This window comes from Streptomyces sp. NPDC056734, assembly GCF_042790455.1.
Lineage (GTDB): Bacteria > Actinomycetota > Actinomycetes > Streptomycetales > Streptomycetaceae > Streptomyces.
In genome coordinates this window covers 407,608-463,719 of the sequence record NZ_JBHTZD010000004.1, presented here as the reverse complement: position 1 = coordinate 463,719, position 56,112 = coordinate 407,608, and the positions used below count along the sequence as shown (strand labels likewise).

49 protein-coding genes and 3 pseudogenes (2 of these 52 cut by a window edge) are annotated in these 56,112 nt (G+C 71.5%); 20 read left to right on the top strand and 32 right to left on the bottom strand.

Annotated features, from left to right (window positions below; translation table 11 throughout):
- Positions 1–597: the 5' portion of a polysaccharide deacetylase family protein gene (locus ACFRFC_RS08435; protein WP_382687389.1), read on the bottom strand. 240 nt of this gene lie to the left of the window's left edge; only the first 597 of its 837 coding nucleotides appear in the window; the start codon lies at positions 595–597; its stop codon lies beyond the left edge, outside the window.
- Positions 598–826: 229 nt separating this feature from the next.
- Positions 827–4,120: a bifunctional lysylphosphatidylglycerol synthetase/lysine--tRNA ligase LysX gene (lysX, locus tag ACFRFC_RS08430; RefSeq protein ID WP_382687387.1), complete on the bottom strand. Its 3,294-nt coding sequence runs from the start codon at positions 4,118–4,120 to the stop codon at positions 827–829.
- A 167-nt stretch (positions 4,121–4,287) separates the two neighbouring features.
- Here lysX and ACFRFC_RS08425 point away from each other — a divergent pair, with 167 nt between their 5' ends.
- Positions 4,288–4,758: a universal stress protein gene (locus ACFRFC_RS08425; protein WP_382687384.1), complete on the top strand. Its 471-nt coding sequence runs from the start codon at positions 4,288–4,290 to the stop codon at positions 4,756–4,758.
- A gap of 155 nt (positions 4,759–4,913) precedes the next feature.
- Here ACFRFC_RS08425 and ACFRFC_RS08420 read toward each other — a convergent pair whose 3' ends face one another.
- Positions 4,914–6,068, bottom strand: coding sequence for a CapA family protein (locus ACFRFC_RS08420; protein ID WP_382687382.1), 1,155 nt, complete (start codon positions 6,066–6,068; stop codon positions 4,914–4,916).
- 182 nt (positions 6,069–6,250) lie between these two features.
- Between ACFRFC_RS08420 and ACFRFC_RS08415 the strand changes: the two genes are divergently transcribed.
- The 3 genes from ACFRFC_RS08415 to ACFRFC_RS08405 all read left to right on the top strand — a co-directional run bounded on the left by ACFRFC_RS08415 (position 6,251) and on the right by ACFRFC_RS08405 (position 8,448).
- Positions 6,251–6,808 (top strand): sigma-70 family RNA polymerase sigma factor, encoded by a 558-nt coding sequence (locus tag ACFRFC_RS08415; RefSeq protein ID WP_382687380.1) that lies wholly within the window; start codon positions 6,251–6,253, stop codon positions 6,806–6,808.
- Positions 6,809–6,984: 176 nt separating this feature from the next.
- Positions 6,985–7,500, top strand: coding sequence for a hypothetical protein (locus tag ACFRFC_RS08410; protein ID WP_382687377.1), 516 nt, complete (start codon positions 6,985–6,987; stop codon positions 7,498–7,500).
- Positions 7,501–7,797: 297 nt separating this feature from the next.
- Positions 7,798–8,448, top strand: a complete 651-nt coding sequence (locus ACFRFC_RS08405; RefSeq protein WP_382687375.1) for a zf-HC2 domain-containing protein — start codon at positions 7,798–7,800, stop codon at positions 8,446–8,448.
- 27 nt (positions 8,449–8,475) lie between these two features.
- On the opposite strand, the gene ACFRFC_RS08400 is transcribed toward ACFRFC_RS08405, so the two are convergent.
- Together ACFRFC_RS08400 and ACFRFC_RS08395 are read right to left on the bottom strand one after the other, a co-directional pair.
- On the bottom strand, positions 8,476–9,339 hold the full coding sequence (locus tag ACFRFC_RS08400) for an Fpg/Nei family DNA glycosylase (RefSeq protein ID WP_382687373.1): 864 nt from the start codon (positions 9,337–9,339) through the stop codon (positions 8,476–8,478).
- Positions 9,340–10,203: 864 nt separating this feature from the next.
- Positions 10,204–12,291, bottom strand: a complete 2,088-nt coding sequence (locus ACFRFC_RS08395; protein WP_382687371.1) for a SpoIIE family protein phosphatase — start codon at positions 12,289–12,291, stop codon at positions 10,204–10,206.
- 273 nt (positions 12,292–12,564) lie between these two features.
- Between ACFRFC_RS08395 and ACFRFC_RS08390 the strand changes: the two genes are divergently transcribed.
- Positions 12,565–13,980: a lipase maturation factor family protein gene (locus ACFRFC_RS08390; RefSeq protein WP_382687369.1), complete on the top strand. Its 1,416-nt coding sequence runs from the start codon at positions 12,565–12,567 to the stop codon at positions 13,978–13,980.
- Positions 13,981–14,016: 36 nt separating this feature from the next.
- Here the strand turns inward: ACFRFC_RS08390 and ACFRFC_RS08385 are convergent, their stop codons facing one another.
- From ACFRFC_RS08385 to ACFRFC_RS08350, 8 genes are all read right to left on the bottom strand, one after another.
- Positions 14,017–14,877, bottom strand: coding sequence for an amidohydrolase family protein (locus tag ACFRFC_RS08385; protein WP_382687366.1), 861 nt, complete (start codon positions 14,875–14,877; stop codon positions 14,017–14,019).
- On the bottom strand, positions 14,874–15,035 hold the full coding sequence (locus ACFRFC_RS08380) for a hypothetical protein (protein WP_382687363.1): 162 nt from the start codon (positions 15,033–15,035) through the stop codon (positions 14,874–14,876). The genes ACFRFC_RS08385 and ACFRFC_RS08380 overlap by 4 nt, the downstream gene beginning before the upstream one ends.
- Positions 15,032–16,162, bottom strand: a complete 1,131-nt coding sequence (locus ACFRFC_RS08375) for an aldo/keto reductase (RefSeq protein ID WP_382687361.1) — start codon at positions 16,160–16,162, stop codon at positions 15,032–15,034. Before ACFRFC_RS08375 ends, ACFRFC_RS08380 begins: the two co-directional genes overlap by 4 nt.
- Positions 16,159–16,917 carry an SDR family NAD(P)-dependent oxidoreductase gene (locus tag ACFRFC_RS08370; RefSeq protein ID WP_382687359.1) on the bottom strand — a complete coding sequence of 253 codons (759 nt, stop codon included), beginning with the start codon at positions 16,915–16,917 and terminating at the stop codon, positions 16,159–16,161. The genes ACFRFC_RS08375 and ACFRFC_RS08370 overlap by 4 nt, the downstream gene beginning before the upstream one ends.
- On the bottom strand, positions 16,914–18,266 hold the full coding sequence (locus tag ACFRFC_RS08365; RefSeq protein ID WP_382687357.1) for an L-fuconate dehydratase: 1,353 nt from the start codon (positions 18,264–18,266) through the stop codon (positions 16,914–16,916). The genes ACFRFC_RS08370 and ACFRFC_RS08365 overlap by 4 nt, the downstream gene beginning before the upstream one ends.
- Positions 18,267–18,327: 61 nt before the next feature.
- The gene (locus ACFRFC_RS08360) at positions 18,328–19,368 is read right to left on the bottom strand and encodes an ABC transporter permease (RefSeq protein ID WP_382687354.1); all 1,041 of its coding nucleotides are present in this window, start codon (positions 19,366–19,368) and stop codon (positions 18,328–18,330) included.
- Entirely contained in the window at positions 19,361–20,893 is a 1,533-nt protein-coding gene (locus ACFRFC_RS08355) for a sugar ABC transporter ATP-binding protein (protein ID WP_382687351.1), read from the bottom strand. Before ACFRFC_RS08355 ends, ACFRFC_RS08360 begins: the two co-directional genes overlap by 8 nt.
- Positions 20,890–21,954, bottom strand: coding sequence for a sugar ABC transporter substrate-binding protein (locus tag ACFRFC_RS08350; protein WP_382687349.1), 1,065 nt, complete (start codon positions 21,952–21,954; stop codon positions 20,890–20,892). The genes ACFRFC_RS08355 and ACFRFC_RS08350 overlap by 4 nt, the downstream gene beginning before the upstream one ends.
- Positions 21,955–22,137: 183 nt before the next feature.
- Here ACFRFC_RS08350 and ACFRFC_RS08345 point away from each other — a divergent pair, with 183 nt between their 5' ends.
- Both ACFRFC_RS08345 and ACFRFC_RS08340 read left to right on the top strand, forming a co-directional pair.
- Entirely contained in the window at positions 22,138–22,875 is a 738-nt protein-coding gene (locus ACFRFC_RS08345; RefSeq protein WP_382687347.1) for a FadR/GntR family transcriptional regulator, read from the top strand.
- Between the two features lie 176 nt (positions 22,876–23,051).
- The gene (locus ACFRFC_RS08340; protein ID WP_382687345.1) at positions 23,052–23,702 is read left to right on the top strand and encodes an HD domain-containing protein; all 651 of its coding nucleotides are present in this window, start codon (positions 23,052–23,054) and stop codon (positions 23,700–23,702) included.
- A gap of 421 nt (positions 23,703–24,123) precedes the next feature.
- On the opposite strand, the gene ACFRFC_RS08335 is transcribed toward ACFRFC_RS08340, so the two are convergent.
- The 3 genes from ACFRFC_RS08335 to ACFRFC_RS08325 form a co-directional block, all read right to left on the bottom strand.
- Positions 24,124–25,173 carry a GlxA family transcriptional regulator gene (locus ACFRFC_RS08335; protein WP_382687342.1) on the bottom strand — a complete coding sequence of 350 codons (1,050 nt, stop codon included), beginning with the start codon at positions 25,171–25,173 and terminating at the stop codon, positions 24,124–24,126.
- Between the two features lie 173 nt (positions 25,174–25,346).
- On the bottom strand, positions 25,347–27,716 hold the full coding sequence (locus ACFRFC_RS08330) for an alpha-L-fucosidase (protein ID WP_382687339.1): 2,370 nt from the start codon (positions 27,714–27,716) through the stop codon (positions 25,347–25,349).
- Between the two features lie 337 nt (positions 27,717–28,053).
- Positions 28,054–28,227 carry a hypothetical protein gene (locus ACFRFC_RS08325; protein WP_382687337.1) on the bottom strand — a complete coding sequence of 58 codons (174 nt, stop codon included), beginning with the start codon at positions 28,225–28,227 and terminating at the stop codon, positions 28,054–28,056.
- 457 nt (positions 28,228–28,684) lie between these two features.
- Between ACFRFC_RS08325 and ACFRFC_RS08320 the strand changes: the two genes are divergently transcribed.
- Both ACFRFC_RS08320 and ACFRFC_RS08315 read left to right on the top strand, forming a co-directional pair.
- Positions 28,685–29,245 (top strand): HD domain-containing protein, encoded by a 561-nt coding sequence (locus ACFRFC_RS08320; RefSeq protein ID WP_382687334.1) that lies wholly within the window; start codon positions 28,685–28,687, stop codon positions 29,243–29,245.
- Positions 29,246–29,529: 284 nt separating this feature from the next.
- Positions 29,530–29,805: a hypothetical protein gene (locus ACFRFC_RS08315; RefSeq protein ID WP_382687333.1), complete on the top strand. Its 276-nt coding sequence runs from the start codon at positions 29,530–29,532 to the stop codon at positions 29,803–29,805.
- A gap of 73 nt (positions 29,806–29,878) precedes the next feature.
- Here the strand turns inward: ACFRFC_RS08315 and ACFRFC_RS08310 are convergent, their stop codons facing one another.
- The 5 genes from ACFRFC_RS08310 to ACFRFC_RS08290 all read right to left on the bottom strand — a co-directional run bounded on the left by ACFRFC_RS08310 (position 29,879) and on the right by ACFRFC_RS08290 (position 36,299).
- Positions 29,879–31,372, bottom strand: a complete 1,494-nt coding sequence (locus tag ACFRFC_RS08310) for an SDR family NAD(P)-dependent oxidoreductase (RefSeq protein ID WP_382687330.1) — start codon at positions 31,370–31,372, stop codon at positions 29,879–29,881.
- 96 nt (positions 31,373–31,468) lie between these two features.
- Positions 31,469–32,821: a wax ester/triacylglycerol synthase family O-acyltransferase gene (locus tag ACFRFC_RS08305; protein WP_382687327.1), complete on the bottom strand. Its 1,353-nt coding sequence runs from the start codon at positions 32,819–32,821 to the stop codon at positions 31,469–31,471.
- A 290-nt stretch (positions 32,822–33,111) separates the two neighbouring features.
- On the bottom strand, positions 33,112–34,332 hold the full coding sequence (glgC, locus tag ACFRFC_RS08300; RefSeq protein WP_382687325.1) for a glucose-1-phosphate adenylyltransferase: 1,221 nt from the start codon (positions 34,330–34,332) through the stop codon (positions 33,112–33,114).
- An 84-nt stretch (positions 34,333–34,416) separates the two neighbouring features.
- Positions 34,417–35,568 carry a glycogen synthase gene (glgA, locus tag ACFRFC_RS08295; RefSeq protein ID WP_382687322.1) on the bottom strand — a complete coding sequence of 384 codons (1,152 nt, stop codon included), beginning with the start codon at positions 35,566–35,568 and terminating at the stop codon, positions 34,417–34,419.
- Positions 35,569–35,606: 38 nt separating this feature from the next.
- Positions 35,607–36,299, bottom strand: coding sequence for a (2Fe-2S)-binding protein (locus ACFRFC_RS08290; protein ID WP_382687490.1), 693 nt, complete (start codon positions 36,297–36,299; stop codon positions 35,607–35,609).
- Here ACFRFC_RS08290 and ACFRFC_RS08285 point away from each other — a divergent pair.
- Complete coding sequence (locus ACFRFC_RS08285; protein WP_382687503.1) at positions 36,243–36,365, top strand: hypothetical protein; 123 nt, start codon at positions 36,243–36,245, stop codon at positions 36,363–36,365. The genes ACFRFC_RS08290 and ACFRFC_RS08285 overlap by 57 nt on opposite strands.
- Positions 36,366–36,581: 216 nt before the next feature.
- Complete coding sequence (locus ACFRFC_RS08280) at positions 36,582–37,736, top strand: DMT family transporter (protein ID WP_382687319.1); 1,155 nt, start codon at positions 36,582–36,584, stop codon at positions 37,734–37,736.
- A 51-nt stretch (positions 37,737–37,787) separates the two neighbouring features.
- Here ACFRFC_RS08280 and ACFRFC_RS08275 read toward each other — a convergent pair whose 3' ends face one another.
- Positions 37,788–38,960 (bottom strand): transglycosylase family protein, encoded by a 1,173-nt coding sequence (locus ACFRFC_RS08275; protein ID WP_382687317.1) that lies wholly within the window; start codon positions 38,958–38,960, stop codon positions 37,788–37,790.
- 369 nt (positions 38,961–39,329) lie between these two features.
- On the opposite strand from ACFRFC_RS08275, the gene gndA reads away from it, so the two are divergent.
- Positions 39,330–40,769, top strand: coding sequence for an NADP-dependent phosphogluconate dehydrogenase (gene gndA / locus ACFRFC_RS08270; RefSeq protein WP_382687314.1), 1,440 nt, complete (start codon positions 39,330–39,332; stop codon positions 40,767–40,769).
- A gap of 628 nt (positions 40,770–41,397) precedes the next feature.
- Here the strand turns inward: gndA and ACFRFC_RS08265 are convergent.
- Genes ACFRFC_RS08265 through panD form a run of 3 tightly spaced genes read right to left on the bottom strand, consistent with a single transcriptional unit; the run spans position 41,398 to position 42,859 of the window.
- Positions 41,398–42,039 (bottom strand): aspartate/glutamate racemase family protein, encoded by a 642-nt coding sequence (locus ACFRFC_RS08265; protein ID WP_382687312.1) that lies wholly within the window; start codon positions 42,037–42,039, stop codon positions 41,398–41,400.
- Positions 42,040–42,051: 12 nt separating this feature from the next.
- A complete protein-coding gene (locus ACFRFC_RS08260; protein WP_382687309.1) occupies positions 42,052–42,396 on the bottom strand; it encodes a GNAT family N-acetyltransferase in 345 nt (114 codons plus the stop codon).
- A 40-nt stretch (positions 42,397–42,436) separates the two neighbouring features.
- Positions 42,437–42,859, bottom strand: a complete 423-nt coding sequence (panD, locus tag ACFRFC_RS08255; protein ID WP_382687306.1) for an aspartate 1-decarboxylase — start codon at positions 42,857–42,859, stop codon at positions 42,437–42,439.
- A 408-nt stretch (positions 42,860–43,267) separates the two neighbouring features.
- On the opposite strand from panD, the pseudogene ACFRFC_RS08250 reads away from it, so the two are divergent.
- A pseudogene (locus ACFRFC_RS08250) lies at positions 43,268–43,552 on the top strand (ISAzo13 family transposase); the annotation flags it as partial.
- Between the two features lie 42 nt (positions 43,553–43,594).
- Here the strand turns inward: ACFRFC_RS08250 and ilvY are convergent.
- Complete coding sequence (ilvY, locus tag ACFRFC_RS08245; RefSeq protein WP_382687304.1) at positions 43,595–44,467, bottom strand: HTH-type transcriptional activator IlvY; 873 nt, start codon at positions 44,465–44,467, stop codon at positions 43,595–43,597.
- A gap of 87 nt (positions 44,468–44,554) precedes the next feature.
- Between ilvY and ACFRFC_RS08240 the strand changes: the two genes are divergently transcribed.
- Together ACFRFC_RS08240 and ACFRFC_RS08235 are read left to right on the top strand one after the other, a co-directional pair.
- Positions 44,555–46,033, top strand: a complete 1,479-nt coding sequence (locus tag ACFRFC_RS08240) for a ketol-acid reductoisomerase (RefSeq protein ID WP_382687302.1) — start codon at positions 44,555–44,557, stop codon at positions 46,031–46,033.
- Between the two features lie 121 nt (positions 46,034–46,154).
- The gene (locus ACFRFC_RS08235; protein ID WP_382687299.1) at positions 46,155–46,565 is read left to right on the top strand and encodes a hypothetical protein; all 411 of its coding nucleotides are present in this window, start codon (positions 46,155–46,157) and stop codon (positions 46,563–46,565) included.
- Positions 46,566–46,662: 97 nt separating this feature from the next.
- Here the strand turns inward: ACFRFC_RS08235 and ACFRFC_RS08230 are convergent.
- From ACFRFC_RS08230 to ACFRFC_RS08220, 3 genes and pseudogenes are all read right to left on the bottom strand, one after another.
- Positions 46,663–46,945 (bottom strand): annotated as a pseudogene (locus tag ACFRFC_RS08230) (transposase); the annotation flags it as partial.
- Positions 46,946–47,270: 325 nt separating this feature from the next.
- The gene (locus ACFRFC_RS08225) at positions 47,271–48,260 is read right to left on the bottom strand and encodes a methyltransferase (protein WP_382687297.1); all 990 of its coding nucleotides are present in this window, start codon (positions 48,258–48,260) and stop codon (positions 47,271–47,273) included.
- On the bottom strand, positions 48,247–48,978 hold the full coding sequence (locus tag ACFRFC_RS08220) for a DUF6875 domain-containing protein (protein WP_382687295.1): 732 nt from the start codon (positions 48,976–48,978) through the stop codon (positions 48,247–48,249). Before ACFRFC_RS08220 ends, ACFRFC_RS08225 begins: the two co-directional genes overlap by 14 nt.
- Positions 48,979–49,745: 767 nt before the next feature.
- On the opposite strand from ACFRFC_RS08220, the gene ACFRFC_RS08215 reads away from it, so the two are divergent.
- Positions 49,746–50,708, top strand: a complete 963-nt coding sequence (locus ACFRFC_RS08215) for a hypothetical protein (protein WP_382687500.1) — start codon at positions 49,746–49,748, stop codon at positions 50,706–50,708.
- Positions 50,709–50,816: 108 nt separating this feature from the next.
- On the opposite strand, the pseudogene ACFRFC_RS08210 reads toward ACFRFC_RS08215, so the two are convergent.
- Positions 50,817–51,176 (bottom strand): annotated as a pseudogene (locus tag ACFRFC_RS08210) (AraC family transcriptional regulator); the annotation flags it as partial.
- On the opposite strand from ACFRFC_RS08210, the gene ACFRFC_RS08205 reads away from it, so the two are divergent.
- Complete coding sequence (locus tag ACFRFC_RS08205; RefSeq protein WP_382687498.1) at positions 51,062–51,313, top strand: hypothetical protein; 252 nt, start codon at positions 51,062–51,064, stop codon at positions 51,311–51,313. The pseudogene ACFRFC_RS08210 and the gene ACFRFC_RS08205 sit on opposite strands and share 115 nt — an antisense overlap.
- A gap of 5 nt (positions 51,314–51,318) precedes the next feature.
- A complete protein-coding gene (locus ACFRFC_RS08200; RefSeq protein WP_382687292.1) occupies positions 51,319–51,450 on the top strand; it encodes a hypothetical protein in 132 nt (43 codons plus the stop codon).
- Positions 51,451–51,712: 262 nt separating this feature from the next.
- Here ACFRFC_RS08200 and ACFRFC_RS08195 read toward each other — a convergent pair whose 3' ends face one another.
- The gene (locus ACFRFC_RS08195) at positions 51,713–52,303 is read right to left on the bottom strand and encodes a TIGR03086 family metal-binding protein (RefSeq protein ID WP_382687290.1); all 591 of its coding nucleotides are present in this window, start codon (positions 52,301–52,303) and stop codon (positions 51,713–51,715) included.
- Positions 52,304–53,658: 1,355 nt separating this feature from the next.
- Between ACFRFC_RS08195 and ACFRFC_RS08190 the strand changes: the two genes are divergently transcribed.
- Positions 53,659–54,540, top strand: coding sequence for a hypothetical protein (locus ACFRFC_RS08190; protein WP_382687287.1), 882 nt, complete (start codon positions 53,659–53,661; stop codon positions 54,538–54,540).
- Positions 54,541–54,550: 10 nt separating this feature from the next.
- On the opposite strand, the gene ACFRFC_RS08185 is transcribed toward ACFRFC_RS08190, so the two are convergent.
- A complete protein-coding gene (locus tag ACFRFC_RS08185) occupies positions 54,551–55,417 on the bottom strand; it encodes an alpha/beta fold hydrolase (RefSeq protein ID WP_383112595.1) in 867 nt (288 codons plus the stop codon).
- 210 nt (positions 55,418–55,627) lie between these two features.
- Here ACFRFC_RS08185 and ACFRFC_RS08180 point away from each other — a divergent pair, with 210 nt between their 5' ends.
- On the top strand, positions 55,628–56,112 hold the start of the coding sequence (locus ACFRFC_RS08180; RefSeq protein ID WP_382687281.1) for a hypothetical protein. The gene runs 682 nt beyond the window's last position; 485 of the gene's 1,167 nt are visible here — the first part of the coding sequence; the start codon lies at positions 55,628–55,630; the stop codon falls past the right edge of the window.

Genomic DNA, 56,112 nt, shown 5'->3' with positions numbered 1-56,112 from the left:
CTGGAAGGCGGCCCGGTTCCAGGCGCCGTAGGGCGCGCGGAACCAGCGCGGCCACTCGCCGACGGCCTCCTCGACGGCCTCGCAGGTCCCTTCCATCTCGCCGCGGATGGCCGACCGGCCGAGCGAGGTCAGCAGCGGGTGGGACCAGGTGTGATTGCCGATGACATGACCGGCGTCGGCCATCCGCTCCATCAGGCCGCGGTTCTCCACGACCATCTCCCCGCACACGAAGAACATCGCGGGGACGTCGTACGCGGCGAGGGTGTCGAGGATGTCCGGGGTGTAGCGGGGGTCGGGGCCGTCGTCGAAGGTCAGCACCATGGTGCGGCCGATGGTGTCCACGCTCAGCAGCGGCTCGGTGCGCACGGGGAGGCGGCGGGGGGCGGTGCGCGGCGCTCCGTGTCCGGTGAGCGGCTGGAGCCGGTAGGCGGAGGGTTTCTGCGGAACGCGTGCCGGTGCCGCCGGCGGGCCGGGCGTGACGGGGGCGGGATCGCCGCCGGAGCGCAGGGAGAACAGGCCCGCCGTGCCGGCCGCGCCGAGTGCGGCGAGGGTGCCCAGCAGTGCGCGGCGGCGGGTGAGGAACTGATCCTTCGTCATGACTCATGGGTCGCCCAGGGGGGGCCTGGCGCACCGTAGCGACACCGGCGCGGTGGGGGATTGCACCCGGGCGGACCAGTCGGCTCCGCTGATCGGGCGTTTGTTGGGTGAGTGCCGGGAGCGGTTGTGGGTGGGTGCGGCGCCATGGGGGCTGGTCGCGCAGTTCCCCGCGCCCCTAGAAGCAGGGCGTATCCGCGAAAGCCTGTCCCCCAGCGGACCCTGCGCGTCGTCAAGGTCCTTGGCGATGGGGATCCTGGCGTTTCACCAGGGGGAACGGGAGGGTTTCTCTGATGGTTCGGTCGGTGAGGAACATGATCAGGCGGTCCACTCCGATGCCCAGGCCGCCGGTGGGGGGCATGGCGTACTCCAGGGTGGTCAGGAAGTCCTCGTCGAGTTCCATGGCCTCCGGGTCGCCGCCCGCCGCCCGGAGGGACTGGGCGGTGAGGCGGCGGCGCTGTTCGACGGGGTCGGTGAGTTCGGAGTAGGCGGTGCCGAGTTCGGTGCCGAAGGCGACCAGGTCCCAGCGTTCGGCGAGGCGTGGGTCCGTGCGGTGCCGGCGGGTGAGCGGGGAGACGTCGATGGGGAAGTCCTGGTAGAAGGTCGGGAAGCGGGTCCGTTCCTCGACCAGTCGCTCGTACATCTCCAGGACGATGTCGCCCTGGCCGTCGTCGGCGGTGTACGGGACATGGGCGCGGTCGCAGAGCCGGTGCAGGGCGGGCAGTTCCATGTCCGGGGTGATCTCCTCGCCCAGGGCCTCGGAGAGGGCGCCGTGGACGGTCCTGACGGGCCAGGGCCCGGAGATGTCGTACTCCTGGCCGTCCTTGCGGGCGACGGGGCGGCCGAAGGCGGCGGTGGCGGCGGCCTGGATCAGTTCGCGGGTGAGGTCGAGCATCACGTCGTAGTCGGCGTACGCCTGGTAGGCCTCCAGCATGGTGAACTCGGGGTTGTGCTTGTGGGAGACGCCCTCGTTGCGGAAGGTGCGGCCCATTTCGAAGACCTTCTCCAGGCCGCCGACGCACAGCCGTTTCAGATACAGCTCGGGGGCGATGCGCAGGTAGAGGTCGAGGTCGTAGGCGTTGCTGTGGGTGGTGAAGGGGCGGGCGTCGGCGCCGCCGTGGATCTGCTGGAGCATCGGCGTCTCGACCTCCAGGAAGCCCCGGTCCAGCAGGCCCTGGCGCAGGGCCTGGACGGCGGTGGAGCGGATGCGCAGGACGGAACGGGCCTCGGGGCCTGCGATCAGGTCGACGGAGCGCATACGGACCCTGGTCTCGGGGTCGGTCAGGCCCCGGCGTTTGTCGGGCAGCGGGCGCAGGCATTTGCCGGTGAGCCGCCAGGAGGTGACGAAGACGGTCGCCTCGCCGCTGTCGCTGGTGCCCGCGCGGCCGGTGGCGGTGATGTGGTCGCCGATGTCGGTGTCCGCGCGGAAGGCGGCGAGGGCGGGCCCGGAGCCGTCGCGGGTGAGGGCGAGCTGGTGGTCGCCGGACCAGTCGCGCAGGGTGAGGAAGAGGATGCCGCCGAAGTCGCGGACCCGCATGATCCGGCCCGCGACGGTCACCTCCCCGGTGGCGGGGAGGTCGGCGAGGGCGTGGGTGCGGGGCGGGACGCCGACGGGGTAGGGGTCGGTGCCCTCGGCGCGCAGCCGGTCCAGCGTGCGGTGGCGCAGCCGGATCTGTTCGGGGAGGGCGGTCGACGGGTCGGCGGGGGCGGTCCCGTCGCCCGTGCCGGGGGCGAGCGGGGGCAGGGCGGCGATGGCCGCAGGTCGCCGGCCGTCCTTGGGGTGGCCCTTGCGCCAGAGCTTGCGCAGCGAGGGTACGGAGACGAAGCCCTCGGCGATGCCGGACGCCAGGCCGATCCGGGCGAGGGAGGCGGCCTCGCCCCAGCAGATGAAGCGCGGGTACCACTCGGGGTGGTACTTGGCGTTGGAGCGGTAGAGCGCCTCCAGCTGCCACCAGCGGGAGAAGAACAGCAGCAGGCCGCGCCAGAGCCGGAGCACCGGTCCGGCGCCGATCCGGGCGCCCTCCTCGAACACCGAGCGGAACACGGCGAAGTTGAGCGAGATCCGCCGGACGCCGAGGCGGGGGGCGGCGGCGCACAGCTCGTCGACCATGAACTCCATGACGCCGTTGGGCGCGGAGCGGTCGCGGCGCATCAGGTCCAGGGAGACCCCGTCGCGGCCCCAGGGCACGAAGGAGAGCAGCGCCAGCAGCTTGCCGTCCGCGCCGAGCGCCTCCACCAGCAGACAGTCTCCGTCGGCGGGGTCGCCGAGCCGGTCCAGGGCCATGGAGAAGCCGCGTTCGGTCTCGGTGTCCCGCCAGGCGTCGGCCTTGTCGACGAGGTCGCGCATCTCGTCGTCGGTGAGGTCGGCGTGGCGGCGGACGCGGCTGGCGGCGCCGGTGCGGCGGACCCGGTGCACGGCCTGCCGGGCGACCCGCATCTCCCGGCCGTCCAGGTCGAAGGCGGCCACGGACAGGATCGCCTCGTCGCCGAGCTGGAGGGCGCCGAGCCCGGCGCGGGCGAACGCCTTCGCGCCCTCCTCGGAGGCGCCCATGACGGCGGGCGCCCAGGCGTGCCGGCGGGCCCGGTCCAGCCAGACGGCGATGGCGTGCGGCCATGCCTCCCGGTCGCCGACCGGGTCACCGCTGGCCAGGCAGACGCCGGCCTCGACGCGGTAGGTGACGGCGGCCTTGCCGCTGGGCGAGAAGACGACGGCCTTGTCCCGGCGGGTGGCGAAGTAGCCGAGCGAGTCCTGGGCGCCGTACACCGTGAGCAGGGCGCGGATCCGGGCCTCCTCGTCGTCGTGCAGGGCGGCCTCCAGGCGCTGGGAGCGGAACAGCGCGGCGGCGGCGTTCAGCAGGGCGAGCGCGCCGAAGAGGCCGAGCAGGAAGGCGAGCTGACGGGGTGGGCGGCCGTCGTAGGCGCCGGCGGCGACCAGGCCGCCGCACACCCGGTCGGCGGCCCAGGCCAGGCGCTGGCTCCGGGGCAGGGTGCCCGGGAACAGCTCCACCAGGCCCCAGCCGACCAGGGTCGCCACCACGATCCCGGCGATCAGGACGGCGAGCGCGCGCCACACCGCGCCCCGGCGGGAGGCGGCGTAGAACTCGTCCCTCGCGATGATCAGCAGGAGCAGGGCGAGGGCGCACACGATCAGCGAGGCCAGCGACGCGGAGTACAGGCCGAGCGCCACGGCGAAGGCGTCGGTCAGGATCAGCAGGCCGAGATAGACGACGATCAGCCACCAGGCGACCTTCTTGCGGGCGGCGGTGGCGGCGGCCAGCAGGAAGAGGAAGACGGCGTAGGCGAGGTTGGCGCTGACCGGGACGATCACCGCGTCCAGGACGTCCACCAGCGGGCGCAGCGGGATGCGCAGCGGGGGGATCAGGGCGAGCAGGGCGGAGAGCAGCCCGAGGGCGCCGAAGAAGACGGCGAAGCCTTCGGGGACCCTGCCGAGCGCTCCGCCTCCGGGCCGCCCGCCGTCTCCGTCCGGTGCCGTCCGGGCCGGTCCGGCGTCCTGGGTCGCGCTCATGTCATCGACTCTAGGAAGCCCGCGCCCGCCTCGCGCGTCGGCGACGAGCGGCGACGACCGGCCACCAGCGGCGAGGACCGGCGGCGACCCGTGGAACCCGTGGAACCCCTGCAGAGGGGCGGCGCGCGGCCTGCGGCCGGGGCAGGGGGTTCGGATAGCCTCGGGGCGTGACGGAACAGGAATCCAGACGGTTCGAACAGTTCGAGCGTGGCACGGACGGACCGAAGGTCATCGTCGTCGGGGTGGACGGCTCCGATTCCTCGCTGCGGGCCGCCGCGTACGCCGGGGGGCTGGCCCGTCGGCAGGGCGCGCTGCTGGCGGTGGTGTACGTGCAGCCGATGCTGGTGGCGGGCGCGGCGCTGGGGGCGCCGGTCGCCGACACCACCGGGGAGATCGCCCAGGACCTGGTGGCGCAGATCCGGGAGGCCACCGAGCGGGCCAAGGGGATATTCGATGTGCGCTGGGAGTTCCACACGTTTCGCGGGGACGCGTACAGCGGGCTGGTGAAGGCCGCGGACGATCTGAAGGCGGACGCGGTGGTGGTCGGGGCGTCGGAGCGGGCCGGGCATCGGATCGTGGGGTCCGTGGCGATTCGGCTGGTGAAGGCGGGGCGGTGGCCGGTGACGGTGGTTCCGTAGGGCGGGGTTTCGGTCGCCGGGGGCGTCTGCCGGGTTGCGGTGCGGTGCTGGGTGCGGGTTGTGGGTGGCTGGTCGCGCAGTTCCCCGCGCCCCTTTCGGGGCGCTGCCCCGTGCGCCCCTTCCACGTTCCGCGTCCCCTCCGCCCGTCGTGGGGGTCACTCCCCCATGGTCAGTCCGTCCTCCGCGGCGCCCTGGCTGAGGACCACCTCGCGGATCTGGTCCCGTACGGAGGTCAGTTCGGCGCCCTGGTGGATCGCCTGGTTGAGGTTGACCACGCGGCCCGCGTCGATGTCGTACAGCTGGGGGACGAACTCCGCCTTGGTCACCTGCCAGCGGGCGCCCTCGCGGGTGGGCGGGGAGAAGGTGAAGCGGCCGAGGGTGGACTGGTTGCCGCGCGGGTCGAAGTCGCCGTCGAAGTTGAACATCTCGCCCGCGACCTGGTCGCCCATGCCGTAGATCACCCAGGTGCCATTGACTTTCTGGTACGCCTGCGGGACATGGGCGTGGGTGCCGAGGATCAGGTCGATGTCCGGACGCCCCTTGGTACGGGACGCGGTGAGCCGGTCGGCCAGGGTGAACTGCCGCTCGTCCGGGTCGTCCTGCCACTCGGTGCCCCAGTGCAGGGAGATGACCACGACATCGGCACCGGCCCGGCGGGCGGCGCGGGCGTCGGCGACGATCCGGGCCTCCTCCATCGGCGCGACCGCCCAGGGCTGTCCGGGCGGGAGCGCGATGCCGTTGGTGCCGTAGGTGTAGGCGAGGTGGGCGACCTTCGCGGTGCCCGCGTCGTAGCGGGTGGCGGTGCGGGCCTCGGCCGCGGTACGGGCGCTGCCGGCGTGCCGGACGCCCGCGTGGTCGAGGGCGTCGAGGGTGCGGGCGACGCCTTCGGCGCCGTCGTCGAGGCTGTGGTTGGAGGCGGTGGAGCAGCCGTCGTAACCGGTGCGGGCCAGGCCCGCGGCCACCTCGGGCGGGGATTTGAAGCTGGGGTAGCCGGTGTAGTCGCCGTCCTCGCCGTAGACCGTCTCCATGTGACACAGCGCCAGATCGGCGCGGGCGACGACCGGCCGGATCCCGGCGAACATCGGGGCGAAGTCGTATCCGCCGCCGACCGCGTCGTAGTGGGCGCGGGCGATGACCGATTCGTGCGGGAGGACATCGCCGGAGGCGACGAGGGTGAAGCCCCGGGGGGCGGCGGACGGGGCCGGCGCTCCGCTCCGTTCGCCCGGTTCCCGCTGCTGGGCCTGGCAGGCGGCTCCCGCGGCGAGTACGACCGTGAGGGCAAGGGCCATCTGCCGACTGCGTGCGATCATCTCTGGTCACCTCACTGTGGGCCTATTTTCATATGAATAGGTACGAAGGTGGGCACTCCCCCAAACAGCCTCGGCGCCTGCGTTAACCGTTCGTCGTACCGTTCGCCGACGCGTTCGACCGTCCGCCGCAGGACCGTGTGCGTCCTCTGGGCCGAACGGGCCCCCTGCGATGCCATACGCGCATGACGGCCGCAACCACCCCGATGACCGGGACCCACGGGACGACGACCGCCGAGCACGAACTCGCCGCCTTGCAGCGCGAGCACGGCCGGTCCCTCTTCGCGCTGCTCCTGCGGCTCAGCGACGGGGACCGGCAGCGGGCCGAGGACCTCGTCCAGGAGACCCTGGTGCGCGCCTGGCAGCACCCCGAGGCGCTGCGCACGGACGCCTTCGACTCCGTACGGCCCTGGCTGCTGACCGTGGGGCGGCGGCTCGCCATCGACGCGCGGCGGGCGCGGCAGGCCCGGCCGCCGGAGGTCGGTGACGCGGTCCTGGAGAACGCGCGGGTGGTCGCCGATCACGCCGAGCGCTCCGCCGCGGCGGTCGATGTGCGCGAGGCTGTGAAGACACTCACGCCCGAGCACCGTGAAGTCCTGGTGCTGGTGTATTTCCAGGGGGCGAGTGTGGCGGAGGCCGCGGCGGCGCTCGGCATTCCGCCCGGTACCGTGAAATCCCGCGCGTACTACGCGCTGCGCGCCCTGCGGAGGGTGCTTCCGGGATATGCGACTGACCTGGGCTGAAACCGACTTCCAGGTCAAGCTTTCGCAAAGCGCCTTGCTGAGTACCCCGGTTGAGTAATCGGCTGTCCTCATCCGTGTTCCGGATCGGGGGCCGGATGCCCGGTGGGGCCCTGGCCGCCCGGCCGGGCCCGGCTGGACGTGGCCGACGCGCGCGCACCGGAGGAAGGCAGGAAGGGATGCTGTACAGAGGGCATCAGAACACGGACGGTACCGACGGCGGAGAACTTACCGTCCCCATGGCCTGGTTGTACGCCGAGTACATCGCCGACGAACTGCTGCGGACCGGCGATCTCATGCCGCCGACCTCGTTCGAGTTCCGGGCCGGGCGGGACGCGCTCGCGCTCACCGTCTTCCTCTCGGACACCGACGGCGAGCTGTCCGGCATCAGGGTGGTCACCCAGCTGGAGACCTGGCTGTCACTGACCGCGTACGACCAGCCCTGGCAGGACTGGGTGCGCGAGCGGCTGGAGCAACTGGCCGAGGAGACGGCCGCGTCGGGGCGTCCCTCGCCCGATCTGGAGCTGGCCGAGGCGGCCTGGCGCTGGCTCCAGGAGACGGAGCTGCTCGCCCCCGACCTGAACGCCGTGCCCGGCGGGGGCGCACCGGCCGGCGAGGACGAGGGGCCGAAGGTGTGGACACCGGCGTGGCAGCTGGGGCTGCCGCTGGGGCATCTGGCGATCCATCTCTTCTAGGCCGCCTCCCTCCCCCCTCGGCGACCTGCCTCCCGGGGGGCTGTGACATGGGTGTTCGGGCGGGCTGGATTCGGCTGCGGATGTCGTGGAGCCGGCTTGTCCGCGGTCCGTGGATCCCACCGATCCTCCGATCCGCGGTCCGTGGATCCCTCCGATCCGCGGCCCGGACCGCTCCGAACCCCCCGGGTCACGATTCCGTTGGTGGCTTGAGTGTTTCGGCGGTGCGGTGCGTACCGGTGGGAGCAACGAGTGAGCAGCGAGTAACCCCACCCGTACCCAACGGCACGAGGATTCGGCATGAGGTCCCTGGAACGGCATCGCGACGTCGCCGCGTACGCGCTCGGCGTGCTGAACGAGGCGGATGCCTTCCGCTTCGAGGACCACCTCATGGAGTGCCCCAGGTGCGCGGCACATGTGACCGAGTTCGGGCCGGTCTCCCGTCAGCTGATGCTCTATCGCCAGGCCACTCCGCGTGCCGTCCACCCGCTGACCGGTCCCGGCCCCCGGCTGCTGGACCGGCTGCTCGCCGAGGTGGCGGTCCGGCGGCGGGCCGGACGCCGCCGGGTGCGGTACGCGGTGGCCGCCTCGGTGGTCCTCGCGGTGGCCGGACCCGCGCTCGCCGTTCTGGCGGGCGGCGCCGAACAGCCGGTGCGGGTCGAGGCGACGGACGCGCGTTCCGGGGTCTGGGCGCGGGTCACCGCCGAGGACACGGTGTGGGGCGGCGAGGTGGAACTGGAGGTCAAGGACGCGGCGGGCCCGCGCCCGTGCCGGCTGGTCGCCGTCGGCCGGGACGGCACGGAGGAGACGGTGACCAACTGGGCCACTCCCGGGCGCGACGCCCGGCCCCACACCATGCGGGGTGGCACGGCGCTGCATCCGGACGACGTCCTGCGCTACGAGGTGCGTTCGGCGCAGGGCGAGACGCTGGTGACACTGCCGGGCGCCTGACGCGGCGGGGCCACCGTGCGGGTGGGGCTACCTCAGCAGGCGGGACATCCGGCGGTCGGCGAGGGGCTTGCCGCCGGTCTGGCAGGTGGGGCAGTACTGGAGCGAGGAGTCGCTGAAGGAGACCTCGCGGATGGTGTCGCCGCACACCGGACAGGGCTGCCCGGTCCGGCCGTGCACCCGCAGCCCACTCTTCTTCTCCGCCTTGAGCCGCCCGGCGGCCACGCCTCGTGACCGCCGGACGGCCTCGGTGAGGGTTTCGCGCAGGGCGGCGTGGAGCCGGGTGGTCTCCTCGGGGGTGAGGGACGCGGCCAGCTTGAACGGGGACATCTTGGCGGCGTGCAGGATCTCGTCGCTGTACGCGTTGCCGACACCGGCGATCAGGCTCTGGTCGCGCAGGGCGCCCTTGAGCTGCCGCCGCTCGTCCTTCAGCAGCGCGGCCAGCCGCCCCTCGTCGAAGTCGTCGGCGAGCGGGTCGGGGCCGAGCCGGGCGATACCGGGGACCTCCTGCGGATCGTGTACGACGTACACCGCGAGGCGCTTCTGGGTCCCGGCCTCGGTCAGGTCGAAGCCCTCGCCGGTCTCCAGGGCGACCCGCAGGGCGAGCGGGCCCTTGCCGGGCCGGGGCGGGCCGTCGGGCAGCCGGTCCTTCCAGTGCAGCCAGCCCGCGCGGGCCAGATGGGTGATGAAGCGGGGGCCGCCGCCGGTCTCCAGGTCCAGGAACTTGCCGTGCCGGTGCACCGCGACGACCTCGCGCCCTTCGATCGAGGAGAGCGGAGGGTCGTACGTCTTCAGCACGCTGATCGCGACGGGCAGCACACGGACGATCTCATGGCCGACCAGATGCTCGGCCAGAAACCCCTTGAGCGCCTCGACCTCGGGAAGTTCCGGCATAGGTCCCAGGGTGCCACCGGGGGCACGGGGGCACAGCCCGGCGGTGGGTTGGGGGGCGTCGGGCGGGGCGGGGGGTCCTGGGCGCGGGCGGGGGTCCACCGGGTCGCGGCTCCGCGGCGGCGTCGCAGGGTGCCGATCGGTCCACGGGACCGGGTCCGCAGGGGAGTCGCGGGGCGCCGCCCGGTCCACGGGGCGCACGGAGGGCGTGAGCGGATTGACGGGGCACCGGCACAGTCGGGGGTGGCCTCCCAGGGCCCGACCGGACCCATGGGACAGCCCGGAAGCGGCATCGCGGGTGGGGCGGGCAGATCCACCGGGCCACACCCGTGCCACGGCGTCCCGGAGTGCCACCGGGCCCATGAGACAGAGCCCGGCAACAGCGGCACGGGGGTGCGACCCGGCTCAGGGCGCATGGCGCCGGGCAGCGGGAGCGCAGGGCTCCGCCCGGTCCACAGGGCACGGCCCGGCAGCAGCGTCGCGGGCGCGAGGGGAACGCCGGGTCACCGGTCCGCGGCGGCATCCCGGGGTTACGCCCGTCGCCCGCCCGCACGGCTCAGCGTCGGCATCGGCATCGGCATCGGCGTCGGCAGGCCGCAGTGCGGGCGGATCCACCTGGACGCAGCCCCGCACCGGCGCCCCGGGAATCCACCCCACCACCCCGGCACCCCCACACCCCCACACCCCGGCACACCCACGCCCCGCCACCGCCACCACCACCGCCCGCACACCCACACCCCGCCACCACCACCGCCCGCACACCCACACCCCGGTACACCACCCCACCGCCCCGAGGCCCACCACCCCACCACCCGCGTCCACATCGCGCCGCCCCCAACCAAAGCGCCCCCGCACCAGCCCACCCCCTCAGTGCCGCAGCGGGACCACGAACTCGCACCACACGCATTTGCCGCCGCCCCGGGCCTCCACGCCCCAGACGTCGGCCAGGAGGTCGACCAGCATGAGGCCGCGGCCGGAGACGCCGGACGTGCCGGGCTCGCGGCGGCGGGGCAGGGCGCTGGAGGAGTCCTCGACCTCGACGCGCAGCCGGCGTTCGGTACCGCCGAGCACCCGCAGGGTGACGATCGCGGCGCCCTCGGTGTGCATCAGGGCGTTGGTGATCAGCTCGTCCGCGACCAGTTCCACCTCGTCGGCGCAGTCCACCGCGCCCCAGGCCCGCACCGCCGCCCGGATCAGATGCCGGGCCTCGGCGAGCGCCTCGGGATCGCCGGGGGCCACCTGCTGCTGGAGCCGGCCGCCGGACTGCGGGGCGTCCAGGCCGCGGCGGCGCAGCAGGAGCAGCGCCACATCGTCGTCGCCGCCGCGCTCCTCGGCCTCCGCGATCAGCAGATCGGCCAGTTCGCGTACGTCCTGCGGGCCGTCGGCGATGAGCGCGGTGAGCGCCTGCATCCCGTCGTCCAGGTCGGCGCCGGGCTGTTCGACCAGCCCGTCGGTGCACAGCAGCAGGGTGTGCCCGGGGTCGAGTTCGACCGTCCCGACGGGATACTCGAGCCGGCCGAACTCCGCCGACAGACCGAGCGGCAGCCCGCCCTCGACGGACACCCGGCGGCAGCTGCCGTCGGTGCTGCGCAAAAGCGGGTCGATATGCCCGGCGCGGACCAGCTGGACCACCCCGGTGGCCAGGTCGGCCTCCGCGTAGAGGCAGGTCGCGAAGCGGTCGGTGTCCAGTTCGTGCAGGAAGACGGAGGCGCGGGCCATCACCGTGGCCGGGTTGTGCCCCTCGGCGGCGTAGGCGCGCAGCACGATCCGCAGCTGGCCCATGACGGCGGCGGCATGGGTGTCATGGCCCTGGACATCGCCGATGACCGCGCCGACCCGGCCGCCGGGCAACGGGATCAGGTCGTACCAGTCACCGCCGATGTCCCGGCCCCGGGCGCCCCCGATGGCGGCGGCCCGGTAGCGCACGGCGACATCGGCGCCGGGCACGCTGGGGATCGTGCGGGGCAGCATGGCCTGCTGCAACCCCTCGGCGATGTCCTTCTCCTGCTCGAAGAACATCGCCCGTTGCAGGCTCTGCGCGATGCTGCTGCCCAGCGCGACCAGGATGTCCCGCTCCTCGTCGGTGAAGCCGCGCCGGTCGCTGTAGAGCAGGCCCATCGCGCCGATCGGGCGGGCCTGGACGATCAGCGGGAGATAGGCGGCGGCCGTGATGTCGAGCTCGGTGATGTGCGGCCACAGGATCGGATAGCCCTCGGCGAACTCGGCCGGCGACTCGATGAACCGCGGGACGAGCGTCCGGACCACCTCGCTCATCGGGTACGGCTCGTCTATCCGGGTGACCCGGGTGCCGGGGACGAAGCTGCCCTCGGGTCCCTCCGCGATCAGCCGGATCCGGCCGGCCTCGACCAGCCCCATCACCAGGCTGGTCGCGCCCAGGTGGGTGACGCCGTGGGTGTCCTTGAGGACGTCGATGACGTCCTGGACCGTCCGGGCGTGGGCGAGCGCGGCCGTGGTCACCTGGACGACATTGCCCTGCCGGTGGCGTACGTCGGGCTGCGGCGGCCGGCCGTCGCGCGCCGCCAGCTCCCGCAGCTCCTGGGTGGCGTCACGGACGATCCCGACGATCCGGCTGGGCCGTCCGGTGCCGTCGCGCCGGATGTAGCCCTGGGTGTGGGTCCAGCGCAGGGTGCCGTCGCGGCGGCGGACCCGGAAGTAGGCGCCGTAGTTCTCGCTGCCGTCCTTGATGGCCTGGGTCACCAGCCCGTCCAGGCGCAGGCCCTCGTTCGGCAGGACGCGGTGCGCCAGGGACTCGGGGTCGCCGTCGAACTCCCCCGGGCGCACGTCGAAGATCTCGAACGCCTGGGCGTCCATGTGGAAGAGCCCGGCGTCCAGATCCCAGTCGAAGGTGCCCATGCGATTGAGCGCCAGGATCGGATCCGGGTGGGCGGGCCAGTCGTCCGGGAGTGACAGGGCGCTCGCTCCCCGATCAACCATGGGCCCACCTTGTCAGTATTTGACCGAATCTTCGAGTTCTTCGAGCGGTCCGGGGGTCAGGTGCGGGGCGAGTCCGCCGGCCGGCCGGACCCGGACACCTCGGTGCCGGCGAGCGGGCAGCGGCGCACCGGACCCCGCCCGCGTCACTATGGTCTGCTGCACCCGCCCGGGTCACCCGGGCTTCCCGGACGGGTACGCACAGTGACGGCCGTGCCCGGGCGGTCCCCGGCGTCCGGTGGCGGGCGGCAGAATGGAGAGGAGGAGCGCACGGCCGTGGACTGGTTCACCGCATCCGAGTACGGGCTGAGCCGGCTGGTCTTCCAGCGGGCGCTGGCCGCCGTGTATCTCGTGGCGTTCCTGACGGCCGCGCTCCAGTTCCGCGCGCTGATCGGGCGGCGCGGGATGCTGCCGGTCCCCCGGTTCGTCGCCCGGGTGCCGTTCGGGCAGGCGCCCAGCGTCTTCCACTTCCACTACTCCGACGGGTTCTTCGCGGCGTGGGCGTGGTCCGGTGTCGCGGTGTCGGCCGCGCTGCTGGCGGGCGTGGACGCGCTGCTGCCGCTGTGGGCGGCCATGCTGCTGTGGCTGCTGCCGTGGCTGCTGTATCTGTCGATCGTCAACGTCGGCCAGACCTGGTACGCGTTCGGCTGGGAGTCCCTGCTCCTGGAGGTCGGTTTCCTGGCGGTGTTCCTCGGCAACGACGAGGTGGCCCCGCCGGTCGTCGTGCTGTTCCTGCTGCGCTGGATCCTGTTCCGGGTCGAGTTCGGCGCCGGTCTGATCAAGCTGCGCGGCGACCGCTGCTGGCGCGACCTCACCTGTCTCTACCACCACCACGAGACCCAGCCGATGCCGGGCCCGCTGAGCTGGTTCTTCCACCATCTGCCGAAACCCGTGCACCGGGTGGAGGCGGCGGCGAACCACTTCACCCAACTCGTGGTCCCCGTCCTCCTGTTCACCCCCCAGCCGATCGCGTCGGCCGCCGCCGCGCTGATGATCGTCACCCAGCTGTGGCTGGTGCTCTCCGGGAACTTCTCCTGGCTGAACTGGGTGACCATCGTGCTGGCCCTGTCCGCGATCCGCTTCCCGGGCGAGGCACCGGCCGCCGTCCCCGCGGCCCCCCTCTGGTACGTGGTCGTGGTGCTCGCCGTGTCCGCGCTGCTGCTGGGCCTCAGCTACCGCCCGGCGGCCAACATGGTCTCCCCGCGCCAGGTCATGAACCGCTCCTTCGACCCGCTCCACCTGGTCAACACGTACGGCGCCTTCGGCAGCGTCAGCCGGGTGCGCCACGAGGTGGTGATCGAGGGCACGGCCGATCCCGTACCGGGCCCGGAGGCACGGTGGCGGGAGTACGAGTTCCGGGGCAAGCCCGGCGATCCGCGGCGCTGGCCGCGCCAGTTCGCCCCGTACCATCTGCGGCTCGACTGGCTGATGTGGTTCGCGGCGCTGTCGCCCGGCTATGCCGCGCCCTGGTTCGGCGCGCTGGTGGAGCGGCTGCTGGCGGACGACCGCGACACCCTGGGGCTGCTGCGCCGCTCCCCCTTCCCGCCCGGCGCCCCGCCCCGCTTCGTCCGCGCCCGCCTCTACCGCTACCGGTACACGACCTGGCGGGAGCTGCGGGCGACGGGCGCGTGCTGGGAGCGGACCTATGTCCGGGAGTATCTGCCGCCGACCCGGCTGGACGACCGGGGGTGACGGCGACCCGGCTGGACGACCCGGCCTGAGGGCGGATCAGGGCCGTACGGCAGGCGGCCCGAGGTCGTACATCCGGGTCGCCGTGGCGTCGAAGAGGTCCGCCCGCTCGTCCTGGCTCAGCTGGGCCGTCAGTTCCCGGGCCGCCGAGACGACCTGGCCGTAGGACGCCGCGAGCGTGCACACCGGCCAGTCCGTGCCGAACATCAGCCGGGCGGGGCCGAAGGCGTCCAGGACGGTGTCGGTGTACGGGCGCAGGTCGGCGACCGTCCAGGAGGTGTGGTCGGCCTCGGTGACCAGGCCGGAGACCTTGCAGACCGTGTTCGGCAGCGCGGCCAGGGTCCGGACCGCCGACTCCCAGGGTTCCAGGGTGCCGGAGGCGATGGGGGGCTTGCCGAGGTGGTCGAGGACGAAGGTGAGGCCGGGATGGTCGGCGGCGGCCTTGGCGGCGGCGGGGAGCTGGCTCGGCCGGAGCAGGAGGTCGTAGACGAGTCCGGCGTCGGCGACCGCCGCGAGGCCCCGGCGGACATCGGGGCGCAGCAGCCAGTCCGGGTCGGGTTCGCCCTGCACCTGGTGGCGGATGCCCTTGAGGAGGTCGCCGCCCGGCAGCGCGCGGAGCCGGGCGAGGTCGTCGGCGACGCCGGGGGCGGTGAGGTCGGTCCAGCCGACGACCCCCGCGATCAGCTCGTGCGCGGCGGCGAGGGCGAGGAACTCCGGGGTCTCCTCGGCGACGGTGATCGTCTGGACCAGGACCGTGCGCTCGATCCCGGCGGCCTCGGCCTCGGGCCGCAGATCGGCGACCGTGAAGTTCCGCCGCAGCGGTGCCAGCTCGGGGCCGGTGATCCAGTCCTGGTCGCGTATCGACAGGTCCCAGACGTGGTGGTGGGCGTCGACGGTCATGGCAGCAGCTCCGGTACGACGGGCAGGGCGGCGTGCGCGCCCGCGCCCGAGGGGTCGTGGACGACGTCGAGGAGTCCGGCCGTCCGGGTCCGCCGGACCCCGTTGACCGGCAGTAGGTCCAGGTCGGCGCGGGCCTGGGGGTGCGGGGTGATGCTCATGACGGCACTCCCGGCAGGTCGGCGGGCAGCAGCCCTTCGTGGACCAGTTCCCGCCAGAAGGCGGCGGGCACGGCCCTGCGGAACTGTTCGGCGCAGTCGTCGGCCTCGGCGGCCGAGCGGGCGCCGACCAGGACGGCGGTGACGGCCGGGTGGGCGGCGCAGAAGGCGAGGGCGGCGGCGCGCAGGGTGGTGCCGTGGCGTTCGGCGACGGCCTTCAGGCGCAGGGCGCGGGCGAGCAGGTCGGGGGGCGCGGCGGCGTAGTCGTAGGTGCTGCCGGGTTTCGGGTCGGCCAGCAGGCCGGAGTTGAAGGCGCCGCCGAGGACCACCGAGACGTTCCGCTCCCGCGCGGCGGGCAGCAGATCGGTGAGGGCGCTCTGGTCGAGGAGGGTGTAGCGGCCCGCGCACAGCACCACGTCGATGTCGGTGTCCCGGACGAAGCGGGTGAGCATGGCCGTCTGGTTCATGCCCGCGCCGATCGTGCCGACCACGCCCTCCGCGCGGAGCTTCTCCAGCGCCGGGTAGCCCTCACGGAACGCCTGCTCGGACCGTTCGTCGGCGTCGTGGAGGTAGACGGTGTCGACGCGGTCGAGGCCGAGGCGTTCGAGGCTGGACTCCAGCGTGCGGCGGACGCCGTCGGCGGTGAAGTCCCACACCCGGCGGTGATCGGCGGGCACGGCGAAGCCGTTGGCGAGGTCGTCACCGGCGGGGCCGTCGGTCGGTTCCAGTCGCCGGCCGACCTTGGTGGAGACGGTGAATTCGCTACGGGGGTGTCCATGCAGGGCGGCGCCGAGACGGCGTTCGGACAGGCCGAGGCCGTAGTGCGGGGCGGTGTCGAAGGCGCGGATGCCCTGGCGCCAGGCGGCGGCGACGGTCTCGTACGCCTGCTCGTCGGTGAGGGCGGTGAAGAGATTACCGAGGGGGGCGGCGCCGAGGGCGAGGGCGACGGGGGCGGGGGTCGGCCCGCCGGGGGGTGTCGGACCGGCGGGGGTGGCCGGTACCGGACCGGCGGGGACAGCGGGTGCCGGACCGGCGGGGGTGGTCGGTGCGGGACCGCCGGAGGCAGTCGGTGCCGGACCGCCAGAGGCAATCGGAGCCGGACCGGCGGGACCGTCGGGGGCGGCGGTCATCGGGTTGCCGCCGGGCGCAGGCGCAGGCCCTGCATGCCGCCGTCGACGGCGAGGGCGGTACCGGTGGTGGCGCCGGACAGGGGGCTGGCGAGGTAGGCGATGGCGCCCGCGACCTCGGCGGCGGAGACCAGCCGTCCGGAGGGCTGGCGGGCCTCCAGGGCGGTGCGCTCGGTGGACGGGTCGTCGGCCGCGCCCAGCAGCCGGCCGACCCACGGAGTGTCCACGGTCCCGGGGTTGACGCAGTTGACGCGGATGCCCTCGCGGACGTGGTCGGCGGCCATGGCGAGGGTCAGGGAGTACACCGCGCCCTTGGTGGCGCTGTAGAGCGCGCGTTGCGGCAGGCCCGCGCTGGCGGCGATGGAGCAGGTGTTGACGATCGCCGCGTGCGCGGAGTCGCGCAGGTGCGGGAGACTGGCGCGGGCGGCACGGACCATGCCGAGGACGTTGACGTCCATGACCCGGTGCCACTCGGCGTCGTCGTTGTCCTCGACGGTGCCCTGGGCGCCGATCCCCGCGTTGTTGACCAGGACGTCCAGCCCGCCGAGGTCGGCGACGGCCGCCGCGACCGCCGTACGCACGGAGGCGTCGTCGGTGACATTGGCGCGGTAGCCGAGGAGCGGCTTCTCCACGCCGGAGGGGTCCAGGTCGAGCACGGCCACCTGGGCGCCGCGCGCGGCGAGAAGTTCTGCGGTGGCCCGGCCGATTCCGGAGGCTCCACCGGTCACCAGGGCCTTCAGGCCCTCGAAGTCACTCATGCCGCATTGCCTTTCATCGGGTTGCTCTCGGTCTGTAGGTCGGCGGCCCAGAAGGTGCCGCCGGGGAAGGTGTAGTGCTCGATGGACTCCGGCCGCATCTCGGCCGAGAATCCGGGCGCCGTGGGTGCCCGGTAGTGACCCTGGCCGATCACCACCGGGTCACGGAAGTGGTCGTGCAGATGATCGACGTATTCGATGACCCGGTTCTCGGTGGTGCCGGAGACGGCGAGGTAGTCGAACATCGACAGGTGCTGGACGAGTTCGCACAGGCCGACGCCGCCCGCGTGCGGGCAGACCGGGACGCCGAAGCGGGCCGCGAGCAGCAGGATGGCGAGGTTCTCGTTGACCCCGCCGACGCGGGCGGCGTCGAGCTGGAGGACGTCGATGGCCCCGGCCTGGAGCAGTTGCTTGAAGACGATGCGGTTCTGGACGTGCTCGCCGGTGGCGACCTTCACCGGGGCCACGGCCTGGCGGATGGCGGCGTGCCCGAGCACGTCGTCGGGGCTGGTGGGCTCCTCGACCCAGTACGGGTCGAACTCGGCGAGCGCCTCGGTCCAGCGGATCGCCTCGGCCACGTCCCAGCGCTGGTTCGCGTCGATCGCCATCCGGATGTCCGGGCCGATCACGGACCGGGCGACCCGGCAGCGCCGGATGTCGTCGGCCAGGTCGGCGCCGACCTTCAGTTTGATCTGCCGGTAGCCGTCGGCGACGGCCTGGGCGGCGAGCCGGGTGAGCTTGGCGTCGTCGTAGCCGAGCCAGCCGGGGGACGTGGTGTAGGCGGGGTAGCCGCGCTCCAGCAGCCGGGCGCGGCGCTCCCCGGCGCCCTCGCGTCCGCGCCGCAGCAGGTCGAGGACGTCGTCGGGGGTGAGCGCGTCGGAGAGATAGCGGAAGTCGATCTGCCGGACCAGCCACTCGGGTTCGGCGTCGGCGAGGAACTGCCACAGGGGTTTGCGGGCGCGTTTGGCGGCGAGGTCCCAGACGGCATTGACGACCGCGCCGATCGCCATGTGCATCACGCCCTTCTCGGGCCCGAGCCAGCGCAGCTGACTGTCGCCGATCAGGTCGCGGAAGAGCGATCCGGGGTCGGCGCACAACTCGTCGACGGACCGTCCGGTCACATGGTGACGCAGGGCGTGGATCGCGGCGACCTGGACCTCGTTGCCCCGCCCGATGGTGAAGCTGAAGCCGTGCCCCTCCGGCTCCCCGTCGCCGTCGGTGCGCAGCACGACGTACGCGGCCGAGTAGTCGGGGTCCGGGTTCATCGCGTCGGAGCCGTCCAGCTCGCGCGAGGTGGGGAACCGGATGTCGTGGGTGTCGACCGCGGTGATGCGGGCGGGCGTCGGGCTCACGGAGGGCCTTTCGGACGGCGATGGGGGCAGAGGTGTCATGGGGAGCGGGAGGGCAGGGGGGTCAGTCCTGGGCCCGGCCGGTCGTCACCCGGGCGATCATCAGGGCGATCAGGATGATTCCGCCGTAGATGGCCTGGATCCAGAAGGAGGGCACCTGGGCGAGGGTGAGCAGGTTCTGCACCACGCCGAGCAGGAGTACGCCGGTCAGGGCGCCGAACATGGTGCCCTTGCCGCCGTCGAGGCTGATGCCGCCGATCACGGCCGCCGCGAACACCGTGAAGATCATGTTGTTGCCCTGGTTGGCGCTGATCGCGCCGACGTACCCGGTCTGCATGATCCCGCCGACGGCGGCGAGGACTCCGGCGACGACGAACACGCCGAGCATGACCCGCTCGACGCGGATACCGGCGGCGCGGGCCGCCTCCGGGTTGCCGCCGATGGCGTACAGCGCGCGGCCCACGCGGTGGTACTTGAGGACCAGTCCGGCGACCGCGAAGGCGAGGGCGGCGAGCCACACCGACATCGGGATGGTGAGGAAGGTGGTGGTGGCCAGGGAGTAGAACGAGTCGGGCATGCCGAACAGGGTCTTGCCCTCGGTGGCGCCGACCAGCAGTCCGCGCAGCACGATCAGCATGGCCAGCGTGACGATGAACGCGTTGAGCCTGAACTTGACGACGAGGATGCCGTTGAAGGCGCCGACCAGCGCGCCCGCCACCAGGACGGCCGCCAGGGCGAGGGCCGCCGGGAGTTCGGTGCCCCACCCGGAGGCGGCGGCGGGCAGCACCAGCAGGGCGCCCACGGCGGGCGCGACGCCGACGACCGACTCCAGGGACAGATCGAACTTGCCGGTGATCAGCACCAGCGACTCAGCGAGCACCACCATGGCGAGCGCGGCGGAGGCGCCCAGGATGGAGATCAGGTTCCGCTCGGTCAGGAACGAGTCGTTGACCAGCGCGCCCAGGATCAGCAGCAGCACGAGGGCGGGCAGCAGGGCGAGTTCACGGGCCCGGCGGAGCAGGACCGTCCTGGCCGAGGCGGTGGCGGGGGCGCCGGGAGCCGCGAGTGGTCCCCTCGCCTTGGTGTCCGCCGTGGTGTCAGCCATGGTGGTCCACTCCTTCGATGGAGGCGATCAGCTCGTGGTCGTGCCAGCCCGCCGGGTGCTCGGCGACGACACGGCCGTGGAAGAGGACGAGGACGCGGTCGCAGCGGCGCAGGTCGTCGAGTTCGTCGGAGACGACGAGCACCGCGATGCCGTCGTCCCGGGCGCTGTCCATGCGGGCCAGCAGGGACTCCTTGGACTTCACGTCCACCCCGGCGGTGGGGTTGATCAGCACCAGCAGCCGGGGGTCGGAGGCGAGCGCGCGGGCCATGACGACCTTCTGCGCGTTGCCGCCGGACAGGTCGGCCACGGGCTGGTCGGGGCCCTCGGTGTGGATGTCGAGGCGGTCGATGAGGCCGGCGGCGACCTGGCGCCGCCGCTCACCGCCGACGAACCCGAACCGGCCGAGCCGGTCCAGGACGCTCAGGGTGGCGTTGTCGCCGACGGTCATGCCGGACACCAGCCCCTGGTCGTGCCGGTCGCGCGGCACCCAGCCGACCCCGGCGTCCAGCGCGGCCCGCACCTGCCCGAACGGCAGCGGGCGCCCGTCGATCAGCGCGGTCCCGGCCGTGGGGGTGTGCAGCCCCGCGAGCGTCTCGGCCAGCTCGATCTTCCCGCTGCCGCTGATCCCGGCGAGCCCGACGACCTCACCCCGGCGCACGGTCAGCTCGATGCCGTCGTACGAGGGTGAGGTGAGCCCTTGTACGTCGAGCAGGACGGGAGCGTCGGCCGGCGTGGGCGCGCTGCGCCGCCGTACCGCCTGGTCGGCGACGTGCTCCCCCGCCATGGCCTCCACCAGGGCCGGGCGCGGGAGGTCGGCGACGGGCGCGGTGGTGATCCAGCGGGCGTCGCGCAGCACGGTGACGGTCTGGCAGACCTCGTAGACCTCCTGGAGGTGGTGGGAGATGAACAGGAAGGTCACGCCCGAGTCCTGGAGCGCCCGCATCCGGGTGAACAGCCGTTCGATCTCCCGCTTGTCGAGCTGGGCGGTGGGTTCGTCGAGGACGATGAAGCGGGCGCCGAAGCTGAGCGCGCGGGCGATCTCCACCAGCTGCCGGTCCTCGACCTTGAGGTCGGCGGTGCGCGCCTCGGGGTCCACGCGCACGTCCCAGGTGGCGAGGAGGCCGGCGGCCTCGGCGCGGAGCTTGCGCCAGCTGATGAAGCCGCGGTGCAAGGGCTGACGGTTGATGAAGAGGTTCTCGGCGACCGTGAGTTCCGGGACCACGGTCGGTTTCTGGTAGACGCAGGCCACCTTGCGGCGCCAGGCGTCGCGGTCGGTGAGCGGGGGCGCGGGTTCGCCGTCGAAGCTCACCGTGCCCTCGTCGGCGGCCTGGAGGCCGGTGAGGATCGAGACGAGGGTGGACTTTCCGGCGCCGTTGCGGCCGACGAGCGCGTGCGACTCGCCGGGCAGCACGGTGAGCCGGCCGTCGCCCAGGGCGGTGGTGGCGCCGTACCGCTTGACGATGCCCCGGGCTTCCACCAGGGGCTGGTGTGGGGGTTGGCTGCGTTGGCTGCGTTGGCTGCTCATCCGACCGTGTTGCCCCACAGCTCGGGGTCGTCCACGTTCTCCTTGGTGACCAGCGGCGCGGGCAACTGGTCCTCCAGGATGCCGCTGGGCAGCTCCACGATCTCGGAGCCGTGGTCGGTCGGGCCGGGCTCGAAGGTCTTCCCCTCCATCGCGGCCTTGATGTAGTACATGCCGTACTTGGCGTACAGGTCCGCCGGCTGCGACACCGTGGCGTCGATCTCGCCGTTGCGGATGGCCTCGTACTCCTGCGGGATGCCGTCGTTGGAGACGATCGTGATGTGGCCGTCCTCGCCGGCCTTCTTCAGCATGCCCTTGGACTTCAGGGTCTGGAGGGTGGGCGCGAGATAGACGCCGCCCGCCTGCATGTAGATGCCCTTGAGGTCGGGGTTGGCGTTGAGCAGGGTGTCGAGCTTGGACGCGGCGGTGTTGGACTTCCACTCGGCGGGGATCTCCAGGACCTCCAGCTCGGGGAAGTTCTCCTGGACGCAGGAGCGGAACGCCTCCGAGCGCTCACGGCCGTTGACCGAGGCGAGATCGCCCATGATCTGCACGACCTTGCCGGAGGGGATCTGCTCGCCGAGGTACTGACACGCCTTCTCCCCGTACGCCACGTTGTTGGCGCGGACCACCATCGCGACCTTGCCCTGGTCGGGCGCCACGTCCACGGCGACGACCGGGACGCCCTTGCGTTCGGCCTGGTCGAGCCCGGCCTCGATCGCGGCGCTGTCCAGGGGGGCGACTATGAGTCCCTTCACGCCCTGGTTGAGCTGGTTGTTGATGTCGGTGATCTGCTGCGAGGGGTCGCTGTTGGAGTTGACCGTCTTCAGCGCGTCGACGCCCTCGGACTCCGCCATCTTCGGTACGTAGTCGTTGTACGACTGCCAGAACGGCGAGGTCAGCAGGGGCAGGATCACCCCGACCTCGCCCTCGCCGCCGGACGCGTCCGCGCCCCCGGTGTCCTTGGTGCTGCCGCACGCCGTGAGCGCGAGGGCGGCACAGGCCGCCGCCGCCAGGGCGCGTGAGGCGCGTGAGGGAGCGAAACGTCCAGTTCCGTCGGCCATCTGCCAGCTCCTCAAGAAGCATGATCGAGCAGTTGCCCGCATATTTATCAGACCACTTCACCTCGCCAACACCCCGCGGGCGCCATTTTCCCGGTTTTTTGGCCCAAGTGGTCCGACCACCTCCATAGTGGTCCGACCACTTCCACGGTTAGACTCGGCGCACCCGGCGACTGGAGGAGTGGCGTGAACGAGACGGCGACGACGGAGACCGGGGCCGGTGACGAGGCGGCGACCGCGCAGAAGGGCACGGTTCCCCAGCGGGCGATCGAGCGGATCAAGGCGATGATCGCGGAGGGCTCGCTGGAGCCGGGGCAGCGGCTGCCGACCGAGCGCGATCTGGCGGTCCAGCTCGGCATCTCCCGCAGCTCGATGCGCGAGGCGATCCGGGCGCTGACCGTGCTCGGTGTCCTGGAGGCCCGGCACGGCTCCGGCATCTACGTCACCCAGCTCCAGGCCGGCGATCTGCTGGAGACCTTCGGCGTGGTGGCCGATCTGTCCCGCGGCCCCCGGCTGGTCGAACTCCTGGAGGTGCGCCGGATCCTGGAGTCCACCGCGACCGCGCTGGCCGCCGCCCGGATCACCCCGGAGCAGCTCGCCGAGGTCGAGCGGCATCTCGCGGCGATGAACGCCACCGAGGACCCCGAGCGGATCCTCGCCCACGACCTCGCCTTCCACCGCGAGATCGCCACGGCCGCGGGCAACGAGACCATGGCCGCGATCCTGGAGGGCCTGTCCTCACGCACCTTCCGGGCCCGCGTCTGGCGCGGCTACCAGGAGGAGGGCGCGTTCGAGCGCACCCGGCGCGAGCACGCCGCGATCCATCGCGCGCTGGCGGCCCGCGACCCGGAGGCGGCACGCGCGGCGGGCGCGGCGCATGTGGGCGAGGTGGAGCACTGGCTGCGGGCGCAGTTGGCGACGTGAGGCCGGGGGGCTGATCCGGGCGGGGGCCCTGCCCCGACCCCTACCCGGGTGAGGACCCTGCCCCACCCTGAGCCCATGTCCGGATCCGAGGGGCACATGTCCCTACGGACACTCCTGTTCTTCTGCCTTCTGCGGTTGATTGATGGTGAGCAATCGATTCCAGGAGGCAAGTCCCCATGACCACCACCGAACCCCACGAGATCGCCGGCATCACCGTGCCGGACAGCGCCCTGGTCCGCGAGGCCACGGAACTCGTCCGTGACGAGGCATCCGAGGTGGTGTACCACCACTCCCGCCGGGTGTTCTTCTGGGGTTCCCTGCGCGGCCGGGCCCGGGGGCTGTCCGCCGACCCCGAACTGCTCTATGTCGGCGCCCTCTTCCACGACCTGGGCCTGACCGAGCGCTACCGCCGCGCCGACCAGCGCTTCGAGATCGACGCCGCCGACGAGGCCCGGCGGTTCCTGGTCCGGCACGGCATCGCGGACGCGTCGGCCGACCTGGTCTGGCAGGGCATCGCGCTGCACACCACGCCGGAGATCCCCTGGCACATGGCCCCCGAGGTCGCCCTGGTCACGGCCGGTGTGGAGGCGGATGTGCTGGGCCTGGGCCTGAAGGAGATCGGCGACGACGCGCTGAAGCAGGTCGTGGCGGAGCACCCGCGCCCCGACTTCAAGCGGCGCATCCTCGAAGAGTTCACCGACGGCATCGCACACCGCCCGCAGACGACGTTCGGCAATGTGAAGGCCGACGTCCTGGAGCGGTACGTGCCCGGTTACCGGCGGGAGAACTTCGTCGACATCATCCTGAACTCCGACTGGGCCGAGTGAGCCCCCGTCGGCCGCCGCCCCGCCGCTGGGAATCCGGCGGGGTCCCGGCCGACGGGTTCCCCAGCGTGACCGGCCGGTGACGCCCCACCACACCGGCCGGTCACGCGATCTCGTTCACCTGCTCCGGCTCCAAGCGTGCGGGCCCCCGCTGTTCGTTGGCGGGGGCCCGCTGTTGGTTTGCGAGGGCCCGCTGTTGGTTTGCGGGAGCCCGCTGTTCGTGGGCACGCTCCCGCCCTTCGTCCGCGGGTTCGCTCTCCTCGCCCGCGCGCTCCCGCCGTACGACGGCCTGCTCTCAGGGGTCATCCGGGCACTGCCGCTGCTCGTCCACGTAGTCCCGCTGCTCGTCCGCGTACGACCGCCGCGCGTCCGCGTGCGACCGCTGCTCGTCGACTTGCTACCGCTGCTCGTCCGCGAACACGCGCTACTCGTCCGCGAACACGCGCTGTTCGTCCGCGAACGCACGCTGTTCGTCCGCGAACGCACGCTGTTCTTTCGCGTGCTCCCGCGCGGTCGAGCGGAATCGTTCGCGGTACGTGCCCGGAGTGATCCCCAGCAGCCGCCGGAACGCCCGCCGCATGGTCTCCACCGAGCCGAAGCCGCCGGACCGCGCCACCGCGTCGAGCGGGTCGTCGCCGCTCTCCAGCAGCGCCTGCGCCGCCTCCAGCCGGACCCGCTCCACGAACTCCGCGGCCGTCCCCCCGGTCTCGGCCCGGAACAGCCGGGACAGATGCCGCTCGCTGACCCCGGCCGTACGGGCCATCAACGCGAGGGTGTGCTCGGCGCGCGGGTCGGCGGTGACCGCGTCCAGGACCCGGCGCAGCACCGAGTCCGGCGGATACTTCGCGCTCTGCCGCACCGAGAACTGCGACTGCCCGCCGGGCCGGGCCATGAACACCACCAGTTGCCGGGCCGCCGCCCGCGCCACGTCCGCGCCGAGGTCGCCCTCGACCAGCGACAGCGTGAGATCGATCCCGGCGGTGATCCCGGCCGAGGTGATGAACCGCCCGTCCCGCACGAAGATGGCGTCACTGTCGACCTCGACGTCCTGGTAGCGGGCGGCGAGATCGGCGGCGAGCCGCCAGTGGGTGGCCGCCCGGCGCCCGTCGAGCAGCCCGGCGGCGGCCAGCGGGAAGGCGCCCGCACAGATCCCGGCGACCGTACGGGCCCCGCCCGCCAGCTGTCGTACCCCCGCTATCAGCGGGGTGTCGGCGACCGCCGCCCACCAGTCGGGGCGGCCGGGCACCATCAGCGTGTCGACGGCGAAGTCGACGTCCTTCAGCGCCAGGTCGGGCACCAGCCGTATCCCCGCCGTCCCGGTCACCGGCTCGCCGGTGACGGAGGCGGTGGTGATCCGGTACGCCCCGCCGTGCTCGTTGGCCGCGGCGTACACCTCCAGCGGGCCCGTGACATCGAGGATCTGCACGCCCTCGAAGACGACCATCAGGACCTGGTGGGGCGGTGCCGTGTGCATGCCCCGATCCTCGCGGGAGGGGTGCGGTCGGGGCAAGCCGAAGGGTCGCCGACGCGATTACGCGGATCGAATGGAGGGCTGTCCCGCCGCCGCGGGGCAGCCCTCCACCGCGAAACGATCAACTCCGTTCGATCACTTCCGCCCGCTCACAGCGGCCCGCGGGCTCCGCCCGCTCACCGCCACTCCACCTTGAACACCCACACATGCTCACCCGCCCGCCGGGCCGCCTCCGGCACGTCGATCACCAGCGATCCGGCGCGGACGGTCCAGTTCAGCGGGCGCGGATGGCCGAGCATGGTCACTCGGTCACCGTTCCTGATCGGCACCGGTGCCCCCACCGTGAGCTTGGCGCCGGGGCGGGCGAGCGAGTGGATGTAGAACGCCTCGTTCTGCCGGACCGTGAACCGCAGGTCGTCGCCGAGCTGCGCCATCCGCGCCCAGTACGTGGTCCCGTAGATCGCCTCGCCGTTGGCCTTCAGCCAGTTTCCGGTCTCGCGCAGCCGGCGTTCCATGATCTCCGGGATGGTGCCGTCCGCGCGGGGCCCGATGTCGAGCAGGAAGTTGCCGTTCTTGGAGACGATGTCGACCAGGCTGTGCACGACCTCCTCGGTGGTCATGTACATCGCGTCGGGCGTGGCCTGGTTGTAGCCGTAGCTGCGCGGATCGAGTCCGCGGCTGGCCTCCCATTTGGCGACGACCGTGTTGTCGTAGGTCGTGTACTCGGGTGTGGTGTAGTCGTGGAAGCCGATCCCTGATCGATCGTTCACGGTCACTTCGATCGGTTTGGGGCGGTTCTTGGCGTGGTTGAAGTACTCGGCGAGCACGTTCACGCTGTCGTTCGCGCCGCCGATGTCGCACCACAGCACCTCGGTGTCGTAGCCGTGGATCAGCTCCAGCATCTGCGGGGCCTGGTAGTCCTTCACATAGTCCTTGCCCGCGGTGTAGCCGAGGTACGGCTCGGGCGCGTGCGTGTACGGGTTGCGCGGGGCGTGGCCCATCCACGGGTTGTCGGGGTTGAACCACTCGGGCATCGAGAAGTACAGCCCGCGGTGGAGTTCGGGGGTGTACCGCTTGGACGCGTCGAACAGTTCCTTGATCAGGTCGCGGCGCGGGCCCATCTTCACCGAGCTGCGTTCGGAGACCTTGGTGTCCCACAGGGCGAAGCCCTCGTGGTGCTTGGAGGTCAGCACGTGGTACTGGGCGCCCGCGTCCCGGAACAGTTCGACCCAGGCGCGCGGGTCGAAGCGCTCCGCGCGGAACATCGGGATGAAGTCGTCGTAGGTGAAGTCCTCGCCGTAGGTCTGCCGGTGGTAGGCGTGCACGGCGTTGTCGGGGCGCTGGAGCCACTCCCAGTACCACTCGGCGTACTGCTCGCCGGGCGGTGACCAGGCGGGCACCGAGTAGACGCCCCAGTGGATGAAGATCCCGAACTTGGTGTCCTGGAACCAGTAGGGCGCCTGGTGCCCGGCGAGCGATGTCTCGGTCGGCTGGTAGTCGGGGACGCCGAGGGTCAGGGCCGTGCTGCGCCGGTCGGCCGTGGCGCCCCGGCCGGTGACGCTGACGGTGCCGTCCTGCCGGGTGCCGGGCGCGGTTCCGGCGCGGTTGCGGATGCCGACGCGCACGCGTGCCTGTTCGCCGGGGTCGAGCCGGCTGATTCCGACGGGGCCGACCGTCCGGGCGCCGGGGACCGATACGTTCACGGTCACGTCGTCCGCGGCCAGCACGGCCGTGGTGCCCGCGTTGACCACGGTGGCCTCGACGCTCTGCGCGCCTGATCGTTCGATCAGCGAATTGGTCGTATGTGCGTCGCGGATCGCCAGTGCGCGTCCCTCGGCCGGGGGTTGCAGGGACAGCGCGAAGACGTGCAGGGACGTCCTGCCCTCCTGGGCGGGGCTGGTGGTCGGCAGGGTGAGCGCCACCGCCTCGCGGGAGCTGTCGGTCCAGACCTCGGCGATGCCGATGCCCACGCTGTGCTGGTCCTTGCCGCCGTCGGGCTGATAGCGGTAGGGCGCCGACACCGGGCCCCCGCCGGCCTGGTACCAGTCGGTGCCGCCGAGCCCGGCGGTGCTGGTCGAGCCGTCGGCGTAGTGGACGGTGAGGGTGCCGGAGGCGTTGCCGTAGCTGCCGGCGGTCAGGAACAGGGCGGACAGATAGCGGCCCTTGGGGAGTTCGATGCGCTGGCCGAGCGCGACAACGTTGTTCTTGGCCCCGGCATCGGACGACGGGAACAGGAACGGGATCCCGTCGGCCTCGATCGGGCCCGAGGGCAGTTCCTCGCCGGGGAAGGTGTAGCCGGACCCGTCGAAGTCACCGCCGCGCGCGGCGGCCGTGTCGATGCCGTCGTTGTCGAAGTAGGCGTCCAGGGGGACCGGCACCGGCTCCGGGACGGGCACCCACGCTGCCTGCCCTGGGTCGGCACCCTCCCCCGGCGGGGCCTCCCCCTGTGCGGCGTGCGCCCCGCCCGCCCCGGCGAGCGGAAGCGCGGCGGCAGCGGCGGTGCCCGCCGCCGCACCCAGCACCGTGCGTCTTGGATACATGGCCATAGCGGCTCCAAGCGGCTCGATTCATCGGATGTCTGAAGAGTGGGTGGAGTTCATGAGCCTGTCAACGGGGTGCGCAAGGACGTAAGTTGAGCAAGTGGTCGGATGTCAGCCAAGCCGCCGAACCGTATACGAACCCCAGGCGCGAGGCCGCCGCGCCGCTCGCCCGTGCCGGGCATCGGGTGCCGCGCCCGTGACGACGGACGGCGCCCCCAGGAATGACCTGGGGGCGCCGTGTCGAGGTGGGTCTTCCGGGACCGGCACGGGCGTGACATCCGCACGCCCATGCGGTCGGCGATCGCGATGTGTCCGGCGGTGGTCCGCGCGGACGCTGCCCGCGTCAGTCCACGCTGGGCAGGATGTGCGGCTCGGCGAGGTCGTCCTCGTACCCCGCGAGACGGATGGGGGCGGACCTGGCCCACACGTCGAGGCTGCCGATGTCGCCGGGCTTGCGGCCCGGTCGCTGCGGCTGTTCCTCGGGGGGCTGATCGCGATCGGTCTTCTCCGGTGTCACCGCGCACTCCTTATGTGTCGGGTCACCCTCGGGGCGTCGCCGGTCACACTGCGCTCCGGCACCCGACGCCCGCTCGGGTCTGGCTTGAACGGTCGGACGCGGTGGCGCCGGCATCTGGGTGAGAGCAGGCCGTGATGAACCGGCGTGTCAGGGGGCGGACCATGGGTGTGGGTGGGACCCCTTGGTGCTGTCCGTCGCCCCCAGATTAACCAAATGAGCGGGCCCCCGCTCGATGGGGCTGAAAACAACGGGTAACTATCGGACATCGCCGCGTGGCCGAACAATCCATTTCTACACCTGTTTGTTACATAATGCGTCATTTTGGAGTCACCCGATCGGCGCAACGTGACGAACGGGGATGCGAGCTGGTCGCGCAGTTCAAGCACCGTTGGCTGAGCCGAAAGGTCGCCATGATCTGCTGCGTGGCGGTACCGCTGTCTCGCGGGAGGACCGACGCATGGAGCTGCGCAGCGTCGAGAAGCTGATGGACCTGCTGTACGCGTGCCGGGGCGCGTGGGACTCACCCGACGGCACGGGCGACCCGGTGGACCTGCACGATCACGCCCTCCAGACCGCCGCCCTGCTGCGCCGCGGCCGCCCCGCCGACAAGGAACTCCAGGTGGCCGGGCTGGTGCACGACATCGGGCAGCTGCTGCGCCCCGGCGACGACGCCGGACACGCCGACCGTGCGGCGGACGCGGTGCGGTCCCTGCTCGGCGAACGGGTCTCCCGGCTCGTACGGCTCCATGTCCCCGCCGAGCGGTATCTCGCCGCCGTGTCGCCGGACCGGGGGCTGTCGCCGCGGAGCGCGCTGACCCTGTGGGCGCAGGGCGGCCCGATGAGCCCGGCCGAGGCCGCCGCCTTCGCCCGGGACCCGCTCGCCGAGGACGCCATCGCCCTGCGCCAGGCCGACGAGGCGGGCCGGGTCGTGGGGCTCGACGCGGGGGTGCTGGAGGACTGGCGGACGGTGCTGGAACTGGTCGCGGCCCGGCATGCGCGCCTGGGGGCGGTGGACTGACCCCGGGATCGGCCCCGTAAGGCCCGGGGCATCGCCCGGTCCTGCCCGCCGATCCCGGGCCGGAGACCCATCGATCCCGGGACGGAGACCCACCGACCCCTGGCCGGAAACCGCCCGTCACCCCGCCCCGCCCGGGTCGCGGACCGCCCGTCACCCTGCCCCGCCCCGTGAATGGCAGCCCCCACCCCCCGATGCGATCGTGGAGGGAACGTTCGCCGGCCGGCACAACCCCGGCGCTTTGGCCGGGGCGCTCCGGTGGACGGTCGTGGAAGGTGGACCCATTCATGAGCGACACCACACCGCCGCCGACCTCCCCTCCTCCCCCGGTCCCCCCGTCCGGGGCGGGGTCCGGGGCCGGACACCAGGCGCCTCCGCCTCCTCCGCCATCCCCGCCCCCGGCCGCGCACCCCAAGGGGGCCGATCACCGGGACCTCTCCCGGGTCGTGCTGTTCTACGCGCTCGCGCTGGCCGCCCTGCTCGCCGGCGTGGGCGCGCTGCTGACGGGCATCGCGTGGCTGGAAATGGCGGACACGGCGGACAACAGCCGCTCCTTCTGGTGACCGCGCACCCGGCGACCGCGCACCTGGCACGCGTACCCCCGGTGACCGCCCACCCGGCCCCCGTGGGCGTCGTTCACCAGTTCCCGGGCGCGTAGTCCTTCAGGAAGACGCCGTACAGGTCGTCGCCCGCCTCGCCGCGCACGATCGGGTCGTAGACGCGGGCCGCGCCGTCGATCAGGTCGAGCGGGGCGTGGAAGCCCTCGTCGGCGAGCCGCAGCTTGTCGTAGTGCGGGCGTTCGTCGGTGATCCAGCCGGTGTCGACCGAGGTCATCAGGATGCCGTCGGTCTCGAACAGCTCGGCGGCGCTGGTGCGCGTCACCATGTTCATCGCGGCCTTGGCGGCGTTGGTGTTCGGGTGCCCCGCGCCCTTGTAGCCACGGCTGAACACGCCCTCCATCGCGGAGACGTTGACGACGTACGCGTGCTTGCTGTCCGCCGCGCGGGCGGCGTCGGCCATCACCGGGCGGAGCTTGCTGATCAGGATGAACGGAGCCGTGTAGTTGCACAGCTGGGTCTCCAGGAGTTCGACCGGGGAGATCTGGTCGATGCTCTGCACCCAGGTGTTGGAGTCGACGACATCGGGCACCAGGCCGCCGGCGTCGATGGCGGTGCCCGCGCGGTGCCGCTCCACGCTGGCGTTGCCCGCGACGAGCGCGAGATCGGCGACCTGCTGCGCGTCGAGCCCCGAGATCCCGGCGGGCAGCGCGGCCAGTCCGTCGACGGCGCCGGAGCCGAAGGCGCCGATGACCTGGTGGGCGGGGAGTTCACCGGCGGGCAGCGGGGCGCTCTCGCCGTCGACCAGGGCGGCGTACGCGGAGGGCAGCCGTCGTACGGTCTGGGTGGCGTTGTTGATCAGGATGTCCAGCGGGCCCTGCTCGGTGATCCGGTCGGCGAGGGCGACGGCCTGGGCGGGGTCGCGCAGATCGATGCCGACGACCTCCAGGCGCTGGAGCCAGTCGGCGGAGTCGTCCATGGCCTTGAAGCGGCGGATGGCGTCCTTGGGGAAGCGCGTGGTGATCGTGGTGTGGGCGCCGTCGCGCAGCAGCCGCAGCGCGATGTACATGCCGATCTTGGCCCGGCCGCCGGTGAGCAGCGCGCGCTTGCCGGTGAGGTCGGTGCGGGCCTCGCGCTTGGCGCGGTTCTGGGCGGCGCAGCTCTCGCAGAGCTGGTGGTAGAAGTAGTCGACCTCGACGTAGCGGGTCTTGCAGACGTAGCAGGAGCGGGGGCGCTGGAGTATCCCGGCGATCCGGCCCTGCTCGGTGCGGGAGGAGGGCAGCAGGCCCTCGGTCTCGTCGTCGATGCGCTCGGCGGAGCCGGTCGCGGTGGCCTCGGTGACCGCCTTGTCGTTGGCGGTCTTGGCGGCCCGGCGCTCCTGGCGGCGGCGCTGCTTGACCGTGCGGTAGATGCCGGCGGTGGCGCGGCGCACGGCGATGGCGTCGGGGTGGTCGACCTCCAGCCCGTCGAGGTCGGCCAGCACGCCCAGGCAGACGGCGAGCCGCTCGGGGTCGATGCCGGGGCCGTACGCCACCTCGTCCGTGCTCGTCGGGCCGTCCTGTGTCACCGTCATCGCCGCTGCCGTTTCCCTGCTGCCCGCGCGGCGCTCCGTGCGCGTCCGCTGTCCGAACGGCGAATTTTACGGAGCGGCGGGCGCCGGGCCAAACCGTCAGCGGGCGGTGACGCCGGACTCGCAGGCGGTGATGAGCGCGGCCACCTCGTCGGACACCGCGCGGGCCAGCCGGTCCAGGTCCGGTACGGCCTTCGCGTCGGCGACCAGGCCGAAGTGGACGTGCCCCCGGTAGGTCGACATGGCGACGGCGAGGGACTGGCCGCGGGCGAGCGGGGCGTAGGGGTGGACGGCGGTGAGCGGGTTGCCGCCGAGCCGCAGGCACAGGCTGGGCAGCGGGACGCTGGTGACGAGGATGTCGAACCAGAGCCGGGCGGCCTGGGCGGCCAGCGGTCCGCCGAGCCGGTGGCCGAGCGCGGGGACATGGTCGGCGAGGAGCGCGACCGCGCCCGCGCCGCGGCCGGGTCCGGCGTCCTTGTTGCGGTCCATGGCGGTGCGTACGGCGGCGAGGCGGCCGAGCGGGTCGGGGTCGTCGACCGGGAGCCGCATCAGGTACCCGGAGAGCCGGTTGCCCTGGGGGTGGGCGGTGCGCGGGCGGCGTTTGGAGACCGGGATCAGGGCGCGGGGCCGGACGCCCTCGCTGCCGTCGCCGCGGGCGTCGAGCCAGCGGCGCAGGGCGCCGGCGACGACGGCGATCAGGACGTCGTTGACGGTGCCGCCGACGGTCTTGCGAACCCGGTGCACCTCGTCGAGGTCGATGACCACTCCGGCGGTGCGCCGGGTGCCGCTGGGCTCGGCGGTGAGGGCGGGCGCGGGGCGGGCGGTGAGGGTGGAGAAGGCGACGGACGCGCCGATGTCGACGGCCCGGCCGACGTCGGAGAGGGCGTCGCGGACCCGTCCGGGCAGCTTGCGGACGGTGGGCAGCAGTCCGCTCGGGGGTTCGGCGCGGCGCGGGCGCGGGGCGGGCAGGTCCAGGGGGTCGAGGATCGCGGCGGCCAGGGTCAGGGCGCGCAGTCCGTCGGCGAGGGCGTGGTGGAACTTGAACAGCACGGCGAAGCCGAGGCCGTCCTCGCCGGGCAGTACATGGGCCTCCCAGGGCGGGCGTCCGCGGCGCAGCGGGCGCTGCATGAGGCGGCCCGCCTCGGCCTGGAAGTCGCTGGTGGGGGCGTGCAGCCGGACATGGTCCATCGGGTCGAAGCCGGGGTCGGGTTCGCGGGTGGCGCCGCCGACGGCAAGGGGATGGCGCAGGCCGGGCGGCTGCCAGACGTCCCGGATCCGCATGCGCAGTCCGGGGACGCCGGCGGCACGGGCGGCGAGCAGGTCGGCGGCGTGGGCTCCGGCGGTGGGTGAGTGCGCGGCGAACACGCCGAGGGCGCCCAGGTGCATCGGGTGCCGGTCGGTCTCGATGTTCCAGAACGCCAGGTCGAGGGGTGCGAGCAGGTCAGGGGTCACGGCTTGCCTCGCGTCGACGACGGGTGGGACAGCAGTGAATAACGTTCGGCCGATTACGGTCAAGTACGATCAGGCTACGCTCAGTTAACAACGGATTAAGTCGGAGAAACTCCCGCCTCTCTGATCACGCAGGTCACAGCGGTCACGTAACCCGTTCGGCCGTGCGGCCCCGGCACGGCCTCCGGACCCGCGCACGGGCCGGAGCGGGGGCGCGGTCAGGGTGAATTTCGGCGGATTTCGGCCACCGCGCCCACCGCCGGACCGGCATCCCGGCGGTCACCCGCCCGGCGCTAGGACACCTGCTGTCCCTTGCCCAGCGCGATCACGCCGCCCTTGGACACGGTGTACAACTCGGCGTCCCGGTGCGGATTCACGCCGATCGTGGCGCCCGGCGGGACCTGCACGTTCTTGTCCAGCACCGCCCCGCGCACCACCGCGCCCCGCCCGATGTGCACGTTGTCGTGCAGCACCGAGCCCTGCACCACCGCGCCCGGATCGACAACCACCCCGGGCGACAGGACCGACCGGGTGACCTGCCCCCGGATCAGGCAGCCCGCGCTGATGATCGACTCACTGGCCATGCCGCCCGCGTTGAACCGGGCCGGGGAGAGCTGATTGGAGTGGGTGTAGACCGGCCAGTGCCGGTTGTAGAGGTTGAACGCGGGGCGCTCGGCGATCAGGTCCATGTGGGCGTCGTAGTACGCGTCCAGCGTGCCCACGTCCCGCCAGTAGCCCTGGTCGCGGGTGGTCTCGCCGGGGACGTGGTTCTCGCTGAAGTCGTAGAGCTGCGCCTCGCCGCGGTCGGTGAGCTGCGGCAGGATCGAGCCGCCCATGTCATGGACCGAGCGCGGGTCCTCGGCGTCGCGCTGGAGCGCCTCGATGAGCGCCTTCGTGGTGAACACGTAGTTGCCCATGGAGGCGAACACACTGCCGGGGTCGCCGGCCAGACCGGGCGGGTCGGCGGGCTTCTCCAGGAAGCGGTCCACGGTCCGGCCGTCCGAGCCGGGGGTGATCACCCCGAACGACGAGGACTCCGCGCGCGGCACCCGGATCCCGGCCACGGTGACGCCCGCGCCGCCGTCGATGTGCTGGTTGATCATCTGGCGCGGGTCCATGCGGTACACATGGTCGGCGCCGAACACCGCCACGTACTCGGGCTGCTCGTCGTGGATCAGGTTCAGCGACTGGAGGATGGCGTCCGCGCTGCCCAGGTACCAGCGCGGGCCGAGCCGCTGCTGGGCGGGGACGGGCGTGATGTAGTTGCCGAGCAGGCTGGACATCCGCCAGGTGGTGGTGATGTGCCGGTCCAGCGAGTGCGACTTGTACTGCGTGAGCACGCAGATGCGCAGGATGTCGCCGTTGACGAGGTTCGACAGCACGAAGTCGACGAGCCGGTAGGTGCCGCCGAAGGTGACCGCGGGTTTCGCGCGGTCCGCGGTCAGCGGCATCAGGCGCTTGCCCTCGCCACCCGCCAGTACGATCCCGAGTACGGAAGGCCCTCCACGACGCATGGCCGCTCCCCTCACACCTGGTCCCGGCCGGCCCCGCCCGCTCCCGCCTGGTTGTCACCCATCCATGCCCCCGCGCCGGGCGTACTACGCCTGTTCGAGGACGTCCCCGTAGAGCAGGGCGGTCCGCCGGGCTATCGCGTCCCAGCCGAACTCCCCGACCGCCCGGACGCGTCCCTCAGCGCCCATCCGGCGACCGGCCGCCGGGTCGGCGAGCACCGTGTCCAGCGCGGTCGCCAGGCTCTTCTCGAAGTCGTCGTCCACGTCGACCAGCAGGCCGCTCTCGCCGTGCGTGACGACCTCCGGGATACCGCCGACCCGCGACGCCACCACCGGTGTGCCGCAGGCCATCGCCTCCAGATTGACGATACCCAGCGGTTCGTACACGGAAGGGCAGACGAAGACGGCCGCATGGGTGAGGAGCTGGATCACCTCGCCGCGCGGCAGCATCTGCGGGATCCAGTGCAGCCCCGCGCGCGCGTGACTCAGCTCCTGGAACAGCTCACGGAACTCCCGGTCGATCTCGGGCGTGTCGGGGGCGCCCGCGCACAGCACGACCTGCGCCGCCGGATCGATGCCGCGCACCGCGCGCAGGAGGTGGTCCACGCCCTTCTGCCGGGTGATCCGGCCGACGAAGAGCACGTACGGCCGCTCCAGGTCCAGGCCGATCCGCGCCAGGACGTCGGTGGCGGGGTCGGGCCGGTACAGCGCGGTGTCGATGCCGTTGTGCACGACATGGACCCTGCTCCGCTCAAGCGCCGGGTAGCAGCCGAGGATGTCCTCGCGCATGGCGCCGGACACGGCGATCACCGCGTCGGCGGACTCGATCGCGGTGCGCTCGGCCCAGCTCGACAGCGCGTATCCGCCGCCGAGCTGCTCGGCCTTCCAGGGGCGCAGCGGCTCCAGCGAGTGCGCGGTCATGATGTGCGGCACGCCATGGAGGAGCTTGGCGAAGTGGCCCGCGAGATTGGCGTACCAGGTGTGCGAGTGGACCAGTTCGCGGTCCTCCAGACCGGCGGCCATCGCCAGGTCCACGGAGAAGGTGCGCAGGGCGTCATTGGCGCCGTCGAGCAAGGGCCAGGGCCGGTGCCGTACGACGCCGTCGGCGCGGCCCTCGCCCCAGGAGTGCACGTCCAGGTCGACCAGGGCGCTCAACTCGCGGGCGAGGAACTCGACATGGACGCCCGCCCCGCCGTACACGTCCGGCGGGTACTCCCGGGTCAGCAGTCCCACACGCACCCGGAACCCCCTGTTCGCCGCGGCCGGTTCGAACATGGTCACCCAGAAGCGGAATCCGGGGAAGGGCGCCGTGGTCCCTTGAGACAACAGTCACCGCACAGGCCCCCGTTGGGCACCCGGTGGTACAGGCAGCAGCTGCGGCGCCGGAAGGCGGTCCCGGTGAGGGTGCCGGTGCCGGCGAGCAGGGGGTGGGCGAGCAGTTCCCGGGTCAGTTCCCGGGCTCGCGCGGCGGCGTCGGTACGGCCATTGCGGCGGGCCCAGTGGTCCAGCTCGCGTCCGGCTCCCGCCAGTGCGGAGGCGGCGTTGCCCCGCAGCAGCCCGTCGGGGAGGCGGACCTGGGTGCGCAGGGCGGCGGCGAGGGGTTCGAGGTGGCCGTGCAGCACCATGGCGGCGATGGTCCCGGGGTCGGCCGGGCGCGGGCGCAGCTCGGTCAGCCAGAGGTCGTCGGGGGCGCTCGCGTCGGGGTCCCAGCGCAGCAGCCGCGGGTCCAGGTCGGGGAGGTGGCCGTACCGGACGGCGCAGCCCAGGGCCACCGACCACAGGCGGGCGGCGAGGCCCTGCTGGGCGATCGAGGCGGCGATCCGGGTCTCGGGCGCGCGCAGCGACCGCTCCACCTTCCGGACACGGGAAGTCAGCGAAATTCGGTAAACATCCGACGTTGGATTTTCGTATGCTTGTACGAGCGGCACGGAGGTGACGGGCGCCTGTTCCGGATCCACGGCCGTGCGCAGGACGAAGAAGCCGCCGAGCGGCCGGAGCGCGGCGAGAGCCGGGTCGAGGTCCACGAACAGCAGTAGTACCAGGGGTCTCGGGGACCCGTTCTCAGGGTGTCCCCCCTGAGGTGCCCGCCTGTGGGATGACGGAGCGCGCGGAGTACTCCATCGGCAGTAGGAGCCATTGAGTGCTCAGGTACGACGACGGGAAGCGATCGAGAGGGCATCGTTGTTGGCTATGAAAGCCGATCGTTCGCCGCGCCGGGCACCACGCCCCCGCCTGACGCAGAGGAGCCGCACATGAGTGCCCTCGCGTTCTCCGTGCTGCTGTCGCTGGTTTCCGCCATCGCGTACGCGGGCGGGGCGATCGTGCAGGAGCGGGTCGCGGAGGCCGCGTCCGCCTCGGCCGGTGAGCAGTTCGCCCCGCTGCGCCGCCCGGCGTGGTGGGCCGCGGTGGCGCTCAACGGCATCGGTGGTCTGCTGCACGTGGTCGCGCTGGCCTTCGGGCCGCTGAGCGTGGTCCAGCCGCTGGGCGCGCTCACCATCGTCTTCGCGCTGCCCATGGCGGCCATGTTCGTCGGCCGCAGGGCCGGGGCCACGGCCTGGCGGGGCGCCGTCATGGCGACCCTGGGCCTGGCGGGCCTGCTGTCCCTGGTCGGCAGCACGGGCTCGCGGTCGCTGAGCGACGGCCAGCAGGTGGCGGCGTTCGCGGCGACCGCCCTGGTGGTGGTGACGCTCATGGCGGGCGCCCGCGCGGCGTCCCGGCACCCGGTGGCCCGCAGCGTGCTGCTGGCGCTGGGCTCCGGCATAGCCTTCGGCATGTCGTCCGTGTTCACCAAGACCGTGGCGGTCGAGTGGACCGGCGGTCCGGCCTTCTCCGACCTGCCCTCGCTGCTCGCGATCGGTGTCCTGGCCATCGCCGGACTGCTGCTGTCCCAGGCGTCCTACCGGGGCGCCGGACTGGCCGCGCCGCTGGCCACCCTGACCGTCGTGAACCCGGTGGTCGCGGCGGCCGTCGGCATCACGATGTTCGGCGAGACCTTCCGCTACGGCACGACCGGCACCGCGCTCGCGCTGAGCTGCGGCGTGGTCGCGGCGGGCGGACTGATCCTGCTGACCGCCGAGCGCCTCCCGGGCGCCTCCCACCGGCCTCCCGGCGAGCTGGAGGCGTCCACGCCCGAAGGGCCGGAGACCGGCGTCCAGCGGGCCGCCCAGCGCGCCGGACAGGCCCTGGACGCGTTCGTGCCGGGCCCGGCACGGGAGGGCGACAACAGGACCGACGGAGTCGGCGGGGCGGTACGCGCGAGCCGCACGGCCAGGTCCCCGCGCAGGGCGGCCACCCCGGCCGTGCCCGACACCCCGGCGGGGCTGATGAACCGCCCCTACCCGGTGTACGGCGGGCCGTTCGTCCCGCTGCCCCTGCTGGACCGGCACCGCACAAGGGTCAGATCCTGAGCCCGTCGGCGCCGCGAGGCAGGGTGCGCGGGACCCCGCGGCGCGTGTCCGTCAGACCTTGACGCCGCCCGCCCGCAGATAGGCCAGGGGGTCGATGTCCGTGCCGAAGCCGGGCCCGGTCCGCACCTCGAAGTGCAGATGCGGGCCCGTGCTGTTGCCGGTGTTCCCGGACCGCCCGAGGCTCTGCCCGGCGGTCACCGACTGCCCGTCCTTCACGTTGATCGCCGACAGGTGGGCGTACTGGCTGTAGCGGCCGTCCGAGTGCTGGACGATCACCTCGTAGCCGAAGGAGCCGCTCCAGCCCGCGCTGACGACCGTGCCCGCGCCGACCGACTTCACCGAGGTGCCGGTGGGCACGGGGAAGTCGACGCCGGTGTGGTAGCCCTTCGACCAGGACGAGCCGGTGGCCCGGTAGCTGGTGCCGGTGGCGGCGGCGACGGGGGCCACCCGGGACGCCTTCGCGGTGCTCTCGGACGTGCTCTTCGAGGACGTCTCGGGCTCGGCGGTGTCCTTCTCGGCGGGCGCGGGTGCGGGCGTCGGCGCCGGGGCGGTGGCGGCCGTCTGGCCGTCCAGGCTGAGGCGCTGGCCCGGCAGTATCAGGTTCGGGTCGGTGCCGATCGTGCTGCGGTTGGCCGAGTACAGGCCCTGCCAGCCGCCGCTGACCTTGCTCTCGCCGGCGATCCCGGACAGCGTGTCGCCGCGCACCACCGTGTACATCTCGGCCGTGCCCGCGCGGGACTGCGGGGTGGTCTGCGGCTGGACGTCGGGCACCGCGGCCGGCTTGGCCTGGGGCTGCGCCGCGGCGGCCGTGCTCGTGCCGCCCAGGTCGAGGTCCGGCTCCACGCCGTCCCTGGTCAGCCCGGCGATCTGTGAGCACGTCGGCCAGGCGCCGGGGCCCTGTCCGTCGAGGACCTTCTCGGCGACGGCGATCTGCTCGTCCTTGGTCGCCAGGTCCGCGCGGGCCGCGTACTGGGTGCCGCCGTACGCCTCCCAGGTGGACTGGCTGAACTGGAGCCCGCCGTAGTAGCCGTTGTCGGTGTTGATGCTCCAGTTGCTGGTCGACTCGCAGGCGGCGACCTTGTCCCAGGTGGCCACGTCCGCGGAGTGTGCGACGCCGGCGCCGATGAACGGCAGGGCCATACCCGCGCCGCCCGCCGTGACGGTCAGTGAGGCGCGGTTGATCCTGTTCGGCTGGTACCGGCGGTGCCGGCCGCGTACGGCCATGAAGTGCCCCCTACGACCTGTGTCAGAGGGCCCAAAACTAGGGGGGAAGAACAGGCCATGACAAGAAGGCAATCGGGATCCCACTAGGTCAAATGGCGGGTAACAGCCCTTTGTTGGCCGGATTCCAGGTACGGAGGGCGGCCCGGAGCGTGCGGCGTCGGGTGGGACGGAGGGCGAGACGGACCCGCCGTGTGCCACGTACCGAGACGTGCCGGGGTCCGGAGGTGCGCCCCGGGTGGGCGGACGTCAGGATGGCGGAGAGAGGTACCTTCACAGGATGTTCGACAGCAGGTTCATGAGGATCGAGGCATTCGATCAGATCGTTTTCGATCGAATGCTCTTCGACCGGATCGTTGAGGAGCAGGCGGAATGAGCAACACAGCCCAGATCGGCGTCACGGGTCTCGCGGTCATGGGCCGCAATCTCGCCCGCAACTTCGCCCGGAACGGCTATACCGTCGCCGTGCACAACCGCACCGCCGCGCGGACGCACGCCCTGGTGGAGGAGTTCGGGGACGAGGGCGAGTTCATCGCGGCCGAGACGGCGAAGGACTTCGTGGCGGCGCTGGAGCGGCCCCGCCGCCTGGTCGTCATGGTCAAGGCGGGCGATCCCACGGACGCGGTGATCGAGGAGTTCGCGCCGCTGCTCGAACCCGGTGACATGATCATCGACGGTGGGAACGCGCACTTCGCGGACACCCGGCGCCGGGAGCGCGAACTGCGCGAGAAGGGCATCCACTTCGTCGGCATGGGCGTCTCCGGCGGCGAGGAGGGCGCGCTGCACGGCCCGAGCATCATGCCGGGCGGGCCGAAGGAGTCGTACGACTCGCTGGGCCCGATGCTGGAGAAGATCTCCGCGAAGGCGGCCGACGGGGCGCCCTGTGTGACGCATGTCGGTCCGGACGGCGCCGGGCACTTCGTGAAGATGGTCCACAACGGCATCGAGTACGCCGACATGCAGCTGATCGGCGAGGCGTACCAGCTGCTGCGCGATGTCGCCGGGTACGCGCCCGCGCGGATCGCGGAGATCTTCCGCACCTGGAACCAGGGACGGCTGGACTCCTATCTGATCGAGATCACCGCCGAGGTGCTGTCGCACGTGGACGCCGCGACCGGCAAGCCGTTCGTGGACGTGGTGGTCGACCAGGCCGAGCAGAAGGGCACCGGCCGCTGGACCGTGCAGATCGCGCTCGACCTGGGCGTTCCGGTGTCCGGCATCGCGGAGGCGGTCTTCGCGCGCTCGCTGTCCGGGCACGCGGCGCTGCGGGCCGCCTCGCAGGGGCTCGCGGGTCCGACGGCGGTCCCGCTGGGCGAGTCCGACGCGGCGGCCTTCGCGGACCGGGTCGAGCAGGCGCTGTACGCGTCGAAGATCGTGTCGTACACGCAGGGCTTCCACGAGATCGCCGCGGGCAGCGACGAATACGACTGGGGTGTCGATCTGGGCGCGGTGTCCTCGATCTGGCGGGGTGGCTGCATCATCCGGGCGGCGTTCCTGGACCGGATCCGCGCGGCGTACGACACACGGCCCGACCTGCCGAGTCTGCTGTCCGACGAGACGTTCGCGCGGGAGATCGCGGCGGCGCAGGACGACTGGCGCGAGGTCCTGGTCGCCGCGACCCGGCAGGGGGTGCCGACGCCCGGCTTCGGCGCCGCGCTCGCGTACTACGACGCGCTGCGCGCCGAGCGGTTGCCCGCGGCGCTCACCCAGGGGCAGCGGGACTTCTTCGGGGCGCACACGTATCGGCGGACGGATCGCGACGGGGCGTTCCACACGCTGTGGGGCGGGGATCGGTCGGAAGTCCCGGCGTAGCCGCTCCGCTGGGGTTGGGTGGTTCGCCTACGGGGGTGGGGGGCTGTTGTGCGGGGGGCGGGTGCGGGTGGTGTGTGGCTGGTCGCGCCGTTCCCCGCGCCCCTGAGGCGGCGTGGCGCCCGCCCCGCGTCCGTCGGCTCCGTCGGTTGCCTTGCGGAGCGGTGCGTGGGCGGGTGCGGGCCGGTGGGGGCTGGGCGCGCCGTTCCCCGCGCCCCTCAAGAAGGGCGTTGCGTCCGCCCCGCGTCCATGCGAGCCCGAGAAGGGTGGTCAGGTGAGGGGAGGGCCTGGTTCTGGGGTGGGGAAGGGTTCTGGGCCCGGGGGGATCGGGGAGGGGTCGGGGTCCGGGGGTGGGGTCGGTCGTGGGGTGGGGGGTGGTTCCGGCCGGGGCAGGGGTTCCGGGGCCGGGGGTGGCTCCGGAGGGGGTACGGGGGTGGGGTAGGGGTCCGGGGGTGGGTGGGTCATGGTGGGGCCTCCCGCCGGTGGTCGCGTCGTGGCTGTTGGAGTACTCCCCCGCCGGCCCGGCGTACGTACCGTCACTCACCCGCGCGGGGCAAGCCGGGGCGCGCACCCCTCGCCCCGTGGCCCGGGCGGGGCAGGCTCTGTCCCCGCCCGGGCACCGTGCCGAGCCTCAGGGCTCGCGCGCCCCGAACACCAGCCGGGCCGCTGCCGACAGGCCGGGGCGGGGACTGGACAGGACCGGGACGTTGGTCGTGGTCAGGCGGGCGGCGGGGGCCATGGACGCCTGGGCGAGCACGATGACGTCGGCGTCGGTGACGGCGTCCGCCGCGGCGGCCACCAGCCGGGCGGAGCCGACCGGATCGCCGGCGCCGAAACACTCCCAGGCGCCCTCCACCAACCGTACGTCGAGCGAGCCCGGTCGCCCGGCACGGCGGCGCTCCTCGTCGATCAGGGCGGCCGTCGGGCCGAGGGTGCTCTCGACCGTGGCGAGGACGGTGATCCGGGGCCCCGCGGCGACCGCGGCGGCGGCCATCGGACGGTCGACCCGGAGCACCGGGACCGGCGCCGCGAACGCCTCGGCGGCCCCGCCGATGGTGGAGCAGGTGCACAGCACGGCCCTGGCGCCGTCGGCCACGGCCCGCGCCACGACCGCCCTCACCTCACCCGTCACCGCGTCCGGACCCTCCCGGCGGGCCCGGTCGAGAAGGTCCTCGTCCACGAGGTGCCGCAGCACCAGGCCCGGATGGTCCTCGTCACGCAGGGCGTCGAAGACGGGGACGTGGATGGGTGAGGTGTGCAGCAGCGCAAGCATGGGGGGCGTACCTCAGAACCGGCCGGGGTGCGCGACCAGCCAGTCCCGGGCCGCGCGCAGCAGCTCGGGGTCGGCCGCCGGAGCGTCCTCGGGGTGCCGGGCCGCCCACTGGACGACGTACGGGCACAGCGGCGCGACGGCGATGCCCTCCCGCGCGGCGATCGCGTACAGCTCGCGCGCCAGTGATCCTGCGATGCCCTTGCCCTCGTGGGCGGGCTCGACGATGGTGTGCACCGGCACCAGGGCGGGCGCGGGGGAAGCGAGCACGAAGTACTCGACACGGCCCACGACCTCCTCGCCCTGTACGGCCGCCAGGCGTCCCGCGGCCCGGTCGTCGCGGATCTCGGTCTCGCTCATCGGACTCCTCTTCGCACGTGGGGAGGGTACGGATGGCCGGTCAGCGCGCGCCGGCGGCCTGCGGGCTGCGCCGCTGGTCCGAACCCGGCACCGGCGCGGCCGGGTCGGCCCCGAGGGCCACGATCCCGTTCGCACCGTCCACATGCACCACCCGCGGTCGCAACGCCCGTGCCTCGGCGTCGGTCATCTGAGCGTAACTGATGATGATCACCAGGTCCCCCGGGTGGACGAGATGCGCGGCGGCGCCGTTGATCCCGACGACCCCGGAGCCGCGTTCCCCCTCGATGACGTACGTCTCCAGGCGGGCGCCGTTGTCGATGTCGACGATGTGCACCAGCTCGCCCGGCAGCAGATCGGCGGCGTCGAGCAGCTCGGCGTCGATGGTCACCGATCCCACGTAGTGCAGGTCGGCCTGGGTGACGGTGGCACGATGGATCTTGGACTTAAACATGGTGCGCAGCATCGAGGCACTCCCAAAAGTAGGCTCCCTGCCTGCTTTTTTGCAGGTCAAGGGCTATTTCCACACCCAACAACGAGTCGCGCGTTCGGGCAGCTTCCGGATGGCTTGGCCCACTCTCGCAGACCCCACAGTGGCGACGGCCCAAGCCTACGCAGCACCCTCGCCCGACCATCCGTGATCACCGTCACGCGGACGGTCGGGACGGTAGTAGGGAGCGAAGGCGCCCGACCGGAAGGGCCACGCACCGTGATAGGTCAGCTGGCCCATGCGCCTCGCATCCCCACTCGTAGGAGGAGGCATCCACAGTTCCATGAATCCGAATGACCGAAGCAGCGCGGCAACACAGCGCCGGATCACCGGTTGGCCAAACCGGCGATTCTCACGACGCGCAGGCGTCGTAGCGCCGAACCCGTGCGCATATCCAGTGAGGTTCGCTGTCAACTCAGCCTGAGTTCGCGGTGCTGTTTCCGCATCTGGACGAGCGGCAGCGCCGTCTGTTGATGGGGGGGGGGCTGAGGCCCGGATCCTGGGCTGCGGCCCGCGCTGTTGGCGCTGGTCGAGCCGGATATGCGCGGTGATCCGATGTGGCCGCTGCGATGGACGACGAAGTCCACCCGCGGACTCGCCGACGAACTCAGGGGACAAGGCCACCGCGTCTCGGCGGATACCGTCGCCGACCTGCTGCGGGAGGAGGGGTCGGTCTCCAAGCCAACGCCGGCCAGGGCCGTCGGTCGGACGTCATGCGCCGGCGGTCGAGGTACCGCCCGCGGTCAGGCTCCACAGCGCGGCGACCAGGGGTCGGCGCAGGTTCGCCCGGCTCACGCACAGGCCGATGGTGAGCGCGGCTGGTCCCGGGTCGACGTGGACGATGGACAGCGCCCCGCGCACGGCACTGGTGTCCAGGACGAGCTTGGGCACGACTCCGGTCCCGTATCCGAGGGCAACCAGGGTCAGCAGCGCCTCGTGGCCCTGCGGCTCGGCCACCACCTGCGGGACGCAGTTCCGCGAGCGGAACCAGCGCTGGGCCGCCTCACGGACCAGACCTCGGTGGGGCAGCACAAAAGGGCCTTCCATCGCGTTCTCCGCTTGGTCCCGCGCTGACACGAACACCACTTCGGTGGTCGCTACCGTCCTGCTCAGCAGCGCCTCCGGCAGCCGGGCCGGGACACCGGCTACGGCCACGTCCACGTCGCCCTCGTCCAGTCTGGCGAGCGCGGCGGCGGCATCGCCGGTGCGCAGATCGATCCGGACCTGCGGATGGGCGGCGCGGAACGGTGACAGCAGAGCGGGCAGCAGGGCCTGGCAGGCGGTCACTGTGGCGAACACCGCGAGCTGGCCCACCAGGCTCGATGGCTTGTCGTGACCCTGCCGGTACTCCTTCCATCGGTCGAGCGACTCGATGGCGTAGGCACGGAAGCGGTTGCCCTCGACCGTCAGGGTGACTCCGTGGGGCGTGCGGTCGAACAGAGCCTGGCCCAGCTCCGCCTCCAGGCGCTGCACGGACCTCGTCAGGGTGGCCGGACTGACATGACACTCCAAGCTGGTGCGGCCGAAGTTCAGTGTCTGCGTCAAATGCAGGAAGAGCTTTACGTCGCGGTGGTCACCAAGCACGCTTCACCATAGCCTTTCACCGATCGCAACGGCCCGGTGCACTTCTTGCGCTTGCCATGTCTTCCCGCGTGGAAATACAAGTCAGTTATGACATCCACACCCACCAACACTTTCACCTCCGCAGTCTTCACCCCCGAGACGATGGACGTTCCGGGCGGCACGGAGACAATCTTGCGTGGAGGCCGCCACCTCTTCCCGCTGCTGGAGCGGGCATTTGCCGACATCAGGCGGATCGGCGTCATCGGCTGGGGTCCCCAGGGGCGCGCGCAGGCGCGCAACCTACGCGACTCGCTGTCGGGAACAGATGTTCAGGTCGCGGTGGGGCTCCGCCCGAACTCGGCCTCAGCGGCCGACGCCCGCACTCACGGATTCACGGAGGAGGAGGGAACACTCGGCGACTGGGTCGAGGTCGCCGCCACCAGCGACCTGGTCATCCTGCTCATCGCGGACGCCGCACTCGTCAACCGCCATCAGAAACTCTTCGACGTCCTCAAGCCGGGTGCCACGATCGGGCTGTCGCATGGCTTTCTTCTTGGCCATCTCCGCTCCGTGGGAGGTGACTTCCCCGCAGGACACGACGTGATCGCCGTCTGCCCGAAGGGCATGGGCGACTCGGTCCGTCGGCTGTACGAGCAGGGAGCCGAGATCAACGGCGCGGGGATCAACAGCAGCTTCGCGGTGCACGCCGACGCCGATGGCAAGGCCGTGGACCGCGCGCTCGGCTGGTCGGTGGCACTGGGGTCGCCGTACACCTTCCGTACCACGCTCGACAGCGAGTACCGGTCCGACATCGTCGGTGAACGCGCCATCCTCCTGGGCGCCGTCCACGGTTTGGTCGAGGCGCTCTACCGGCACTACCGGCTTGCGGGTGACGAACCGATCACCGCCTACGAGCGTTCCTGCGAGAACGTCACCGGCCCCATCGCGCACGCGATCTCACGCGATGGGCTTCGCGCCGTGCGCCGGCAACTGCCCCCGGCCGATCAGGAGATCTTCGACCGGGCCTACAGCGCGGCCTACCAGCCGGCGCGTGACATCGTCGCGGAGATCTACGACGAAGTCGCCGACGGCACCGAGCTGCGCAGCGTCGTCCTCGCGGAGCAGAGGCTGGCCACCCGGCCCATGGCGGAGATCAGCGGGTCCCCGATGTGGCAGCAGGCCGAAGCCGTGCGCGCCCGGCGAGGCGAGCGGGAGCTGCCCATCGACCCGTTCACCGCGGGTCTCTTCGTCGCTACCATGATCGGCCAGATCGACGAGTTCGCGGAGCGCGGCCACCCCTGGTCGGAAATCGTCAACGAGTCGGTCATCGAGGCCGTCGATTCGCTGCTGCCGTACATGCACGCTCGTGATGTCGCCTACATGGTGGACAACTGTTCCCAGACGGCCCGACTCGGCTCCCGCCGCTGGGGACCCCGCTTCCAGTCGGCCTACGAGCAGATCGCACTCCCCGCAGCTGAGCACACCGCAGACCCCGAGCTCATCAACGCCTTCACACAGCACCTGGCTCACGACGCACTCGCCTCGGCGGCCCGACTGCGCCCCTCCGTGGACATCTTCGTCGGCTGACGCCGGGCGCTGTGGCGCTGTGGCGCTGTGGCGCTGTGGCGCTGTGGCGCGAAACAGCGTGCGGTGTCCTGTAGACAATTTAGGCTCATTCGGATGCGGAGAGATGAGAAGGAGTGGAAACGTGGATGTGCGGTTCGATGTCGGCGAAACTCTCGCCCCGGGCTTCTGTCACCTGTCGACAGTGGTCGGAATTGACCATTACGTGATGCGCTGCTTCGACGGTCGAGTGCTCGAGTGGGACAGCTACACCCTGGTCTCGGACTCACCGCCCCCGTTCGATCGATGGTGGATTGCGAACACGCCGGGTCTGGGCTCGTATCTCTTCACCGCTACGGCCGATGTGCCCGCGGCAGCCCGGTATCGCAAGGAGCTCAGTGGTCTCGTGCTGCTGGACAGCGAGGGGGATGCGTCACTGTCCGGCGCTTATGGAGCGCTTGCGACGTACAGCGACGGCCCGGATGTGTTGTTCGCCGAGGAAGTGTCCAACGACACCGGTCGACTGGTGTTCGTCGGCCGCCCTTTCACAACCTGAGGTCAGGGGCGATCAGAGCTTCGGCGTCATCGCCTGACGTCCGGTTCCCTACGAAATATCAGCGCCGTCACCGCCGTCACCGCCCTCATCGCCGTCACCGCCTCCGCCGCTTCTTGACGATCTGCGGCCCGAGCCTGCCAGCGGTGTCCCGGGGCACCCTGGCCTCGAACGGGCCGACGTCGGTCAGCACGGTCTTCGCAGGCGTGCCGTTGCGGCTGTTGCCGTTGTTCTTCCCGGCTGGATCATGCCTCTCGTGGCCGACATGGGTCGGTGATCTCGCCCTCCAGCGCGGACTCCAGCACCCGTATGGTCAGCTGCTGCGACAGCCCACCCCCGCCGGTCAGCCGCGGGCCCTCGCTGCGGGCCCGGTCGACCAGCATCGCGACGAGTTGTTCGTCCGACGCGGCGGACGGCGTCGCAGCGTCGGCCGCCGGGCCGCCTTTGGGAGTGGCTGCCGACCGAACACGAGTGGCAGGACGAGGAGGAACAGGCGGCGCGCCGGAGGTGATGCGGCTGCGGGCGGCCCACATGCTCGCCGGGTTCGCCGAGGCCCAGGTCGTCTTCGGCCGCCCGCCCGGAGGGCACCCGCACCGTCCTGTCCGCAGACGCTCTGAGGGACTGGGAAACACCGGGTAGGCCACGCCACACCCGACAGGATCGGATGCCGACAGGACCGGAAGCCGCCGGGAGCTGAGTGAACGGTCGTCAGGCGGCAGTCAGGAGCACTGCTGCGAGTTCATGCTGATTCTTATGGATGTGCCGCAGGGTCAGGTCTGCGGCTTCGGCAAGGCCGGCCCATTCCGTCCGGGTGCGCTCTTTCCCCCCGGTCATCGCCATCATCCACATGTCGCTGAGACGTCCGGGATCCGGGCCGTCGTCGAGAACACGCTCCAGGAGGATGATGACGCCGGTGGAGCTGAGGGCCTCGCGGCACCGGGACAGGATCTTGATGGCGGTTTCGTCGGGCCAGTCGTGCAGCACGCTTCCCAGGAGGTAAGCAGAGCCTCCCAGCGGTACGCCTTCGGTGATGTCACCGGCGACGGCGGTGAACCGGGCGTCGTACTGGCCTGCTAGGTGGGGCGGGACGAGGCTGATGACCTCGGGCCGGTCCACGAGCGTGACCTTGAGCGTGGTGGTGGCGGTGAGCAGCAGTTCGGCGAGCCCGCCGGTTCCCCCGCCCAGGTCGAGTACGTCGATGGTGCAGTGGTCCAACAGGAAGGGGACGAGCGGGCGGTAGAGGTGCATCGCGCGCGTCCGCATGTGCTGGTGGAAGGTTTCGAGGCCGTCAGGGTCGTGCCGCAGACGGTCGAAGACATGCTGCCCATGGTGGAGTTCGTAACTGGGGCGCCCGGTGGTGAGAGTCTCGGCGAAGGGCGTCCAGGCGGCGAACAGGGAGTTGTCGGTGAACTCGGCGTGCAGCCCGCCAGGTTGATCGGAACGGAGCAAGGTGCCGGCCGGGGTGACGCGGACGGTGTGCTGCTCGATACACACCACCCCGAGGGTCTCGGCAGCGAGGAGCAGCCTGAGCAGGCGGTCTGAATCCATGCGTAGGGTGGCGGCCAGCTTGCCGGTGCTGATCCCTTCGGCAGGGATGTGGTCGGGGATACCCAGGGTGCACAGGGCAGACAGAATGCGACTGGGTGCAATGTCGTAAAGCTGCGCGAGTCGGCGCCGCTCGCCGTCAAGGCTGGGCATGGGCCTCCTCTTCCGCGGTGTCCCGGACCTGGTGATAGAGCGCAGCCCAGGCCGGGGCCGCGGTGGCGCCGAACCGGTTGTGCCAGACACGTAGAGAGGACAGGCGGTCCCGGGCGGGGACGGCAGGGGACCCGAGGAAGAGGATGTCGGTCACCACCATGGCGCGGACGGCCAGTAAGGGGTGGGGGCTGGCCATGGGCCGGAAGAGCGGGTTGTGGATGGCCGCCATGGGGTTTCCAGGGAAGAAGTCACCGATCATCTTTCCCGCAGCGACGGCCTCGGGTTTCAACACCCGCTGCACCGCGCGGACAACGTCCTGCCGCACGGCGGAGGGTGAGCCGATGGGCACCATGACGAAGGAGTTGTAGAGCTCGTCGCCGGTGCAGTCGTCACCGAGCCGGGCCAGGGCGGAGCGAGCCAGGATCTCCAAGTGCCTCGGTCCGGAGGGGCCGCTGATGTCCACCGTGCTGACGGCCGTACGGCCGAGTCTCAGCGATTGAGCCATGAACGGGCAGACATCGCCCTTTCGCCCCAGGCGAGGGTGGGATTCGACGAGAAAGGACCACAGCCAGCCGGTTACCTCCGTGAGGATCGGCAGGGGGTCGCGGTCAGAGACCGACGGCGAACCGCCCCCTGGCGTTGTGCCAACCCACGAGGTGGGCGGGCACCTTCCGGTACCGGCAGGTTTCAGCTCGTCCGGGGGAGGATCAGCGCCCATGGCTTACCAGTCCCCTTGTGCCCCGGTACGGCGGCGGTAGGCCGCGCCGATGTCGTCCTGAAGTGCCGTGATCTGCCGGGCGGTACGGCCCACCGGTGGCGCGGCGGTGCAAACGGTGCAACATCGCGCCCTGGTGCAATGCGGGCGGGGGCGGCCCGGCAGACCAGACCTTGCGGTGCCGTGTGCGCATGTCCGTCTGGTGCCGGTGCAGTCCGGCAGATGTCGCGATACGCTCCATAGGTCGTGAAGGTATGATAAAGAGGCGGGGTTGCCAAGAGCTGGATCGGTTCTCTCGGCACCGCCAAAGGGCAGGTTGACCGAACGTATTGGCCTCGGTCCCGCCGACTCCCCGAGGTCACCGAGTTCGGTGGCGGCGGATCATGGGATTCGAGCAGCGCCGCTAGGGCGGCGCCGTCGAGTTGGAGCCCGGGACCAACCCCAAAGCCGCCCGCGTCGTCGAGGGCTCGCGCCCGGCGGCAGGCTTGTCAGCGCAACAGCCCTGGACAGGCGGCACCATGCCCGCCGTTGGCCAGTTCGAGTTCCACACGGACTGTTACCTCGACGGTCGCAGAAATGCAGTGCGGACAGGAAAAGCCATCCGTCGACACCACCTGGCCACCGACGGTCGGCCTCTCCCGCACCATCAGCCCCCGGAATTGACATCAGCATTACGCGTTGCAGTACGTTCAGTAACGTACCGAATATGCGAAGAACGCGCCCGTCTGCGGGGGTAGCGATCCCATCACTGAACAGCTAACCTCGCTCGGATGGAAAATGATCTCGTGCGAAGTCTGCGGCAACAGTCCGGCCTGATAACCAGTGGTATATCCGATGCGAAGGAAGTGGATGCGCGCATGTTCCGTTCGTTCCTTCAGGATGGTACTGACGTGCACGGAAGTCATCCGCTTTTCTACTGGCTTCGCTCCCGCGGCAGGGGCGCTTTCGTCTCCAACGGCGAGGCCAGTCTCGCTCTGTCATGGCGTCCCGATACCGGATGTCTGGTCGCCCTGCGCCCGGTGGGCGACCTTGAGGCGATGGTGGATCTGCTGGAACTGCTTGCCTCGGTCACCTACGCGAAGTGGCCGAACATGCCGCTGATCACTCGGTACTGCAACGCGGCACTCGCTGCCAAGTTGATCGAACGTGCGTGGTCCCAGCCGTCTGCGCCCTGGTCTTCCAATGCGCCGAGCGACGATGAAACCTATCCGGAAGTCGTGGTAACGGGTGATCCGGCCGCTATGCCGGTCGGCACACGATACTGGGAGGTCAGAAGGGCTCTACGTCTACACGGGGAGGAGTGCGCCTATCGCGCCACAGAGGCACTACTGAACTGCGGTGAAGCGGATTTCATTGCACACCATGCGGCACGGGTGGAACACTACGGCGAACACGAGAAAACCTTTAACGCCTCACTCCTGGCGTCTCTCGGTCTCCTCCATCAGGAGGGGCTCAGATATCATTATCTCTTTCGCCACAGATCGATATACGCGTTCGCGGTGACCGGAAACATGACGGGCACGACACACGGATACTACATGGGCGCCATGAGAGGGCCGCGCCTGGCCACGTACTTTCAATGGCGGATCTACCTCGAAGAAAGACGGAGAGGGGCGGTGGCCCTCAACTTCGGCGGCTCGGAAACAGAATCCCTCTATTTGTACAAGGTCGGCACGTTCCCCGACCATTACCTTCAGCAGACGGTCATGCTGCAAGCACCCACCTCGCGTTAGCCATTTCAACCACTCGCGAGCTTCAGCATCCGAAGGCTCATTCCGCACGACGGCAGAACACCGTGCACCCCAACTCAGGGCGGTTGCCCACCACCTGAAGCCCCAGCGGGCGGCGATCAGGTGCACCGGGGTGGCCGGGTGAGCGGGGTCGGCAAGGCGCCTGCGGGCGCGTTCCAGGCGTTGGCGGCGGATCCAGGTGACGGTGGTGCAGCCGTCGGGGCGGAAGACCCGGTGCAGGTAGCTGACAGAGATGAAGTGTGCCGCGGCGATCGTGGCTGGACTGAGGTCCGGGTCGCGAAGGTGTTTGAGTACATGGGCCCGGATGCGGATGTGGAGTGCCTGACGGTGTGTGTGTGCTCGGGCAGCAGGTCCTTCGCGTCCAGTTCGTGCGCGAGGAAGGCCGCTGTCAGCGCCACGATCAGCGTGAACGTGATGAGGAAGCCTGCCCGCCGTTCCCTTCCCATTCACTCGTGCCGATGAACGGGGTGGGTGTCCCGAACGCCTTCGGGACGCTGCCGGAGACTTCCGATCATGGCGGGGCAGACGAGTCGAAGCGTGCTGCCGCAGCGGCCCGGCTGGTCCAGCTGCGGGACACCGAGCCCTGAACCTGATGGGCACCATCACCTCCACCCGCGTCGGCGACCGGCTACGGGAACTGGACACCGAACTCGCCACGGCTCCGGGCGTGACCATCACGGCCGACAGCCGCGCCCGCCTCCGTGCCCTGCTCCAGAACCTGTAGAAGTCCCGAACCACAGATGCCGGCCCGGCAGCTGACACCGTGGACGAGGCCGCGACGCACCCGAGACGCCCACCCACGCACGGACGTACCGACGAGACGCCCGCCCGGCGCCTGCGTCCTGGCCGCCGAACTCACTATCAGACGAGGCATGCGACACCGCTGACCCGACCCGGCCCGAACGCCTCACCTTCGACCCGACGCAGGCGTGGGACGGGCAACACCGTCGTCCGCGCATGAGAAGCAGGAGAACGGCCTCCCCCGGCTACACCTTGCGGCCCAGGAAGTTGAGCAACCTGGTCTGAGTATCTGCACCGGCGGCCGAAGGAACCTTGGCGCCAAACGCCCTCGGCATCCGGATATCCCCGTCTTCCGGCAGCAGAATCTCAGTCGCCACAGCCACCGCTTCGGAATCCAGTACCTCGTCCTGGCCGGTCGCCCGCGCCAGGTCCCATCCATGGATCAAGGTATCTGCACACGCCATCCGCCTCACGAACTCCTCGAACGGGATGGAACCAAACTCCTCTCCCAGAAGGGCACGGGCCTTCACCGGGTCACGCAGGGCGGCCTTGATCTTCCCGGATGCCGCGTCCCAGGCCTGAGCAAGGTCCTCGCCCCGCCCCGGAGCGGAATAGCCTGATCCGTCCAGCCCGGCGACGGCCCGCCTGTGATTCGAGACCACGTGGGCCGCAACGTCCCAAGCAGTCCATCCCGGACACGGGGACGGATCCTCCCATCTACCCGGCGGGCAATTGAGGATCAGTTCCCCAAAACGCTCCGCGATCCGTCCGTAGAGCTCCGGCACTGAAGATGCCACTTCGTTCCTCTTCCACTGATCAGGCCACGACACGACCATCCGCCCGGGGGTACGGTCCGAGCCACGCGTCACCGGCCGACGGCCACACGACGCGAAGAAACGTATGCCCCCACAACGTGTCCACCCTGACAGAAACAGTGGGGGAGCAAGGGAAGGAGGTGAACCGCAGACAGGGCACCGCTCTCACGAACCCGTATGCCGAGGCCCGGAACAACCCCTTCCACGCAGCGGGTTCCCCGCGAACCGCCTCCGGCAATCCGCGAACCCGCTGGGTTCCTGCTGTATCCCGCTGCTGACCGCCTCCTCCCCCGCGCCCCGCGCCGACCTCCACCTCGCCACCACAGCCGACGGCCAACCCGCCGGACTGCCCCGCCGACGGCGGCACTCATCTACCGGACGCCCCCGTCGGCAGATACACCGGCAAGCGGACCGACAACCGTCCGACAACCGCGGCAACGGCGACCGACCGCTCACCTCGGCCACCAAGGCGAAGGGCAGCACAGCGCAGGTGCTCGACGTCGCTGCATGACACGGCCACGGCCTTCTGCGCCTCCAAGAGGCCGGTCCCGGCTCCTGCCCGGCGGCATCGTGCATGGGGGGGACATGTCCCGAGTGGATCTCTGACGCCGTCGTGTGGATCACCCAGATCATCATCGAGTCATTGCGCGCCAGCGAGGTACGGGCACCGGCCCAGATCGGCGTCTTCCACAACGCGGAGTCGGCAGTGCGCGGCCGGCGTGCTGAATGAGGCTCTCCGGCGCCTGCCGAAGACCCTGTTCAACGGCGACCGGACACACTAGGCCGCCTCCCCGGCCGTCCACGCGCAACGGCCCCCGTACGAACACGGCACTGTCAGCGCCGCGCCGTAGGGTCATGCATCGGTGTGCCGGGCCGTCAGCCGGGAACGGACCGCACGAGGCCGGGGCCCCGCCGCTTCACCATGCGGCGGCCGAACACCCGTGACCCACCCGAAGGAGGTTCCGTGGGAGCCCGGGGTGAGATTGGGCGATGCAATTGCCAGGTCTGTCTGTCCGTACCGCCGGCCGATCGCGACTGTCAGCCGATCGATAGGGCGGCCGATGCGTCGATGAGGGCGAGTTGCCCCGGACTGGCTCTCCGCTTTCGGGCCTGTTCCACGAAACGGCCGAGCTCCGCGCGGACGGTTGTCGAGTCGATGCGCTTGACTCGGCAGACCCGGCACGTCAGCCCCCGCGAGCCCGGCGCCGGTATGCCGGTATGCCGGTATGCCGGTATGGGAGACGCCGGCCCCCTCTGGCTGTTCCCGGGAAACCGCCCAGGCCAATACGTCGGCGAGTCCGGCATGCGCAAGCGCCTGCCGCGGCTGGTAGCTTGCGTCAACCCACGCGACAGGACATGAAGGAGTGCTCATCGTGATGCCCGCGACCGCCCCGGCGGCTGACCCCGGCGAATGGGATACCGCGCTGGCCACTGCCTTCGAGATACTGCTCGGCGGACCGATGGCCGTCGACCCCGCCGCCGGATACGGGGTGTACTACGCCTCGGACCCCCTCGACGAGTTCCTGTTCCCGAATCCCTGGGCCACCCCCGAAGCGCTGTCGGACCGGGCGCCGAGACACCTTCCGGATCCGGACGGGGAACACCCCTTCTCCCCCTGGGCATGGCGGTTCGACCTGAGCAAGTCGCTCTTCCGCTTCGACGCCGACCTCCTGGCGGCAACGGGACCGTGGGGCGACGGCGGACACAAGGGCCCCCGGCCGTTCGACGACGCCTTCGTCGCCGACCTGCGGACCGTTTCCCCGGTCGATGAAGCCGGTGAAGTGCTGGTGCACGGCGCGGAGCTGGGACCCCTCCTGGGGCGCCACGGGGTCGAGCTGACCAGCAGGGAATCCGAGAAGCTGAACGGCTGGCTGACCGTGCTGCTGCGGGTCGCCACCGACGGCACACTCACCGGCGCGATGCGGGCCGCCACGTTCACAGAGCACGGTTGCGAACACCTGGTGTCGATGCACGACATCAGGTACGCCTCCTCCGCTGCCGAGCCCTGGGAAGAACGGCTGAGCGCGGTCACGCATCCCGCGCTCCGCGACCATCTCCGCATGCTCTGCCTCACCCGGGAACGCGCGCGCAGCGAGGGCGGCTTCTACTGCGGCACCGGCTACTGGCCGGGGCCGACCGATGTCCTGGAAGAGGTCGGCTGCTCACTTGTCGCGGGCTGGGGGTTCGGCGAGTCACAGGCCGGTACCGCCGTCGTACGACTGCCGGACAGCGAGAAGTTCGCTGAGCAAGCCGCTTGATGATCCCTCATCAGGCCCGGAGATCACGGACGCCCGCGATGCCGACCGCGGGGGCGCACGGTGAGTTGCCGCTGGCGGTTTCACCTCCTCCGGTGGCGGTTTCACCCTCGAACGACGTACGGAGGAGTGCGCCGAAGTCGTCCGGGTGCTTCACATAGCCGACGTGGCCCCCGGGGAACAGCACCAGTTCCTTTCCGAGGCGTTCGGCCAGGGCGACGGCCGGGCGGTGCACCTCGTGGGTACGTGAGTCCTGCCCGCCCGCCACCACGATGCGCCCCGTCAGCGGGGCCAGTCCGGCGAGGTCGGGCACACAGTGGGAGAACGGGCGCAGCACATGGGCGAGGAAGAAGTCGGTGTTGTCGTTCTCCTCGGGCAGTACCGGCGCGGGACGGCCGCCGAAGGCGGCGCTGAACCGGTCCATCGCCGCCTCGATCCCCTCGCGGCGGTACGTGGCGTGGACGGCGTCGATGAAGGCCAGTTGCTGTGCGGCGTCCGGCAGCAGCGCGTAGGCGGGCGGTTCGTGCACGACCAGGGCGGCGAGCCGCTGCGGTCGCGGGACGGCGAGCCGGATCGCGAGCCGGAGTGCGATGAGCCCGCCCGAGCAGCTGCCGAAGATCCGGACCGGCTCGTCGGGGTCGGCCACCAGGTCGAGCAGCCGGTGCGCGTCGTCGGCGTGCACGTCGATGGACTGGTCGACCGGGGGGCCGTCGAGCGAGCTGCGGGAGTTACCGCGGGGGTCGAGGGTGAGTACGCGGTGGTCGGCGGCGAAGTGGTCGGCGAGGCCGTCGAAGACGGCGGCGTCGGAGTTGCCGCCGCACAGGAGCAGCAGGAGCGGGCCGCTGCCGCGTACCTCGTAGTACAGGTGCGCGCCGGGCACCGCCAGCGTCCCGGTTTCCCTCGCGGTTCGGGGATTCGTTCCGGCGGTCGCCCGGAAGCCCACGGTGTCCATCGTGCTCCAGATCGGAATCGGTGCGGCAGCATCAGAATCGGTGCGGCAACGCAAAGTAGCGGCTTGCTCATTGAGCGTAGCCGCTCCGGTATCGTGCGACAGGTACCGATCGTGTCGATCCGCTCCAGGGGTGCCGCCATGGCAGACAGCACCGGCCAGGGGCAGGGAGCCGGGCCGCGCCTGCTGCTGAACGCCCAGCCCTTCGGCTTCGGGCCGCCGGCCGCGACGGCAGCTCTCGCCCAGGAACTGGCACCCCGGTGTGCCGAGGTGGGCTACTTCGGCGCCGGGCACACGCTGGACCTCCAGCACTGTCCGCCGTATCACACGGTGTACGCGACCACCGGCCTGTCCGACGACGAACGGGCGGCGTGGCTGCGGCAGTTGGCGCCCCGGTACGACCTGTTCGTGACGGCCATGGATTTCCCGGAGGCCGCGCTGGCCCGGCACGCCGGGTTCCGGGTGGCGGTGTACGACGCGCTCACCTGGTTCTGGACCGAGATCCCGGCGGCGGCCGACGATGCCGAGCTGTATATCGCGCAGGACTTCTTCGGGGTCCGCGAGCGGATCTCCGGCCACCCGGCGCTCCGCCGCAACACCCTGGTGGTGCCGCCGATCATCCCCGG

Coding starts and splice junctions, on each gene's coding strand:
- lysX (WP_382687387.1), bottom strand. CDS start 4,120: ATGAGCGCGACCCAGGACGCCGGACCGGCCCGGACGGCACCGGACGGA.
- ACFRFC_RS08420 (WP_382687382.1), bottom strand. CDS start 6,068: ATGATCGCACGCAGTCGGCAGATGGCCCTTGCCCTCACGGTCGTACTC.
- ACFRFC_RS08415 (WP_382687380.1), top strand. CDS start 6,251: ATGACGGCCGCAACCACCCCGATGACCGGGACCCACGGGACGACGACC.
- ACFRFC_RS08410 (WP_382687377.1), top strand. CDS start 6,985: ATGCTGTACAGAGGGCATCAGAACACGGACGGTACCGACGGCGGAGAA.
- ACFRFC_RS08405 (WP_382687375.1), top strand. CDS start 7,798: ATGAGGTCCCTGGAACGGCATCGCGACGTCGCCGCGTACGCGCTCGGC.
- ACFRFC_RS08400 (WP_382687373.1), bottom strand. CDS start 9,339: ATGCCGGAACTTCCCGAGGTCGAGGCGCTCAAGGGGTTTCTGGCCGAG.
- ACFRFC_RS08395 (WP_382687371.1), bottom strand. CDS start 12,291: ATGGTTGATCGGGGAGCGAGCGCCCTGTCACTCCCGGACGACTGGCCC.
- ACFRFC_RS08385 (WP_382687366.1), bottom strand. CDS start 14,877: ATGACCGTCGACGCCCACCACCACGTCTGGGACCTGTCGATACGCGAC.
- ACFRFC_RS08380 (WP_382687363.1), bottom strand. CDS start 15,035: ATGAGCATCACCCCGCACCCCCAGGCCCGCGCCGACCTGGACCTACTG.
- ACFRFC_RS08375 (WP_382687361.1), bottom strand. CDS start 16,162: ATGACCGCCGCCCCCGACGGTCCCGCCGGTCCGGCTCCGATTGCCTCT.
- ACFRFC_RS08370 (WP_382687359.1), bottom strand. CDS start 16,917: ATGAGTGACTTCGAGGGCCTGAAGGCCCTGGTGACCGGTGGAGCCTCC.
- ACFRFC_RS08360 (WP_382687354.1), bottom strand. CDS start 19,368: ATGGCTGACACCACGGCGGACACCAAGGCGAGGGGACCACTCGCGGCT.
- ACFRFC_RS08355 (WP_382687351.1), bottom strand. CDS start 20,893: ATGAGCAGCCAACGCAGCCAACGCAGCCAACCCCCACACCAGCCCCTG.
- ACFRFC_RS08350 (WP_382687349.1), bottom strand. CDS start 21,954: ATGGCCGACGGAACTGGACGTTTCGCTCCCTCACGCGCCTCACGCGCC.
- ACFRFC_RS08340 (WP_382687345.1), top strand. CDS start 23,052: ATGACCACCACCGAACCCCACGAGATCGCCGGCATCACCGTGCCGGAC.
- ACFRFC_RS08335 (WP_382687342.1), bottom strand. CDS start 25,173: ATGCACACGGCACCGCCCCACCAGGTCCTGATGGTCGTCTTCGAGGGC.
- ACFRFC_RS08330 (WP_382687339.1), bottom strand. CDS start 27,716: ATGGCCATGTATCCAAGACGCACGGTGCTGGGTGCGGCGGCGGGCACC.
- ACFRFC_RS08320 (WP_382687334.1), top strand. CDS start 28,685: ATGGAGCTGCGCAGCGTCGAGAAGCTGATGGACCTGCTGTACGCGTGC.
- ACFRFC_RS08315 (WP_382687333.1), top strand. CDS start 29,530: ATGAGCGACACCACACCGCCGCCGACCTCCCCTCCTCCCCCGGTCCCC.
- ACFRFC_RS08310 (WP_382687330.1), bottom strand. CDS start 31,372: ATGACGGTGACACAGGACGGCCCGACGAGCACGGACGAGGTGGCGTAC.
- glgC (WP_382687325.1), bottom strand. CDS start 34,332: ATGCGTCGTGGAGGGCCTTCCGTACTCGGGATCGTACTGGCGGGTGGC.
- ACFRFC_RS08280 (WP_382687319.1), top strand. CDS start 36,582: ATGAGTGCCCTCGCGTTCTCCGTGCTGCTGTCGCTGGTTTCCGCCATC.
- ACFRFC_RS08275 (WP_382687317.1), bottom strand. CDS start 38,960: ATGGCCGTACGCGGCCGGCACCGCCGGTACCAGCCGAACAGGATCAAC.
- gndA (WP_382687314.1), top strand. CDS start 39,330: ATGAGCAACACAGCCCAGATCGGCGTCACGGGTCTCGCGGTCATGGGC.
- ACFRFC_RS08265 (WP_382687312.1), bottom strand. CDS start 42,039: ATGCTTGCGCTGCTGCACACCTCACCCATCCACGTCCCCGTCTTCGAC.
- ACFRFC_RS08260 (WP_382687309.1), bottom strand. CDS start 42,396: ATGAGCGAGACCGAGATCCGCGACGACCGGGCCGCGGGACGCCTGGCG.
- panD (WP_382687306.1), bottom strand. CDS start 42,859: ATGCTGCGCACCATGTTTAAGTCCAAGATCCATCGTGCCACCGTCACC.
- ACFRFC_RS08240 (WP_382687302.1), top strand. CDS start 44,555: ATGACATCCACACCCACCAACACTTTCACCTCCGCAGTCTTCACCCCC.
- ACFRFC_RS08225 (WP_382687297.1), bottom strand. CDS start 48,260: ATGCCCAGCCTTGACGGCGAGCGGCGCCGACTCGCGCAGCTTTACGAC.
- ACFRFC_RS08220 (WP_382687295.1), bottom strand. CDS start 48,978: ATGGGCGCTGATCCTCCCCCGGACGAGCTGAAACCTGCCGGTACCGGA.
- ACFRFC_RS08215 (WP_382687500.1), top strand. CDS start 49,746: ATGGAAAATGATCTCGTGCGAAGTCTGCGGCAACAGTCCGGCCTGATA.
- ACFRFC_RS08200 (WP_382687292.1), top strand. CDS start 51,319: ATGGGCACCATCACCTCCACCCGCGTCGGCGACCGGCTACGGGAACTG.
- ACFRFC_RS08195 (WP_382687290.1), bottom strand. CDS start 52,303: ATGGTCGTGTCGTGGCCTGATCAGTGGAAGAGGAACGAAGTGGCATCT.
- ACFRFC_RS08190 (WP_382687287.1), top strand. CDS start 53,659: ATGCCCGCGACCGCCCCGGCGGCTGACCCCGGCGAATGGGATACCGCG.